The 57671-nt window shown below is 35.8% G+C and carries 43 protein-coding genes and 1 pseudogene (2 of these 44 cut by a window edge); 9 read left to right on the forward strand and 35 right to left on the reverse strand.

Annotated features, from left to right (window positions below):
* The 4 genes in view from trxB to J0N78_RS04745 are tightly spaced (at most 14 nt apart) and all read right to left on the reverse strand, a layout consistent with a single transcriptional unit that may run on beyond the window.
* Nucleotides 1-798 carry the 5' portion of a thioredoxin-disulfide reductase gene (trxB, locus tag J0N78_RS04720; RefSeq protein ID WP_209121877.1) on the reverse strand. It extends 159 nt beyond the left edge of the window, so the window shows 798 of its 957 coding nt (coding positions 1-798); the start codon lies at nt 796-798; its stop codon lies beyond the left edge, outside the window.
* 3 nt (nt 799-801) lie between these two features.
* A complete protein-coding gene (gene grdA / locus J0N78_RS04725; RefSeq protein WP_247747139.1) occupies nt 802-1269 on the reverse strand; it encodes a glycine/sarcosine/betaine reductase complex selenoprotein A in 468 nt (155 codons plus the stop codon).
* Nucleotides 1270-1283: 14 nt separating this feature from the next.
* Nucleotides 1284-2600: a glycine/betaine/sarcosine/D-proline family reductase selenoprotein B gene (locus J0N78_RS04740; RefSeq protein ID WP_247747140.1), complete on the reverse strand. Its 1317-nt coding sequence runs from the start codon at nt 2598-2600 to the stop codon at nt 1284-1286.
* Nucleotides 2601-2613: 13 nt separating this feature from the next.
* The gene (locus J0N78_RS04745) at nt 2614-3921 is read right to left on the reverse strand and encodes a glycine/sarcosine/betaine reductase component B subunit (RefSeq protein WP_209121882.1); all 1308 of its coding nucleotides are present in this window, start codon (nt 3919-3921) and stop codon (nt 2614-2616) included.
* Between the two features lie 247 nt (nt 3922-4168).
* Here J0N78_RS04745 and J0N78_RS04750 point away from each other — a divergent pair, with 247 nt between their 5' ends.
* Nucleotides 4169-5716, forward strand: coding sequence for a glycine betaine uptake BCCT transporter (locus J0N78_RS04750; RefSeq protein ID WP_209121883.1), 1548 nt, complete (start codon nt 4169-4171; stop codon nt 5714-5716).
* 15 nt (nt 5717-5731) lie between these two features.
* On the opposite strand, the gene J0N78_RS04755 is transcribed toward J0N78_RS04750, so the two are convergent.
* Nucleotides 5732-6388, reverse strand: coding sequence for a TetR/AcrR family transcriptional regulator (locus tag J0N78_RS04755; RefSeq protein WP_209121884.1), 657 nt, complete (start codon nt 6386-6388; stop codon nt 5732-5734).
* A 174-nt stretch (nt 6389-6562) separates the two neighbouring features.
* Between J0N78_RS04755 and pyc the strand changes: the two genes are divergently transcribed.
* Nucleotides 6563-10012 (forward strand): pyruvate carboxylase, encoded by a 3450-nt coding sequence (gene pyc / locus J0N78_RS04760; RefSeq protein WP_209121885.1) that lies wholly within the window; start codon nt 6563-6565, stop codon nt 10010-10012.
* Nucleotides 10013-10067: 55 nt separating this feature from the next.
* Here pyc and J0N78_RS04765 read toward each other — a convergent pair whose 3' ends face one another.
* The 5 genes from J0N78_RS04765 to J0N78_RS04785 all read right to left on the reverse strand — a co-directional run bounded on the left by J0N78_RS04765 (nt 10068) and on the right by J0N78_RS04785 (nt 18000).
* Nucleotides 10068-11000 carry an MmgE/PrpD family protein gene (locus J0N78_RS04765; RefSeq protein ID WP_209121886.1) on the reverse strand — a complete coding sequence of 311 codons (933 nt, stop codon included), beginning with the start codon at nt 10998-11000 and terminating at the stop codon, nt 10068-10070.
* 40 nt (nt 11001-11040) lie between these two features.
* A complete protein-coding gene (locus tag J0N78_RS04770) occupies nt 11041-11970 on the reverse strand; it encodes a glycine betaine ABC transporter substrate-binding protein (protein ID WP_209121887.1) in 930 nt (309 codons plus the stop codon).
* Between the two features lie 229 nt (nt 11971-12199).
* Nucleotides 12200-13573, reverse strand: a complete 1374-nt coding sequence (locus tag J0N78_RS04775) for a sigma-54-dependent transcriptional regulator (RefSeq protein WP_209121888.1) — start codon at nt 13571-13573, stop codon at nt 12200-12202.
* Complete coding sequence (locus J0N78_RS04780) at nt 13551-15704, reverse strand: sensor histidine kinase (RefSeq protein WP_209121889.1); 2154 nt, start codon at nt 15702-15704, stop codon at nt 13551-13553. Before J0N78_RS04780 ends, J0N78_RS04775 begins: the two co-directional genes overlap by 23 nt.
* Nucleotides 15705-15873: 169 nt before the next feature.
* Nucleotides 15874-18000 carry an ATP-binding protein gene (locus J0N78_RS04785; RefSeq protein ID WP_209121890.1) on the reverse strand — a complete coding sequence of 709 codons (2127 nt, stop codon included), beginning with the start codon at nt 17998-18000 and terminating at the stop codon, nt 15874-15876.
* Between the two features lie 296 nt (nt 18001-18296).
* Between J0N78_RS04785 and citZ the strand changes: the two genes are divergently transcribed.
* Nucleotides 18297-19412, forward strand: a complete 1116-nt coding sequence (citZ, locus tag J0N78_RS04790; protein WP_209121891.1) for a citrate synthase — start codon at nt 18297-18299, stop codon at nt 19410-19412.
* A 185-nt stretch (nt 19413-19597) separates the two neighbouring features.
* On the opposite strand, the pseudogene J0N78_RS25705 reads toward citZ, so the two are convergent.
* The 6 genes and pseudogenes from J0N78_RS25705 to phnD form a co-directional block, all read right to left on the reverse strand.
* Nucleotides 19598-19783 (reverse strand): annotated as a pseudogene (locus J0N78_RS25705) (group II intron reverse transcriptase/maturase); the annotation flags it as partial.
* A gap of 348 nt (nt 19784-20131) precedes the next feature.
* Complete coding sequence (gene ppc, locus J0N78_RS04795; protein WP_209121892.1) at nt 20132-22882, reverse strand: phosphoenolpyruvate carboxylase; 2751 nt, start codon at nt 22880-22882, stop codon at nt 20132-20134.
* A gap of 355 nt (nt 22883-23237) precedes the next feature.
* Nucleotides 23238-24671 (reverse strand): L-seryl-tRNA(Sec) selenium transferase, encoded by a 1434-nt coding sequence (selA, locus tag J0N78_RS04800; RefSeq protein ID WP_209121893.1) that lies wholly within the window; start codon nt 24669-24671, stop codon nt 23238-23240.
* A 131-nt stretch (nt 24672-24802) separates the two neighbouring features.
* On the reverse strand, nt 24803-25585 hold the full coding sequence (gene phnC, locus J0N78_RS04805) for a phosphonate ABC transporter ATP-binding protein (protein ID WP_209121894.1): 783 nt from the start codon (nt 25583-25585) through the stop codon (nt 24803-24805).
* A gap of 18 nt (nt 25586-25603) precedes the next feature.
* Nucleotides 25604-26365: a phosphonate ABC transporter, permease protein PhnE gene (gene phnE / locus J0N78_RS04810; protein WP_209121895.1), complete on the reverse strand. Its 762-nt coding sequence runs from the start codon at nt 26363-26365 to the stop codon at nt 25604-25606.
* Nucleotides 26366-26379: 14 nt separating this feature from the next.
* Nucleotides 26380-27267, reverse strand: a complete 888-nt coding sequence (gene phnD, locus J0N78_RS04815; RefSeq protein ID WP_209121896.1) for a phosphate/phosphite/phosphonate ABC transporter substrate-binding protein — start codon at nt 27265-27267, stop codon at nt 26380-26382.
* A gap of 192 nt (nt 27268-27459) precedes the next feature.
* Between phnD and J0N78_RS04820 the strand changes: the two genes are divergently transcribed.
* Nucleotides 27460-28320: a selenium metabolism-associated LysR family transcriptional regulator gene (locus J0N78_RS04820; protein ID WP_209121897.1), complete on the forward strand. Its 861-nt coding sequence runs from the start codon at nt 27460-27462 to the stop codon at nt 28318-28320.
* A gap of 151 nt (nt 28321-28471) precedes the next feature.
* On the opposite strand, the gene J0N78_RS04825 is transcribed toward J0N78_RS04820, so the two are convergent.
* The 5 genes from J0N78_RS04825 to J0N78_RS04845 form a co-directional block, all read right to left on the reverse strand.
* Nucleotides 28472-29377: a fumarylacetoacetate hydrolase family protein gene (locus tag J0N78_RS04825; RefSeq protein WP_209121898.1), complete on the reverse strand. Its 906-nt coding sequence runs from the start codon at nt 29375-29377 to the stop codon at nt 28472-28474.
* Between the two features lie 142 nt (nt 29378-29519).
* Nucleotides 29520-30314, reverse strand: coding sequence for an ABC transporter ATP-binding protein (locus tag J0N78_RS04830; protein ID WP_209121899.1), 795 nt, complete (start codon nt 30312-30314; stop codon nt 29520-29522).
* The gene (locus tag J0N78_RS04835; RefSeq protein ID WP_209121900.1) at nt 30301-31296 is read right to left on the reverse strand and encodes an ABC transporter permease; all 996 of its coding nucleotides are present in this window, start codon (nt 31294-31296) and stop codon (nt 30301-30303) included. The genes J0N78_RS04830 and J0N78_RS04835 overlap by 14 nt, the downstream gene beginning before the upstream one ends.
* Nucleotides 31297-31437: 141 nt before the next feature.
* Nucleotides 31438-32454, reverse strand: a complete 1017-nt coding sequence (locus J0N78_RS04840; RefSeq protein WP_209121901.1) for an ABC transporter substrate-binding protein — start codon at nt 32452-32454, stop codon at nt 31438-31440.
* Between the two features lie 291 nt (nt 32455-32745).
* A complete protein-coding gene (locus tag J0N78_RS04845; RefSeq protein ID WP_209121902.1) occupies nt 32746-33381 on the reverse strand; it encodes a hypothetical protein in 636 nt (211 codons plus the stop codon).
* A 196-nt stretch (nt 33382-33577) separates the two neighbouring features.
* On the opposite strand from J0N78_RS04845, the gene J0N78_RS04850 reads away from it, so the two are divergent.
* Complete coding sequence (locus J0N78_RS04850; protein WP_209121903.1) at nt 33578-35344, forward strand: B12-binding domain-containing radical SAM protein; 1767 nt, start codon at nt 33578-33580, stop codon at nt 35342-35344.
* A 38-nt stretch (nt 35345-35382) separates the two neighbouring features.
* Nucleotides 35383-36294 carry a DMT family transporter gene (locus J0N78_RS04855; protein WP_209121904.1) on the forward strand — a complete coding sequence of 304 codons (912 nt, stop codon included), beginning with the start codon at nt 35383-35385 and terminating at the stop codon, nt 36292-36294.
* A gap of 395 nt (nt 36295-36689) precedes the next feature.
* On the opposite strand, the gene J0N78_RS04860 is transcribed toward J0N78_RS04855, so the two are convergent.
* The 3 genes from J0N78_RS04860 to J0N78_RS04870 form a co-directional block, all read right to left on the reverse strand.
* A complete protein-coding gene (locus tag J0N78_RS04860) occupies nt 36690-38210 on the reverse strand; it encodes a tripartite tricarboxylate transporter permease (protein WP_209121905.1) in 1521 nt (506 codons plus the stop codon).
* Nucleotides 38211-38234: 24 nt separating this feature from the next.
* Nucleotides 38235-38717: a tripartite tricarboxylate transporter TctB family protein gene (locus J0N78_RS04865; RefSeq protein ID WP_209121906.1), complete on the reverse strand. Its 483-nt coding sequence runs from the start codon at nt 38715-38717 to the stop codon at nt 38235-38237.
* Between the two features lie 120 nt (nt 38718-38837).
* The gene (locus J0N78_RS04870) at nt 38838-39806 is read right to left on the reverse strand and encodes a tripartite tricarboxylate transporter substrate binding protein (RefSeq protein ID WP_209121907.1); all 969 of its coding nucleotides are present in this window, start codon (nt 39804-39806) and stop codon (nt 38838-38840) included.
* A 650-nt stretch (nt 39807-40456) separates the two neighbouring features.
* On the opposite strand from J0N78_RS04870, the gene J0N78_RS04875 reads away from it, so the two are divergent.
* Nucleotides 40457-40906 (forward strand): Lrp/AsnC family transcriptional regulator, encoded by a 450-nt coding sequence (locus J0N78_RS04875; RefSeq protein WP_209121908.1) that lies wholly within the window; start codon nt 40457-40459, stop codon nt 40904-40906.
* A 396-nt stretch (nt 40907-41302) separates the two neighbouring features.
* Here J0N78_RS04875 and J0N78_RS04880 read toward each other — a convergent pair whose 3' ends face one another.
* Complete coding sequence (locus tag J0N78_RS04880; RefSeq protein WP_374193878.1) at nt 41303-42850, reverse strand: gamma-glutamyltransferase family protein; 1548 nt, start codon at nt 42848-42850, stop codon at nt 41303-41305.
* A gap of 501 nt (nt 42851-43351) precedes the next feature.
* Here J0N78_RS04880 and J0N78_RS04885 point away from each other — a divergent pair.
* Together J0N78_RS04885 and J0N78_RS04890 are read left to right on the forward strand one after the other, a co-directional pair.
* Nucleotides 43352-43936 carry a chromate transporter gene (locus J0N78_RS04885; RefSeq protein ID WP_209121910.1) on the forward strand — a complete coding sequence of 195 codons (585 nt, stop codon included), beginning with the start codon at nt 43352-43354 and terminating at the stop codon, nt 43934-43936.
* 12 nt (nt 43937-43948) lie between these two features.
* On the forward strand, nt 43949-44479 hold the full coding sequence (locus J0N78_RS04890) for a chromate transporter (protein WP_209121911.1): 531 nt from the start codon (nt 43949-43951) through the stop codon (nt 44477-44479).
* A 214-nt stretch (nt 44480-44693) separates the two neighbouring features.
* Here J0N78_RS04890 and J0N78_RS04895 read toward each other — a convergent pair whose 3' ends face one another.
* The 10 genes from J0N78_RS04895 to hutH all read right to left on the reverse strand — a co-directional run.
* Nucleotides 44694-45455 (reverse strand): TatD family hydrolase, encoded by a 762-nt coding sequence (locus J0N78_RS04895; protein WP_209121912.1) that lies wholly within the window; start codon nt 45453-45455, stop codon nt 44694-44696.
* Nucleotides 45456-45587: 132 nt separating this feature from the next.
* Nucleotides 45588-46328 (reverse strand): 3-oxoacyl-ACP reductase FabG, encoded by a 741-nt coding sequence (gene fabG / locus J0N78_RS04900; RefSeq protein ID WP_209121913.1) that lies wholly within the window; start codon nt 46326-46328, stop codon nt 45588-45590.
* Between the two features lie 324 nt (nt 46329-46652).
* Nucleotides 46653-48191: an HAL/PAL/TAL family ammonia-lyase gene (locus J0N78_RS04905; RefSeq protein WP_209121914.1), complete on the reverse strand. Its 1539-nt coding sequence runs from the start codon at nt 48189-48191 to the stop codon at nt 46653-46655.
* 26 nt (nt 48192-48217) lie between these two features.
* Nucleotides 48218-49798, reverse strand: coding sequence for a BCCT family transporter (locus J0N78_RS04910; protein WP_247747141.1), 1581 nt, complete (start codon nt 49796-49798; stop codon nt 48218-48220).
* A 112-nt stretch (nt 49799-49910) separates the two neighbouring features.
* Nucleotides 49911-51248 (reverse strand): YjiH family protein, encoded by a 1338-nt coding sequence (locus J0N78_RS04915; RefSeq protein ID WP_209122127.1) that lies wholly within the window; start codon nt 51246-51248, stop codon nt 49911-49913.
* Nucleotides 51249-51335: 87 nt separating this feature from the next.
* The gene (locus J0N78_RS04920; RefSeq protein WP_209121916.1) at nt 51336-52331 is read right to left on the reverse strand and encodes an agmatinase family protein; all 996 of its coding nucleotides are present in this window, start codon (nt 52329-52331) and stop codon (nt 51336-51338) included.
* Entirely contained in the window at nt 52328-53605 is a 1278-nt protein-coding gene (gene hutI, locus J0N78_RS04925; RefSeq protein ID WP_209121917.1) for an imidazolonepropionase, read from the reverse strand. Before hutI ends, J0N78_RS04920 begins: the two co-directional genes overlap by 4 nt.
* 115 nt (nt 53606-53720) lie before the next feature.
* Nucleotides 53721-55388 (reverse strand): urocanate hydratase, encoded by a 1668-nt coding sequence (hutU, locus tag J0N78_RS04930; RefSeq protein WP_209121918.1) that lies wholly within the window; start codon nt 55386-55388, stop codon nt 53721-53723.
* Nucleotides 55389-55749: 361 nt separating this feature from the next.
* Nucleotides 55750-57057 carry a Na+/H+ antiporter family protein gene (locus J0N78_RS04935; protein ID WP_209121919.1) on the reverse strand — a complete coding sequence of 436 codons (1308 nt, stop codon included), beginning with the start codon at nt 57055-57057 and terminating at the stop codon, nt 55750-55752.
* Between the two features lie 141 nt (nt 57058-57198).
* On the reverse strand, nt 57199-57671 hold the 3' portion of the coding sequence (hutH, locus tag J0N78_RS04940) for a histidine ammonia-lyase (protein WP_209121920.1). 1045 nt of this gene lie beyond the right edge of the window; the window shows 473 of its 1518 coding nt (coding positions 1046-1518); its start codon lies beyond the right edge, outside the window — the gene reads right to left on this strand; it ends in the stop codon at nt 57199-57201.

The following is a 57671-nucleotide window of genomic DNA, read 5'->3' on the forward strand; positions in this document are numbered from 1 at the left end:
TTTCATATCCTCATCTACCAACACATAGCCATTTTCATTTGTTATCCCTAAATCCTTGACACAATCTGTTAATGGATCCATTCCAATGTATATAAACACTCCATTACACGGGAACTCTGTGATCTCACCAGTAACTGTATCTTTAATTAATACTCCAGAGACCATTCCGTCTCCGACAATTTCCTCTACCGTATGATTCCAAACAAATTCGATCTTCTCATTATCAAAAGCTCGCTTTTGAATAATTTTTTGAGCACGTAACTCTTCTCGTCTGTGAATAATTGTAACTTTCGAAGCAAAACGTGTTAGAAAAATGGCTTCTTCTACCGCCGAATCTCCACCACCAACGACAACTAATTCTTGATCTGCAAAAAATGCCCCGTCACAAACCGCACAATACGAAACGCCAAAGCCGGATAACTCCTTTTCACCCGGTACGCCAAGGTGACGGTGTTCGGCACCTGTTGCAAGAATAACTGATTTTGTTTTATATTCTTTTCCGTCTACGATTACCGTTTTAAATGGGTAACCGTCTTTTATTTGTTGAATCTCTCCACGAACATATTCCGCACCAAACTTTTTTGAATGTTCAAACATTTTTTGGGATAAGTCTGGGCCAAGAATAGTTTCAAATCCAGGGTAATTTTCTATATCTTCAGTTTTTGTCATTTGTCCACCCGGAAGACCTTTTTCTACCATCAAAGTTGACATCCGCGCACGTGATGTATAAACAGCTGCTGTCATGCCAGCTGGTCCTGCACCAGCAATAACTACATCGTATATTATTTCAGCAGTCATAAATCACCCTCCTATCAAAAATTTTTCTCTTGCCTGCTTCATTGCGTTGCAGATTTTATCTTTATCAAGAGAAAGCTCCATTAATCCGACTTGATCTTGGTATATATCCTCAGGAATCTCTTGTTTAATTTCATCTTCCAAAATGTGATACACCGCTAACCCTAGAGCTACACCAGCTAATGGTCCAGCATATGTTGGATCTCCGACCGTTACTGTTTCTGCAAAAATATCTGCACTATCTTCATCTGGCGACCCTAAAAGAACGATTACATTCTCTTTCCCATGTTTCTCAGCAGCTTTCTTTAATTCTTCTTGGACCACCTGGTCCATTGCGCCTGCCGCTGTTCAAACGAAGCATTGAGTATCTTTATAAATGACTTCTGCTCCTATTGCTTTAATACATTCTTCAATGGCTGGTGCTGGTACACCATCTCTTTCCCCAAGTACAAATAATTTTTTGTTTTCTAACATAAGTTCATCCTCCTTTAGATTTTTACTTCAAAGATCTGACTCGTTTCAATATTTGTCGTTAATGCTTCTAATGCAACTTCCACACGATGTCTTCTTAACTTCCACTGATCTTCTTCAGGTGTATTTGGATCACCTAATGGATAAGGGATTGAAATCGTTGGTACTATACGGTTTGACCCAACCGTTTCGGCAATGGAAACTAAGTTAGCCATTTGTACAATTGGGATATCTGCACGCTCAATTTCTTTAGTCATCGTTGCACCGCAACGAGTACAAGTCCCTCAGGTGGATGTTAGAATAACAGCAGAAACATTTGCATCTTTTAGTTGTTGTGCAATTTCTGCACCCATTCGGCTCGCCTCTGCTTGGGTAGTCCCTGTACCAACAGTGGAATAAACGTACTCATGAACTTTTCCAATCTTTCCTTCATTCTCTAAACTCCGTAATGCGTCTAAAGGAACGATTCGATTTGGATTTGAATTGGCTGCTGCTGGATCAAATCCCGCATGAATAGTCTCCCAGTCTCCTGCCTTTAATGCTTCCAAATCATCGATATTGTATTTACCCCATTTCGTTGCAGAAGCAGATTGAATTCGATCAGGGTTTCCTACAGGAACGATCCCACCTGAATTTACTAGTGCAATTGTCGCTGTGCTTAAATCTTCAATGGCTGGAGCAATTTGTACTCTTTCAATTACAGGCATAGGCATTTCTGTCTTATAATCTTCATTATTAAGTTTGCTTAACAGCATATTGATGGCCCGCTCTGCCCCAACATCTGTTGGTTCTTTAAATGTTTCTAGTCGCACACCACGAGGGAAGTAACCTTCTTCATTTGCAGATTTCAATTCTTCTCCTTGCAAAAGCTTTTTCGCAAAGGAAGCCATCTTTGGAACATCTTTACGCATAGCTGCAGCACTATTTCCACCAGGGAAAATATAAATTTCTTTATGGAACATTTCAACTGCAGGATTTTCTACATACATACTTGTTACAACTTGAACACCGTATTTTTCCTTTACTGCTTTACATATTTCACCGCAAGCTACGCCGTAACGTCCTGCCATAAATGCTGGACCAGCAATGAAAATATCAAACTCTTTATCTTCTAAAAACGATAAAATCCTTTCAATGGCTTCGTCTTTATTTGAACCCATAAAGTTATCACCACAAATAATCGTGTGCGTAACCTCTGCATCTGGTGCTAATAAAGAATTTAATAATAACCCAGGACCAATAGTGCCTTCACGGATTTCCGGTTGGAAGTCCGCTTTATCTTCGCCACCTATTTGGCCAAAAAATTGATTAATGTAATGAATGGCTTTCTTCATTTAATTCCCCCCTTTAATATTCAACAACAGTTTTATAGTGGTTCCCTGAACTAGAGTCCGCACAGAATATTCCGTTATTTTCCATTTCAATAGAACCATCTTCTTTTACTGATCCTTCCCAGCCACCTGAGTTTCCATCTCTTGCTAATGCCTCAAGTTCTCCAATGACAATTTCCATTGGCTGAAGTTTAATATATTGGGAAACATTCCCAGTTGATACAATTGCATTAGCTTTATCAGATAAATCAACGAGAGGCTGTGACTTTCCATCTCGACCAGTACATTCATTTGTAATACCAACAACTTTAATTCCCGCATCTTCCAACTCATTGTATACAAGAATAAAATCTGAATCTGGATTTCCGTATCCTTCTTCTGAAATAATAGCTCCACTAGCACCTAAAGAACTAGCTAATTGACGTACAAAGAGTGCTGAACGTTTCTTTTCTTCTAATTGAACATTTAAGTTTGAAACAATTACACCCAAGAAGTTGATGGTTTTTCCATGTTCACTAATCAGTCGTTTGAGTACTGCATTATTTACATGTTGATACGTTGATATTTTTGATGAAGATGGCATAAAACTTCCAGATATAATAGCTCCATCGAGTATTTCATTAGCTGACATGTATGTAGGAACCATTCGATTCGTATCCCATCCATACACCAGTGCGTTGTAACCGCTTTCAAGCATTTGCGATTGTAACTGTAAAACATAGACAACACTCGGTAGTTGTTTTTCTGCTTCACTTCTTTGATCTAGTGGTAAATGTTCATATAACTCAATCTCTTCAGGCTCTTTTTCTTTTACGCAGTTCCCTAAATACTCCGCCAATCGCATAGCCGTCCAACGAATTGCTTTATTTTTTTTCTGTTGTTCATTTCTCTCAAACTCTTCATTCGTATCTGCAACTAAACAAATATTAAGTAACTCAGAAAACATAGTTTGTTTTGCACCAGGACCACTCATATCTATTAAACCATCCTGAAATCCACCCCAATGTTTTCCTACCGCTAGTACGCAACTTCCTTTTAAAACATGAGTTCGGCCATTTCCAGCTTGAACAAGCTTATTGGTTACTCCTGGAAATAAGACACCACCTGATACTTTACATCTCGGTTCAACCGCTTCTTTAACTGGTGTAATACGAATTGGATCACCAGGTTTCGCTATTACTAGATCAGCACTTGTAATCCGATCATCTTCATAAACTACTTGTAAAGCTTCTTCTTTATTAATGGTTAAAACCCCATTATTATACGATGTCACATCTCCGAAGATAATATCGTTCACATAAAAATTACCTACTTCTAGTTTCATGTTTCCCCTCCTCTTTTTCATAATCATGATTATTTCTGCGATGTTGATTACATTATAATTTTAATTTTCGGAAAAGTAAATATGTTTTTCACAAAAATATTTATAAAATATTCTGAATTGTTTTTTAATCATGATTATGATACAATCCTGATTGAACATAGTTATATCCTAAATTGAAAACGCTTACTAAGATAGGGAGGGTTGATTTTAAATGTAAGCAAAAATCTACTATATGAGGAGGAAAATTATGATAGGAAAATTAAAAGATAATACTGTTTTATGTATTTCGCTTTTGATCACTAGTATATTTGTTATTTTCGGTGTGTTTTTTAATGAATTGTTAGCTAAGTGGGTTGAATTCTTCTTAGGAACGACAGTTGAATACTTTGGATGGTTTTACCTTATAGCAACACTTGGCTTTCTGTTTATGGCTACTATTTTAATATTCTCACGGTTCGGAAAGATGCGCTTAGGAGAAGATACTGACAGACCAGCTTATGGAACTCTCTCTTGGATCTCTATGTTATTTAGTGCAGGAATGGGGATTGGACTTGTATTTTGGGGTGTAGCAGAGCCATTATTCCATTATGTTTCGCCACCATATGGCGAAGGGGGCACTACTGATGCAGCTAATACTGCAATGACCTATACGTATTTTCATTGGGGACTTCACCCATGGGCTATTTATACAATTATCGGATTAAGTCTGGCATTTTTCCAATATCGAAAAAAGCTTCCAGGGTTAATTAGTTCAACATTTTATCCAATTATCGGCGAACGAATACATGGGCCTATCGGAAAAACCATTGATATTCTAGCTATTTTTGCAACCGTTTTTGGAATTGCAACTTCTTTAGGCTTAGGAACGATGCAAATTGCTGGGGGCCTTAATTTCCTATTTAATATTCCTAATACGATTAATAGCCAAATCATCATTATTTGTGTCGTTACAGTTATCTTTGCAGGTTCTGCCTTTATAGGAATTAACAAAGGAATGAAAATTCTATCAAACTTCAATATACTGCTTGCTTTAGGTATAATGCTAACTTTAATGATCCTTGGTCCAACTGCACAGATTTTTAAAGTATTTACAAGTACGGTAGGAAGCTATTTAGACAATTTACTATTTATGAGCTTAAGAATGCGACCATTTGGTGATAATTCATGGATTACAGGCTGGACTCTATTTTATTGGGCATGGTGGATTGCTTGGGCTCCATTCGTTGGTAGTTTTATTGCGAAAATATCCAAAGGTAGAACGATCAAAGAATTTATTTTAGGAGTCTTATTTATCCCTACAGCAGGAACTTTCGTATGGTTTTCTACCTTTGGTGGTACTAGCCTACACCTCGTTCATAATTTAGGAAATACAGCATTGGCAGATGCAGCCACTAACGACGTAACTTCAGCATTGTTTGCATTTTTACAATATTTCCCTCTTGGATCGATACTTAGTGTACTAGCTGTAATTTTAGTAGTAACTTTTTTTGTAACATCTGCCGACTCAGCTACATTTGTTTTATCTATTTTTAGTTCAAAAGGAAACCTTAATCCTTCTCGAAAAATCAAGTTAGTATGGGGTTTTATACTTTCACTAGTTTCTATTGTTTTACTGCTAAGTGGCAGTCTTAATACATTACAGTCCGCATCTATTGCAGCAGCCTTTCCATTTACAATCGTAATGTCAGTTATGTGTTTTGCATTATTAAAAGGGCTTATTAAAGAACACGCGCAAAAACCTACTTACAATATACAAGAACCTGTTATGACAGAAAATAAAAAAGATGTAATTTAAATCCTAAAATATTAACTAGCTCATATTTAACGTTTGACGAATATGACTCATTGTAATATTTGTAGCTTCTTCAATCGAATAATCTACCCTTTTATTTAACATCATATTAAGCATTCCTTGCCAGATGAGAAAATGCATCTCACTTAGTCTAATTGCATCTTCTTCTTTTATATAACCATTTTGAACACATTCGTCGAGTGCAATCCGGTCTCGTTTTGCCAAGTTTGGTTCTTTAAGCATGTTTTTTAAGCTTTCTGGTACTTCAACTAAATCTGTTGGAAACATACCATAGTATTCTTTTAATAACTTTTCAGGAGGACACCCTAAATTCGAAGAAAAAACAGCATAGTAAATTTGTGGGTCTTCAAATGAATGCTTACAGAAACATTCCCATATTTTAAAATACTTTTCTAATGGATTAGTTGCTAAATCAAGGTATTCAGGCAATGCATCAATATATTTTTTTACGTATCTCATAGAAGCAAAGAAAATTAAATGCGATAATTCTTCAAAGTAATTGTAGATTGTTGCACTATTAAATCCAGCTAAATCCGCTATTTTTCGAATAGTGATTTTATCCATACCTTCATTCTTAATAATTTCTGACGTTGCATCTATAAAATAAACCATCATCCTTATTGTCTGAATTTCCTTGTTTTTAGGATTTTTCATTTAAATACACCTCGGCAAATTTATAACTAAGATTATTTTATAATTACGATATGTTTAGTATAGCATAATTTTTTTTTATAGATCCAATAAAAAATCTGAGTACTCTAAATATATTTTCATGTTTTTAAATATCAATACCCTATTTGACAAAAAGATATAATTGGGAGGCTACGAATGGATAGACAGAAAAATATCAAAAAAGTTTTAGTTGCCAACAGAGGCGAGATCGCTATCCGTATTTTCAGAGCTTGTACCGAATTGAATATTCGTACAGTGGCTGTTTACTCTAATGAAGATATTAGAGCATACCATAGATATAAAGCTGATGAAGCTTACCTCATTGGTGAAGGTAAAAAACCAATTGATGCATATCTAGATATTGAAGGGATAATCGAAATTGCTAAACAAAATGAGATTGATGCTATTCATCCAGGTTATGGTTTTTTATCTGAAAATATTGAATTTGCTAAACGATGTGAAGAGGAAGGTATCATTTTTATAGGTCCAAAACAAGATCATTTAACTAAGTTTGGTGATAAGGTTGCAGCACGTGAACAGGCTATTTTAGCAAATATTCCTGTTATCCCTGGAAGTAATGGCCCTGTTTTAAGTGTTGACGAGGTTTTTGATTTTGCTAATCAACATGGATATCCTCTTATTATTAAAGCAGCCCTTGGTGGGGGCGGGAGAGGAATGCGAATTGTTCGAACTGAAAACGAATTAAAAGAAGCATACGAACGGGCAAAGTCTGAAGCTAAGTCTGCATTTGGAAACGATGAAGTTTATGTTGAGAAATTTATAGAAAACCCTAAACATATCGAAGTTCAAATTCTTGCAGATCAATATGGTAATATCGTTCACCTTTACGAACGAGATTGCTCTGTACAAAGAAGACACCAAAAAGTTGTAGAAGTTGCACCTTGTATATCAATAGATCGTCAATTAAGAGAAGACATTTGCAATGCAGCTGTTAACTTATCAGAAAGTGTCCAATACTTAAATGCTGGAACCGTTGAATTTCTAGTTACTCCTTCTGGTCATTTTTACTTTATCGAAGTTAATCCTCGCATTCAAGTAGAACATACCATTACTGAAATGGTTACTGGGATTGATATTGTTCAGTCACAAATATTGATTGCTGAAGGACATAATTTACATGGTGATACGATTAACATCCCAAAACAAGAACATATAAAAACGAACGGATTTGCTATTCAATCAAGGGTAACAACAGAAGATCCATCCAATAACTTTATGCCAGATTCCGGGAAGATTACCGTCTACCGCTCGAGTGGAGGTTTTGGGGTTCGTTTAGATGCTGGTAATGGATTTCAAGGCTCTATCATTACCCCGCACTATGACTCTTTGCTTGTGAAAATTTCAACTTGGGGTAATACGTTCGAACATGCTGCGATAAAAATGGAACGAAATTTAAAAGAGTTTAGAATAAGAGGGGTAAAAACAAATGTACCGTTTTTAGAAAATGTAGTGAAACATGAAAAGTTTCTATCAGGCCGTTACACCACATCTTTTATTGATACAACTCCTGAATTATTTGATTTCCCTATTCGAAAAGATCGTGGTACGAAGATGTTAACTTATATTGCCTCAACAACAGTTAATGGATTTCCTGGCATTGGAAAAAAGGATAAACCCCTCCTTCCATCCCAACGAATTCCTAAAATAGATACTTTCGAATCCATTCCAAATGGAACCAGGCAAATATTAGACCAGTTCGGTCCAGATGGACTGGCAAAGTGGATAAAAAAACAAGAAAACGTTCTATTAACAGACACTACGTTCCGAGACGCTCACCAATCTTTATTAGCTACTAGAGTTCGAACGAAAGATTTATTACAAATCATAGAACCCACTTCAAAAATGTTACCTAACCTATTTTCGCTAGAAGTTTGGGGTGGAGCTACTTTTGATGTATCCATGCGGTTTTTAAATGAAGACCCTTGGGAACGTTTAATTAAGCTCAGAAAGAAATCACCAAACATTTTATTTCAAATGTTATTAAGGGCTTCCAATGCAGTTGGATATAAAAACTATCCAGATAACTTAATAAAAGAATTCGTTTATCAATCGGCCGAATCTGGTATTGATGTTTTCCGAATATTTGATAGCTTAAATTGGGTCGATGGCATGAAATTAGCCATTGAATCCGTAAGAAATGCTAATAAAATAGCAGAAGCAACGATTTGTTATACCGGTGATATTTTAGACCCCACACGAAAAAAATATGATCTACAATATTACAAACATTTAGCTAAAGAGTTAGAAAGTCAAGGAGCCCACATTCTTGGTATTAAAGATATGGCCGGACTATTAAAGCCACAAGCTGCCTATGAATTGGTCTCTACTTTAAGGGAAGCAATAGATATTCCTATACATCTCCATACACACGATACTAGCGGAAATGGTATTTTTACGTATGCAAAAGCGATAGAGGCTGGGGTAGATATTGTAGACGTCGCTATTAGTTCCATGTCTGGATTAACCTCGCAACCTAGTGCAAATTCATTATACTATGCATTGCAAAATATAGAGCGCCGTCCTAACATTGATATTCATAAATTAGATCAGCTATCCTTTTACTGGGAAGATACTAGAAAATATTATGAAGCCTTTGAAAGCGGAATGAATACTCCCCACTCCGAGGTTTACGAGCATGAGATGCCTGGGGGTCAATATAGTAATTTACAACAGCAAGCCAAGGCAGTAGGTCTAGAAAAGCGCTGGGAAGATGTAAAACGAATGTACAGACGTGTTAATGATTTATTTGGAGATATTGTTAAAGTAACTCCATCTTCAAAAGTCGTTGGTGATATGGCACTTTACATGGTTCAAAATAATTTGTCAGAAGATGATATCTTTGAAAAGGGTTACAATTTAGACTTTCCAGATTCAGTAGTCGAGTTTTTTCAGGGTTACTTAGGTCAACCCTATCAAGGCTTTCCAAAAAAACTTCAAAATATTATCCTAAAGGGCAAACAAGAAATTACTGTACGTCCCGGGGAGTTATTAGAATCTATAAACTTTAAAGAGATAGAGGATACTCTTGTTCAAAGTTTAAATCGTGAAGTGACAAACCATGAAATCCTTTCATATGCACTCTATCCAAAAGTATTTTTAGAATATGCTCAATTAAAAGACCAATTTGGAGATTTATCTCCTCTAGATACACTTACATTTTTCTATGGTATGAGTGTTGATGAAGAAATTAATATTGAAATTGAACATGGAAAAACTTTATTTGTAAAACTTATTTCGATTGGGGAAGCGCAAGTTAACGGAACTCGTACTATTTACTTTGAATTAAATGGGAAACCACGTGAAGTAACAGTCCAAGATTTGAATATTAAAACATCAGTTGTAGTTAAACCTAAAGCAGAAAAAAATAACCCTCACCATATTGGAGCTTCAATGCCAGGGACAGTATTGAACGTATTAGTTAAAAAAGGCGATATTGTAAAAAAAGGTGATCATTTAGCTATTACTGAAGCGATGAAAATGGAAACAACAGTACAAGCGGCGATTGAAGGAACGATTAAAGATATTTACGTAACAAATGGGGATGCGATCCAACCAGGTGATTTATTATTAGAAATAAATGAATAATAAAAAGTGCGTCTAAACGTAGAGGTTAGACGCACTTTTTTAATATATAGTAGTTTTATACGACTTGTTTTAATAGATCTTTATTTATAAGAGATGTTAACGTTCTAATATTTTGTATACGTTCAATTTGGTTAATCATTTCAAACAATTGTTTACTTTTTTCTTTTCCTATTCCAGACTCGGTTAAAAGTAAAAATTTTTTCTCACGTTCACTCTCTGTCATATATGGCGTATTCTGATTAATCGTTTCTACGTGATAATGCTCCCCCAACCCTTTTATAAATGACTCTTCTTTTCCCGAAGAAAGTAAAGTTGAAGTGCTGCTAATTCCTTTCTCAGCTAAATAAGCAGAATTAACTCCTGTCATACTTCCCCAGCTTACTCGATCTTCGTCTGATAATGCTCCATCTGCAGAATCAATCATTGGAGCATAGGAAGAATACCGTTCAGCTAACCCTAATGCATGCTCAATTGAGTTACCCTCCAGCTTTAAAACCCTTGCGACACCAGCTGCCGTCCCAATAACTCCCCATGTATACTTATCCATTTTTTTATCTATATTTAATTGATGTGCACATTTTTCTACTCTCAATCCAATTTCATAACTTATTAGTAAAGAAGTGAGAAACTCCTTTCCACTGACTTCTCTATCTTCTGCTGCAGCTAGCAACGCCGGAAAGAGCATTGTTCCTAAATCATTCTTTTCTAGTAATTGACAATAATCTTTAAAGAATACACTTGCCATAGATGCATTTACAAAAGCTGCCCCAACTGCATTTAATTTTTCGGATGAAATAAATAGGGAACAGTCTCCTTTTTTCCAAAGCTGCATTGCAAAATCTTTTATGCCGACTGCTTCTTCTGCCTGAGATCCTGCAATAGTAAAAGCTGTAACATCTAATAACACCTTTTTTAGAAAATTTAATGTCTTACCACTCGCCTGTTCGATTGTTTCTTTTCCAACATAAACTTCTAAATGACGGTTCATTTTTATTATTCCCCTTTCATATTAAATACAGTATGTTATCTTAGTGAATCAAGCCTTCACCTTTCAGCCATGTCCGACAGACTTCTAAAATGTTTTTTTGTTCGATATCGACAGAATAATTCAACTTCATCATCGTTTCAGTGTCTAAACGATCAGCAATATGATTTAACAAATAAGCTAAATCCTTATGAGCAGCAAGTACGTCTTTTCTTACAACAGGTGCAGCATTGTAAGCTGGAAAAAAGGATTGGTCATCTTCCAATTTAAAAAGTTCGAGTTCTTGATTACTACCGTCTGTTTCAAAACCAACTATTATTTCAGCTTGCCCTTCCCTTAACGCATTGTAAGTTAACCCAGAATCCATTGTCAGTACATCACTTCTTGGAATTTCAAACTTATAGAAACTTTGGAGTCCTTTGAGCCCGTCATCCCTGTCATAAAACTCAGTTTCAGAAGCAAAATTAATCCTACTACCATTGTTTATATATTTTGCAAGGTCAGATATCGTTTGAACTCCCAATTCTTTTGATAATTCATTGGTCATTAAGATCGCATAAGTATTATTAAAATCGGTCTTATTTAACCACTCAATATGATTTAATTCATCTAGTTCCTTAACTTTTCTATAAGCCTGATCAGGATCACTTTCCCCTTTTTCATTTAAAAAGAGCATAAGCGCCGTCCCAGTATATTCCCAATAAAAATCAATTTGACCGTTAATGAGTGCTTCTCGTAAGTCATTACTTTTCATTCGATTAATGACTTCGACCTCGTAGCCATTTTCATTTAGGTAAATAGACGTAAGTAATAAAAGAATAGATTGCTCAGTAAAATCCTTTCCACCGATTACCAATTTCCCCTTTTTTTCGAAACTTTCTTGATCTTGTTCCTGTTGTGTACCTGCCCAGTTACACCCCCCTAGCGCAAATAAAAGACATACAATTAAAATTAAATAAAGCTTCTTCTCCATTTTTTAATAACCCCTTATACCGTTGATTGTTTTATATTTTCATCCTGTCAAACAGATCTTCAGTTACTTTTGATTACTCTCTACTACAATACTTATTGCAAAATTTATGCCAACATAAAGTTAATTCATTTTCATACTTTTTTGAACTTTTCAGTAAAGACTTTTTTCAACAGTGTAAAAATTTCTTTACAAAACAAAAAACTCGGATTAAGCCGAGTTTCGTGATAATTTATGAGTTGCTATGCTGAAAATACTTATTCATTTTATATAATAGACTTTGCCGTGATATTCCTAATTTTTTTGCAGCAGCTGCCGGTTGCCCCATCGCATCATCCAAAGCTTTAAGAATAAGTTCCCTCTCAAATGCTTCTACTTTCTCAGGAAGTGTTTTTGCATCTTTTTCAGCATTAAGATCACTAGAGTAGCTATAAAGGTTGGCTTCTTTTATTTCACTTGGAAAGTCATCAATTGAAAGCTCGCTTTCGCGACATAAGATGATTGCTCTTTCTACTGCATTTTCAAGTTCTCTTACATTCCCAGGCCAATCGTAGGTCACTAAATACTTAGCCACTTTTTGTGATAACTCGTAATGTTTTCCATCTCTCTTTCTGAACTTTTCTAAAAACTTTTCAGCTAATATTAAAATATCATCTCGACGTTCTCGTAATGGCGGAATATAAATATTCACTATATTTAATCGGTAATATAAATCCTCTCTAAATTTCCCTTCTTTCACCATTTCCTTTAAATTACAATTTGTCGCTGTTATTATTCTAACATCAACATATTTTACATCATCACTTCCTACTGGAATAAATGATTTGTCTTGTGTAGCTTGAAGGAGCTTCGCTTGAAATGAAGGAGTTATTTCACCTATTTCATCTAGAAAGAGTGTACCTTTATTTGCGGCTTCAAACTTCCCCTTTCTATCCGTTACGGCCCCTGTAAAGGCTCCTTTTTTATGACCAAAAAGCTCACTTTCTAGTAACTGTTCAGGTATCGATGCACAATTGACAGGGATAAATGGTGCATTTGTTCGATCACTTAGTCTGTGAATTGCCTTTGCAATCATACTCTTACCTGTACCGCTTTCACCCTGTAATAATATACTCGCATCCGTAGTTGAAACCCTTTCAACTAAATTAAAAATGGTTTTCATTACTGAACTCGCACCAAATAACTCGTCTACTATTACTGTTTGATTTAACTTTTCTTTCAGCAAAGTATTTTCTTCTTTTACCTTTAACCATTCAAAGGCCTTTTCAATCACTATTAAAATTTGTTCAAGTTTAACAGGCTTTATTATATAGTCAAATGCACCAGCTTTCATTGCTGCAACAGCATTATCTATATTTCCATAAGCTGTCATCATAATATAAATATTTCTAGGGTATAATGAACTAAATTCTTTTAACAATTCCAATCCAGTAGTATCTGGTAATTTATAATCCAAAAATACAATCCCATTTTCTAACGTTTCAATTTTTTTTTGAGCTTCTTGACCGTTAGCAGCAGTTCTTACATCATAGCCTTTCTTTGTTAAAGAAGACTGAAAAATCTTTAACAATTTTGCTTCATCATCAACTAATAATATAGAATTCATTCGCTTGCCCCACTTCCTTATTCCATTTAGGGAGATTAATAGTTATAGATGTTCCTTCATCTAGTTTACTTTCTGCTCTAATCCTACCGTTATTTTGTATAATATTTTCATAGGCAATAGACAAGCCTAAACCGGTTCCACTATTTTTGGTCGTAAAAAAGGGATCAAATATCCACTTAATTTCTGCAGTCGGAATACCTTTCCCAGTATCTTCAATTATGACTTCCCAATCGTATTCATCTTCATTTATATGAATAATCAAGTCCCCACCATTTTCCATTGCTTGTAAACTATTTAAAATAATATTTAGAAATACTTGAATCAGTTGATTTTCATTAGCATAGACATTTACGTCAAACTCACACAATCCCTTAAATTGTGGGAAAACTTTTACATTTTGTTCTTCTAATCTTTTTCTTAATAATGTTAATAGTTCATTGATCATTGAAACTAAATTTACCACTTCTTTTTTACCGCATTTTTCTTTTTTAGACATTTTTAGAAATTCTGTTAATGTTTTATTAAGCCTATCCGTGGTTTCAAGAATATCATTACTTAGCTCATGAATTAAATGATGGCTAGCAGTCTCTTCAACAACTTCTAACTGAATCGCTTCAGCTGCTGCTTGAATAATACTTAAAGGGTTCTTTATTTCATGGGCAATACCAGCTGTTAATTGCCCTAAAGAAGCTAACCTTTCACTTTGTTTCAGTTGCTCCTCCATCTTCTTTAATTCACTAACATCTCTTAGTATTAATATCATTCCAATATTTTTATTTTCTTTATAATTAAACCATGCAGAATAGACTCTAACATCACGTCTTACTCCGTCTTTACCTAAAATATACCCCTCTATTTCTTCAAACTCTTTTCCTTCATTAAAGGTCTTCCATGAAATAAACTCACTATTTTTCTTATTATCATTTTCTCTAATATGAAGTTCAAGAATTGATTTTCCCTTTACTTCACTTCTTTCATATAAAATGAGGTCCTCGGCTCCTTTATTAAAGGTTACTATATTTCCAGTTGCGTCCGTTGTGATCACAGCATATGGAATGGCTTCAAGAATATTAGACATTCTTTTCTCCTTATTAATTAGCTCCTGTGCCATTTCATGCATAGTAAAAGATAACTCTTGCAATTCATCCTCTGTTTCTATTAATTGAAATTCGCTTCTTTTTCTCTCTTTATATTCTTTTGCTTGTTTGATTAATTCATTAATTGGATTTATTACTCGCTTTACCCCAATTACAGTAAGCAAAATGGTTAGGAACAATACAACAACAAAACTCTTTAACAAAATCGTTTGAACTTTAGTAATTGGCATCATAACTTGCTCTTTACTTTCACCAACTACAATCCCAAATCCGCCTAATGTAGTTGGCCTATACGCTAATAGCATCATTTCATTAAATAAATAACCTTCCCAAGTCCCGATCCTGCTTTTATTTAATAGTTTAGTTAAAGTATGATCCTTTAAATTATACCCGATAAAGCTTTCATTATTATGCCCTACAATTGTCCCTGCTCGATCAATAAGAACATTTACACCTTGTTCGCCAATTTTAATTTGGCTTAAATATTGAGATAAAGTATTTAAGCTAATAAATGCAATAACGCCACCCTCATATTCACCTAAATTATTTATAGCAGGATAAGCAACGACTATATTTTTTTGTCCATTTTCCATTGTTATCACATTGGAAATATAATGAGTTTTACTCCATTTTAACCGCTCTAAAACTTCTTCAAACTCAGGAGGATTGGGAAGATTTACTTCAGGTACTGATACGATGTTTTCTCCTTTATTATTAAAAGCTTTAATTTGGAAATACAGTGGGTTTTTTATGACAAGGTTTTTCATTTCATCTAAATATACTTCTTTATTATTACGTTCTTCTAATACAAAGGAAGATACTCCTCGAATATCATTAATCATTTGTTCCAAATAAAAATTAGTTTGATGTGCGACCATTTTGGCCATCAATTGATTCCGATACTCCACTTCTTCCATTACAGAGCTATTTAAAACCTTTACGGTAATTAAATAAACTGTTGTTAATGAAGAGATACATACTATTAATGTAATTAAAAGATAGCGTTTGATTAACTTAGGGCGGGTATACTCCATGTGATTTACCTTCCTAATCATTTACTTTAAAAACAACTTAGATGAACAAAATTCATTTATACGCACTTATATATCTAAAAATTCAGTATTCTCTTTTTATTTAAATATTATAGTAAACAATAACTATTTTCTATAGGAAAAAATTCTTTCTAATCCATTTAAAGTATAATTACACAGACTTGGTTTCAATAAGTCTTTCTACTGTTGACTTTTTTTCTTGCATCATGGGGAGAACTACTTCAACCTCAGTACCTTTATTTTCCTCACTGAAGATAGTAAGCATCCCATTATGCTGTTCAATAATTTTATAACAGACCATTAATCCAATACCTGTTCCTTTTTCTTTTGTAGAATAATACGGCTCCCCTAAGCGATGGATTCGATCTTTAGGTATACCACAACCATTATCAATAATACGAACAACAATCTGTTTGTTTTCCCTAGATTTTATATCTATAACTATTTTTCCAGTTTGTGGTGTCGCATCAAGCGCGTTTTGAATTAAATTGATACAAATTTGCTTAATTTGATTTTCATTGCATTCTATCATAGGAATGCTATTTTCTGCATTGAAAACAATTTCGATATTTTTTAATATGGCGTTCGTTCTAAGCAAATCAGTAACATCTTTTAATGTTTTCTTTATATTTGTAACCCTATACGAATTCTCATTATGCGGTTTAGCCAAGCTGAGAAATTCTTGAATAATAATCTCAACGCGATTTAACTCTGAAATAATAATATTCATAAAATCTTGTTTATTTAATTCACCCTTATGAATGAGCTGTAAAAAACCTTTTATTGTTGTTAGAGGATTTCTAATTTCGTGTGCAACTCCGGCAGCTAATCGACTTACTACCGATAACTTCTCTGATTTTATTATCAGCTCTTCTGTTTTTTTCTTTTCAGTTATATCCTCACCCATCACAAAAACTCCATCTACATCTTTGTTAATAATTATTGGTATATAAGTTACGTTTACATCAACAGATCTTCCGTCTTTTTTAACCAGTTTCTCTTCAAAGCTTAAAGATTTACCTTGTAACGCCTTTTTAAAGTATTCCACACTATCATTATTCTTTTTATTTTGTTTAATCATGTTAAAGTATTGTTGATCCACTAAATCCACTTTTGAATAACCTAGTATCCTTTCGCTTGCTTTATTTGCTATTAATATTTTTCCATTTTTATCGATGGAGAAAATAATATAAGGATGATAATCAATTAGAGACGTATACCTTTTCTTACTTTCTATTAAGTCCAATTGTAGCCTTTCTAGTTCATCAGTTCTATATTTTAGTCGTTCCACTAATTCTGTATTTTCTTTTAGAGTGATCATTTGTCGTATAGTTAGTAATAAGAGAACAAAAGCAGCACCACAGAAAACGCTTACAACCTCTTCCCGGTTCATAAGAAAAATAAATATAAAAGCTAAAAGTGAAACGTATGGCATTGCAATCAGAGTATGCTTTCCCCTTGTGTGGAAAGCAAAGTTCTCAGTGCTTATTATAATTCTTTTTTTATACGTTTCAATTTCAAAGCTAGAATATGCGATTAACAGAAGAGCTATATTCCATACCGGAGTCAACAAAGTAAAGTGTTGATACGTGTCATAAATCGATTTATATAGATAGATAAAATCTCCTATTATATAAATCGAAAGACCTATTAAGTTTAAGTATAGTACTGTTGAAGAAAATAGCGGTTTAGATGAACAATAAACTAATAGTATGCCTAGCAGCAACCCCAAGTGTGCAACTGGATAACCTAAAGAAATCACTTGATTCATTGGCTCTATATTTGTATCCGATAATAAAGGTTTTAAAAAATAAATCCAACAAAAAGTAAAAATAACTGTCATGATAATAAATGCATCAATAAACAATTGAATCGTTTTTAAAGTTTTTCTTTTTGCAAATACCGAAACTCTATAAAGTAAAGCTAGTGCATAAATGAATACAAAAATAATGTAAAATACGTCTGCAGTACTTGGAAAGTTATATTGATTGTTTAAAAAAGAGATTTGATACCTCCATAGTATTTCTGCAGTGAAGTAACAACAACATGCAATTAAAACTATGCTCCAGAAGTTTTTTTCCTTTGGGTCCAATTTGGTTTTTATTGATAATAATAGAAAGGTCACTACTAACAATGCACCTGTAATACCGATGATCCCTGCCCCCATAAGAAAGCCTGAACTTTCTCCATCACCTATTAGTATCCACAAATAATAAAGTATCACATATAGACAAATTGTAACTAGTGCATTTTTTTTATATTTATAGACTAAATTCAAACCAGTTTCCCCCTTTTTTACTCGTATTCTATTTTAACAGCCATATATAATCATGATTATATTATATACTTGTTTGTTTTACAATTTCGAATTTATACGTCGCTAAAACTTTGCTCTCCTGAATCCTTCAAATAATTTAGAAATATAAAATTTCTGAATTGTATAATAATTTAGATTATGTTATAATCATGATTATACTAAAGTTCAATACTGAATTTGTTTATGTTAAAGTCTCCAACGCTACTATAGTGTTGGACTTTAGGATTGAACATGACTAACAATAAGGAGATGTTTAAATGTTAAAAACAAAAGGATTAGAAGGGGTCGTTGCAACCACATCGAGTGTTAGTTCTATTATTGAAAGTGCTTTAACTTATCAAGGGTATGATATTGATGACTTAGCCGAACATGCTAGCTTTGAAGAAGTAATATATCTATTATGGAATGAAAGATTACCGAGTCAATTAGAATTAACACATCATACAAAGCAATTAACAAGTAATATGGCTGTTTCTACCGAACTTATAAATCAGATGAAATCACTCCCAGTCAATAATATCCATCCAATGGCATTTCTTCGAACAATCATCTCTTCACTTGGCCTATATGATAATGATGCTGACAACGAAAGTTTGGAAGCGAATCAACAGAAAGCCATTCGTATCCAAGCAAAAATCCCAACTATAGTTGCAGCCTTTTCTCGTATTAGAGATGGTAAGAAGCCCGTTTCTCCTAAGTCTGATTTATGTTTTGCTGGTAACTTTCTTTATATGTTAAATGAAGAAATACCTGATAAAGTTTCCATCAAAGCCTTTAATAAAGCATTGGTCCTTCATGCTGATCATGAGTTAAATGCTTCAACATTTACTGCACGCGTTTGTGTCGCTACCCTATCTGATATCTATTCTGGAATTACTGCAGCTATAGGAGCCTTAAAAGGACCTTTACACGGTGGGGCTAACGAAGCCGTTATGGCCATGCTAATGGATATAGGAGATGCTGCCAATGTTGAAAACTATATTCAAAATTTACTTGCAGACAAAAAGAAAATCATGGGGTTTGGCCATCGAGTCTATAAAGATGGAGACCCAAGAGCTAAACACCTTAAAGAAATGTCAAAACAGCTATCAATGATTACTGGAGAAAATAAATGGTATGACATGTCTGTAAAGATCGATGAAATTGTTACAGCTGAAAAAGGCTTACTTCCAAATGTTGATTTTTATTCTGCATCTGTCTATCACAGCTTAGGAATTAAACATGACTTATTTACACCTATATTTGCAATAAGTCGTACTTCTGGATGGATTGCCCATATATTAGAACAGTATAAAAATAATCGTCTCATTCGTCCACGTGCAGAATACGTAGGGCCATCAAAACAAACGTATAAACCGATCAATAAAAGATAATTAAACGGACTATCATTGTTGAGTTTCCGTTTATCATTATCAAAGACGGTACACAGGAGTAAACAGTTGATCGTTCTAAACAACTATATTTTTCAAATTAATTCCATTCAATCGAGTAGGAGGGGGTGACTAACCCCCGACCTCTCAAACCACACGTACGTACCGTTCGGTATACGGCGGTTCAATTAAGTATGACGTAGACATTCATATCGTTGATATAAACTTTTCAACCCTCGATGACTCCAATAAGAGTTATTGAGGGTTTTGTGTAGAACTGGGCTTTTAGAAATTCTGTGGTATTTCTTCCTTGAATTTCCCCATTCGTATGCCTTTTGTTTCGGCACTCCTAATCCAATAAGTTTCCTTACTCTCAGATCTCCCCAGGTAAGAGTGCAATCTTTCCTTCCATCCATCTGCTTCATTTACTCTGTATCACCTTCGGCAGAAAGGGCTTTGTTTTGTCATGCAAACTCACCCAATGATACCTAGCCTTGTATGAAGTTCGTGTTCCTCAGACCAGAAGTTTGCCGCCCGCTTCCTTCAGATTCCACGTCACCATGGACACCCTTGCGTTAAGCTAACTGTTACTTCTGCCTTCACAGTTCGGGACTTTCACCCTAGAGATTGCACCCATGCTCGGCGCTCATGATAAAAAGCCCGAGCTATGTTAAGCTCGAGCTTTTATACTAATTAATCTACTTTTTTCTAATCATTTTCCATCAGCCTGTATTTAGGACTCCTGCTGCTACTCCACTAATCGTTAGCAATACTTCAGTTAATAACTCATCATCTTTTTCATCCGATGCCCGCATTTTTTTAATCAAATCGACCTGAAGGAAATTAAGTGGATCTACGTATGGATTACGTCTGCGAACCGATTCTTGAATATTTGGTGTATGATCGAGCAGCTCTTGATTTTGTGAAATTAATAAGAGAATATCCTTCGTTTTATTATATTCTTCTGTAATATCTTTAAAAATACGCTCTCCAATTGTACGATCTTCGACAAGGTTTACGTACTCTTTAGCTGTTGCCAAATCTGCTTTCATTAAAGCCATTTGAAGATTATCTATTGTTGAACGGAAAAATGGCCATTTAATATACATCGTCTGTAATAGCTTAACATTTTCATCACTTTTCGAGGAAAAGGATTGCAAGCCAGTACCTGCTGCATACCAAGCTGGAATCAACTGACGACATTGTGTCCAAGCGAATACCCATGGAATAGCACGTAAATTCTCAAAAGACTTATTATTTTTTCGACTCATTGGTCGTGATCCTATATTAAGAGCACTTAACTCCGATAACGGTGTTGCTTCATTAAAATAAGTTAGAAAATCTTTATCTTTAAAAACTAGTGATTGATATTTCGCCAATGAATATGATGAGATTTCTTCCATCGCTTCTTCCCACGCTTGTTCACGAATATGACTTTGCTCTGATTTTTTTGATACTTTAGCAGAGGCTTCAAGTAATGCTGAAGTTGCCTGTTCTAAACTTCTATAAGCAATGTCTTCTAGTAAATACCGAGATGATAACACTTCCCCTTGCTCTGTTATCTTTACCCCATCACCTAATGTTTCTGCAGGCTGTGATAGAATACTTCGATTTAATGGTCCACCACCACGTCCTAGTGAACCGCCTCGGCCATGGAAAAATTTCAAACTGATATTAAAGGATTTCGCCATTTCATGTATTTCTTTTTGCGCTTTAAATAATTTCCAGTTTGCTGTTAACGTTCCACCATCTTTACTTCCATCTGAGTATCCGAGCATAATTTCTTGATTATTATTTCGCTCCTGTAAATGATTGCGATAAACATCCATTTCAAATAATGTCTTCATAATTTGTGGTCCAGCAACCAAATCATCGACGGTTTCTAGTAGAGGAGCTACATTTATGCCACTTTCTACTTTACCATCAGCGTGTAATCGATAAATTCCTGCCTCTTTCGCAAGTACTAGTACTTCAAGTAGATCACTTGCCGATTGAGTCATACTCACAAGATACACTTCTATTGAACGGCTTCCAAATTCATTGTGAGCTCTTTTGATCATTCTAAAAGCTTTTATGATCTCCTGAGTTTCTTTTGAATAATCCTCATCTATTAAAAGAAGATGCCTCGGGTCTTTTAAGACATTTTCAAGTATCTCTATCTTTTTATCTTCTGCTAGTGAAGCGTAATCCTTTGTTATATTTACAGCTTGTAATATCTCAGTGATCGCCGCTTCATGCTCACCACTATGGTTTCTAATATCAAGTGTTGCTAGGTGAAACCCAAACAATTGAACTTGACGAATTAACTTCCGAATCATTTTAAGTTTATGGTTAGACGGTTGGTGTTTCTCCACATTTTCTTTAATAACGACTAAATCATTTAATAATTCCTCAGCTTCTTTATAACCAGCTTCTGATTTTCCAATTTCACCTAGGCGCTTTAAAATAACTGCAAACTTCCGACGATACACCTCTGTTTCAACAGGCCACGTCTTACCCTTTTCCATATATCTACTTTCGTCTTCTTCAACAGACTTTATAAACTGTTCACAAATATTTACGCGAGTAGTTGATTGACTGAATCGCTTCATCAATTCCACAATGACTTCTTTATATTTTTTTAGTACAAGTTTTCTTTGTAGTTTTAGTGTTTCCCATGTTATTTCAGGTGTAACATTTGGATTACCATCACGGTCTCCACCAATCCAAGAACCGAATCTTAGGAAATTAGGAACTTTCCATTCATTACCTGGATAATGCTCCTCTAATTGATCTTCCAACTCTTGATGTACATTAGGTAATACATCAAATAATGTTTCATCAAAATAATAGAGGCCGTTTTTAACCTCGTCTAATACTGTTGGCTTTCGGTGACGTAGTTCATCAGTTTGCCATAAAGCGGTGACTTCGTTAAATAAACTTTCATCTAGCTTTTCTCGTTCTCGCTTGGTTAACAATGGGTTATCAAACTGTTTTAAAATCGTTGAAATTCGCTTTTGTATTTCAAGTACAGTCCGCTTGGTTGCTTCTGTCGGATGAGCTGTAATAATTAACTCTAATGATAAATCATTAATTACTTTCTGAAGGGCATCTTCTGTTATCTTTTTACTCTTAATTGAGGTTACCGCACTTCCAAGAGAAAAAGGCTGTACACCATCGTCCTGTAATTGATATTGACGTCTTCTACGAATTCGATGATTTTGTTCTGCAATATTTACAAGGTGGAAATAGATTGAAAACGCACGTATCACTTGTTGTCTTGTTGGGGGTTCTAGGCTGCTAATTTCATCTTTTAACTTTTGATATAAGTCATCACTATAATTTTTTCGTAAATCTTTAGTTAACTCCCTAATGACTTCAACCTTATTTAATAGTGAAATATCTCCATGGTGTACTAAAATTTCACCTAAAATATTACCAAGTTTTTTTACATCATTCCGTAATAGGGAACTATTAACTGTTACATTACTCATTGATTATTAGCCTCCTGTTTTTATTCTGGATGGTCAAAAAGCCTTAGTGTAATATGGCTTCTCAAGGGACATCGCGTGACCCTGAAGGTCAAAATACGTCCCGATTTGTCATTAAAATAGGATAAATCATTTTTGAAGTACAGTTCAATATCATAACCTAGTTTTAACTATTACCTCTTATCATAACAGAAAACGTGGAAAATAACCAATCATATTCTGATAATTTAGTAATCTCATTAATACTTTCCTTAAACTTCATATCTTCAGACCTATAGTTAGATATTCCACAAAAAAAGAAGGCATCATGCCTTTAGTAACTTTTCAGAAACAATCTCTATACGCTTCTTTTATCAAGTTAGATTTGTTGTATAATTTCTTTATCCTGTACTTTATTTATAATACTATTTAAACGAGATAATATTAATAAAATTTCCTCTTCAGAAACCGTCCTAAAATCCATAATGACTTTATCTTCTTTCAGACGGGTAACTATGACTGGTTCACCGAAACGCAATAAGTCAAAAAGCCTTTGTGTTTGAATCTGGGGATGACTAATAACAGCTGTAACTGTCGGAATCTCAACTTCAGGCATTGTTCCACCCCCAATTTGAGATGTATCGTCTCGGGACTGACATATCCAACCTTGATTTCTTTTTTCTAATTCAAAAATAAAATTTGCTACTCGTTCTTTAATCCTCATTTTCGGCAGCAAAATATCTCCAATTGTTGGGATACTTTCAACGTTTCCTTGAATATATGACTTTAATGTAGCTTCCAAAGCTGCAAGAGTCATTTTATCTACTCGTAACACCCGAGCCATCTGATGCCTTTTTAGCTTATCAATTAGTTCTTTTTTTCCAGCAATAATTCCAGCTTGTGGTCCACCCAATAATTTATCACCACTAAAGGAAACAATGTCTACACCCATTTTTAATACTTTTGATACAACTGGTTCATCTCCTATTCCATGTTGAGAAAAATCGTAAAGTGCCCCACTCCCTAAATCCTCATAAACAATTACATGATCGTATGAAGCTGTTAGGTCTACTAAATCTTTTGAGGGTACAGATTGAGTAAATCCAATCGTTTTAAAATTACTCGTATGAACTTTCATAAGTAAAGAAGTTTCTTCTCTAATAGCTTGTTCGTAATCAAATAAATGTGTTTTATTTGTTGTGCCGACTTCTATAAGCTTAGCACCACTTTCTTCCATAATTGAAGAAATTCGAAAAGAACCTCCTATTTCCACTAGCTCCCCCCTAGATACAACTACTTCCTTTTCATTGGCCAGTGCACGTAAAATTAAATATACTGCAGCTGCATTATTATTAACAACCATTGCTGATTCTGCACCAGTAATTTCTTTTAAAGTACTTTCAATAATGTCATGCCTTGAGCCACGAACTCCTTTTTCAATATCATATTCAAGATTAGAATAATTTTTTGCAGCAAGTACTACTTGCTTTACTGCTTCATCACTCAATTTTGCTCTTCCTAAATTTGTATGCAAAATTGTTCCTGTTGCATTAATTACATGTTTAAATTTATATTGATGAAACGTACTACCTTTTGTTTGAATTTTCTTATAGATATAATCAATGAATGCATTTTTTGAAAGACATTCTTTCCATGTTTCATTTAATATCTCTTTACGGATGATTTCAATTTCTTCTTGAAGCCATTCTGTTATGATAGAACTCGGTATTTTTTGTTCTTCTTGTAAGCTTAAAAATTTACTGTTACTTTGCAGAGTATGTATTGCAGGTAACTCTTGAAGATATTTTTTCATTATTAGACCTCCATTACCTTCTATCTATAAAGTGAAACTTCATATATCGGGGATTTTCCTTCATCCCTTAAAAAACGTTGCCACAGGATGTGGTGATTTTATATTTGTATACAATTGTACGGGTTGCTAAATCAGATTACCTTTTTATCTTGAATAGGAGTATAATGATTTACTATAGATGTATCATAAATTAATGCGTATTTTTCATCTGTAAAGTCTTCAGGTTTTCCATCAAATATTACCCTACCATCTTTTAATGCTACAATTCTAGTTGCAAACTTTTTAGCTAACTCTACATCATGTACATTAATTATCGTTAATAGCTGTTGTTCATTATGAATCGTTTGAAGCAGTTCAAAAATCTTTTTTGACGTACTTGGATCAAGGCTAGCCACTGGCTCATCCCCTAAAAATAATTTGGGCTGTTGTAAAAGTGCTCTTGCAATTGCAACTCTTTGTTTCTGCCCCCCGCTTAATTCTTCAATTCGGTATTGGCTTTGCTCTATCAACTCTACATTTTCTAATGCTCTTAAAGCTTCTTCTTTTTCTTCTTTGGAGAAGATCCCAAGGAAGTTTTTAATTGAACTTCGATTACCAAACATTCCTATTAAAACATTTTGGTAAACACTCATTCGAGGGATTAAATTAAAATGTTGAAAAATCATTCCCATGTCTTTGCGAATATTTCGTAAGTCTTTTTCACGAAGACTACTTATGTTAACCTCTCTCCAAATTACCTTTCCTGAAGTAGGTCGTTGCAGCCCATTGATACAACGGATTAATGTAGATTTTCCTGCCCCGCTTTTGCCAAGGATACAAACAAATTCTCCCTTTCTAAAAGACAAACTTACATTAGAGAGCGCTGCTTGCTTTCTTGTTCGATAGCATAAAGACAATTGATCAAGCTCTAACACACCTCACTCCCCCTTAAATTACATTACTTTTTTTCGAATTTTTCCGCCTATAAAATCGACAACGATTACTAATACCATAATGACTACTATATCTAGTGCAACTGATCTATACTGAAACGTATTAAAATGGTTAAAAAGTTGCTGACCAATTCCTCCACCGCCTATAAAGCCTAATATTAAAGATGTACGAATTGCCACTTCAAAACGATAAAAGTATTGAGATAGGATATTGGGCCAGATTTGTGGCAAAATAGAAAATAATACTGAAATCCATCTAGCTGCTCCAACAGCCTTCATGGCTTCTTGGGGTCCTTTATCTGCAGACTCAATTAGTTCTGAAATTAATTTTCCAAGAACTCCTATGTTATGCAATAATATCGCTAATACAGCTGGAAAAGGACCAAGCCCCAAAGCTACGACGAAAATTAATCCAAACACGATTTCCGGTATTGACCGTAATCCACTAAGAAAGATTCGGTTGACTCCAAAAAGTATAGGACCGCAACTAGTATTACGTGCTGAAACAAAGCTAATTGGGATAGCAATTACTAGTGCAAAAAAAGTACCAAGAAAAGCCATAGCGAGTGTGACAAAACTTTCCTTCATTAACTTTGAAAGTATATCCCAATTTATCGGGAAAAATTGCTCTTTAACAAAGTCTATCGTATTTACAAATGAATAGAATATACCAAACTTAAAATCTACAATGATTAAACTAACCCAAGTAAATAAGAGCAAGATTCCTACAATAAAAAAATAATGACCTTTTAACCAAACCATCTTCGTTAACTCCCCTAGTCTAGATCATCGTCTAAACGTCCATCGATAATAGCGGCTTCACGTAACGAAGCATAATCTTCATTACTTGCCGTAGTAAAGCCCGAAGCACCAAATGGACTTAAAATCTCCTCATCTGTGATTCCCATAAATATATCTTGTAACTGTACAATAGTTTCAGCACCTGTCTCTGGACTTACAGCCCATGGGTACTGAAATAGCTTTTCTGACTTCCAAATCACTTTGATCTTCTCACCATTTAACTTTCCACTTTTAACTAAGGAATAGAAAATTGCACTATCTATAGCACCTGCATCTACATATTTGTTCAATACCGATTGCCCAGTAACATCATGGGAACCGGTAAATGTTATCGAATTAAACTTATGATTATCTTCTGAAGTGTAGACACCACGATTTTTTAACTCAACACTTGGAATTAAAGATCCTGAAGTAGATGATAAACTTCCAAAAGCAAAATCTACATTGTCATGATCTTCTAGTAATTCGTCTAAAGTCTCCCATTTTGAATCAACATGAGTAATAATATATGAGTAATAATACGGTTCTCCGTCTACTAATTGAGTAATTATTGCTTCTGCACCACTCCTCTCATGAGCAATAACATAAGTTAAAGGCCCGAAGAATGCCATATCAATATGGCTGTAATTTAAGGCTTCAACTACTGCGTTGTAAGCTGGATAATGTGTAATTTCAACTTTGCGGTTTAATTCTTTACTCAAAAGTGCCTGTAATTTATCAATAGCTGTTTGCATTTCTCCTTCTGTTTGGGAAGGGATTAATCCAATGGTAAAAACTTCATTTTCTTTTAAAGTTTGTTCTTGATTACAGCCAGCTGTTACAAACCATAAAACGACTATTAGTAAACGAAACGTTATTTTCATTTCTTTACCTCCCTTTATTTTTAATTACTTAAAGTAATTATTGTAATTATGATTAGTTATTTAAACACTATCATATAATAATCATGATTACAACGTAATTTCTGAATATTTATAATAAATATTCTTTTTATTGGTCTTATAGAGACGGTGTGATACTATTAAAAATAGAAAATTTCTACGAGGGGGTATAAAATGAACTTAAAAAGACTAAAAACCTTTATGCTAGTTATTGAACATAAAAATTTTTCTACAGTAGCAGAAATATTAAATATAAGTCAGCCCGGGGTTAGTAAACAAATCAAAACATTAGAAAAAGAGTTAGGAACATCTCTATTACACAGAGATTCTCTTATTCCTACTGAAGCAGGACGAATAGTATGCAAACGAGGAAAAAGCTTATTATGCTCTTGGAAGCAATTAGAAGAAGAGTGTCAAGCTTTTCAAACCAGTTTGACTGGCCTTGTCAAAATTGGTGCTAGTTCAATCCCAAGTACCTATATTTTACCCCCCATACTAAGAAATTACTTAAACGCCTATCCTCAACTAGAAATAAGCCTGTCAGTTCATGAGTCAGATGAAGTTTTAGAGCTAATCCAAACTGAAAAATTAGATTTAGGCTTTGTTGGCTGTCAACCGCAGTCAACAGAATTAATGAGTTATTTAATTGCAGAGGATAAACTATTACTAATTGGTCCCAATGACAGTGAAAAGGTTGATAGCTATGAAGACATTAAAGACTTGCCATTTATTTTTAGGAGCGGTCGCTCAGGTACATGGAAGGCAGCAAAGAAAGGTCTTTTACAATGGGGGGGAGCGATAGAAGAGCTAAATTGTATAGCGACTGTTCATAGTACAGAGTCTGTAATAACAATGGTTGAATCAGGGTTAGGATACTCCATTGTTTCCGACATGGCAGCCAGCTTAGCGACTAAATACAATCGCATTAAAATACTTGCAGAACTCCCTGTAGACAGAAAATTTTATTGTGTATACTCTACCTATAAACAACAACAACCTGGTATAAAAGCTTTCATTGATTTACTGCGGGTCTAGATTATAAATAAAATTCACCTTATCCGTTGGACAAAAAAAGCTAAATCTAAACAATCTTAATATAACCCAACTACAAATAATAGTTGGGTTATTATTAAGGTAGAATTTTACCGATTAAACAAAAATGTAACAAACAATCTTTTTTTTATCCTCATTCAATCGTATTCGTTAATTTACCTAACTCTTTCACACTTATTTCAATCCGGTCTCCAGATTTTAAATACTTAGGTGGATTGAAACCACTTCCTACACCTGAAGGAGTTCCAGTTGCAATAATGTCCCCAGGTTCTAACGTCATTCCTTGGGAAATAACAGAAATTATTGTCGGAATCGAGAAGATTAATTGATCTGTACTGCCCTTTTGCCTTAACTCCCCATTCACTCTCGTTTCAATTTCTAGTTCTTTAGCATTTATTAGGCTTGAATGCGTAATCCATGGTCCCATTGGGCATGTCGCATCTAAACTTTTCCCTAAAAAGAATTGATTATGTCTTTTTTGAAGATTTCGCGCTGTAATATCATTAAGAATGGTGTATCCAAATATGTAATCAAGTGCTTCTTCTTCCTTAATAGCTTTCCCTTTTTTCCCGATTACAATCGCTATCTCCCCTTCATAATCTAACTCATTTGTTAATTCAGCATGATTTAATACTACCTCTTCGGTTCCGATGACGGTAGTTGGAGCTTTTGTAAACATTAATAAATGCTTAGGAATATCCTCTACACTTCCCATTTCAATTGCATGTGATGCATAGTTTTTTCCGACACAAAAAATATTTTTCCTTGGTCTGGGAATTGGAGCTAATAACTTCAATTCAGGATTTGATAAATCATATGAGTATTCAGCCAACCTTTTTTCTCCTGCCCATTTGATACTTTCTGTAACTTCATGAATGAAGGGCTCTCCTAATTCAATTGCTTCTATTAGAGAATCTGGTATTTTGATTTCCATGTCTCGATCGCTTTGAATTTTTTGAAGGTCAATAATTTTCGTTTGATCATGATTTAAGACTCCAATTCTTTGCCATCCATTAAGCATAAATGTAACAAACCTCATAACCTACACCTACCCTTTTATTATTTATACTACTATTTAAAAAAGAGGAGCTAATCATCCATAAGTGTGCTCCTCCTCCAAAATATTATATTTGATAAATGACTACGATCGCTGAATTTGACACTGGCCAACCTACGACTTTCTATCCAAGAACAGCTTTATCACTTGCCAATTGTTCACCACGAATACGTTGAAACTCGTTTAGCAGCTTTTCAATCGTTAAATTCTGCTTTTCTGTTCCTTTTACATCAAAAATAATTTGACCTTTATCCATCATAATTAATCGATTTCCTAAGTCTAACGCCTGCTGCATATTATGTGTAACCATTAATGTCGTTAAGTTAAAATTTTGAACGATCTCTCCAGTAAGGCGTGTTATTAGTTCAGCTCTTGCTGGGTCAAGTGCCGCAGTATGTTCATCTAATAATAGAATTTTTGGTTCAGTAAAAGTAGCCATCAGTAACGATAATGCTTGCCGTTCTCCTCCCGACAGCAAGCCAACTTTCGCGGTTAATCGATCCTCTAAACCTAAATTTAGCGATGCTAAATACTCCCGGAACAGCTCACGTCGCTTTTTTGTTACTCCAAAGCTTAGTGTTCTTTTTTTATTTCGCGAATACGCCATCGCTAAATTTTCTTCTATGGTCATCGTTGGAGCAGTTCCTGCCATTGGATCTTGAAAGACTCGACCGATGTACGTAGATCGTTTGTATTCTGGTAAATACGTGACATGTTTACCATCTATAACGACATCACCAACGTCAGGAGATAATGTTCCAGAGATCGTATTCATTAATGTTGATTTTCCAGCTCCATTACTTCCGATGACGGTAATAAAATCTCCAGAACTCAATGATAAATTAATATTTTGTAATGCCTTTTTCTCATCAAGCGTTCCCTCATTAAAGGTAATGCTAATGTTATTAAGATGCAACATTTCCATTTCCTCCTAGTTGCGAGAGCTGTGCCCGCTTCTTTATGCGGCGCCGTTTTTCTTTACGAGCAGCTAATATTTTCGGTGTTACAAGTGCTGCAACGACGATTACAGCTGTAATTAACTTCATGTCCCCGGTTTCTAAAAATTCAACTCTTAGTGCCAAAGTCAGAACGATTCGATAGATGATCGCTCCACCGATAACGGCTAATGTTGTTCGTGCAATCGTTTTAGTTCCAAAAAGCGCCTCACCAATAATAACCGAAGCAAGTCCGATAATAATCATTCCTATACCCATACCAACATCAGCAAAGCCGCCATATTGAGCAATAAGAGAGCCAGATAATGCAACCAGACCATTTGATAACCCTAAGCCTAAAATAATTAAGTAGTCAGTGTTCGCTGAAAAGCTACGGATCATTCGTTTGTTGTCTCCTGTTGCTCTAAGCGCTAAACCAACTTCTGTTTTTAAAAATAAATCAAGTAAAACTTTAATAACTAAAGTAACGATTAAGGCAAAAAACACAACTGCCCATGTACGCGGAAGCTGTGGTACACCTAAAAATGATATAATTCCATTAAAAAATTGATCAAAGCCAAGATTTTGCCATAATCCTGTTAGTTGTTTAATAAGTGTTGTCTCATTTAATAACGGTAAATTAGGGCGACCCATAATTCTTAAATTAATCGAATAAAGAGCTATCATCATTAAAATACCGGACAACAATGGATTAATCTTACCTTTCGTATGAAGAATCCCTGTGACACAACCAGCAATAAATCCAGCCAAAACAGCAACGATTGTAGCAACGATCGGTGAGTACCCATTAATAATCATCATTGCAGCAACTGCTGCTCCTGTCACAAAGCTCCCATCTACAGTTAAGTCTGGAAAATCAAGAATACGAAAGGTGAGGTAGACCCCTAGTGCCATGAGTGCATAAATAATTCCAGATTCAATTGAGCCAAATATTGAGATAAACATGATGACCTCTTCCTTCCTAAACTAAAAATACTAAAATTAATAATGGCAATATGGCTGACTCTAATATAGTATCCAGTACCTTAAAAACGCTATCTATCCTACATACGCGTGAGTCAGCCCTACCACTCTTATTCTATTACATTATTCGATTACTTCAGCAATCGTACCCCACTCATCGTTCCACTCTACACCTTGCTCTTCTGCTGCTTTCTTGTTAATTAATAGAGTAAGCTCAGGTGGAATTTCCACATTAATTTCAGATGGTGCTTTTTCACCTTTTAAAATTTGTACTGCCATTTCACCAGCACGATAACCAATGGAGAAGAAATCTACACCGTATGTTGCAAATCCACCGCCTTCTAGTGATTCTGGGTCACCAACGATTAATGGAATATTATTATCATTTGCAACTCCTACTAAAGCTCCTAGACCTTGTACAACTGTATTATCTGTCGTCATTAGGAACACATCAACGCGATCGGCTAAAGAGCGAGCCGCCTCAGCTACTACAGCTGAAGAATCTACGCTCCGTTCAACAAGCGTAAGGCTAGTTCCTTTCATGGCCGCTTTGACTGCTTCTAATTGAGAAATTGAGTTTTGTTCCCCTGAATCGATGATAATCCCTACTCTTGCACCTTCAAAGTTTTCTTCAATAAACTCTACTGTTTTTTGTGTAAATTCAGGGTGTAGATCAATGACACCAGTGATGTTCTCGCCAGGCTCATCTAATGCTGTAACTAGCCCTGCTGATACTGGATCTGAAACTGAAGCAAAGACGATTGGTATCTCATTTGTAGCATTTAAAGCACCTAACGTACTTACTGTTGAATTTGTAAAGATTAAGTCGACATTATCAGCGACAAAGTTATTGGCGATCGTATGAACATTGTTTTGGTCACCTTGCGCACTTTGGAAATCATATGTAACGGATAAACCAGCATCTTCAATCGCTTTTTGGAATCCTTCATAGGCAGCATCAAGCGATGGATGCTCTACAATTTGCGTAGCCCCAATTTTAAACGTAACTTCTTCTGCAGGCGCTTCCTCACTACTTTGATTTTCTTCTGGTTCAGCAGGTGTACTACTATCCTGGCCACAAGCAGTAAGTGCTATTAAACCTACAGCTGCTGTCCCAACTAATTTCATCCATTTCTTCATTTCATTATCCCCCTATAGTTTTTATAATTTTCTAATAGTTAAGTATTATCATAGTACAACTAGCCACTTATTGTAAATAACTTTTTTTATTAGATTAAAGCGGTTATGCGAATAAGTGACGATTTTTTTATCTATAGAATTTAATTTTTTTTGTTACTTCTTGAAGAAGAATATTTAATTACCCATTGTTGATACTGTTTTTCAGAATAACTTCTCTAAGTTACATTTAATGGCCGTACTTTTACTTTCGACAAACATAATTTAAGCGAGAATGACTCTATGCCCTCTTCGCTACTCTATACAAACTATTTCATAATGAAAATAATCCTTTTCTCTTTTTACTAACTCCTCTTCTAAAGTAGGTAATAGATTTTCACACGATTGGTTTGAATCTAATTGCTGAAGTATATGGTTAATTTCATTAGAATGCTCCCGCTTATAATAAACATCAAATGGGAAATGCTGGTTTAAATATCTTTCTGATTCCTCCTCCTTGTACTTTTTCATATAAGATAAAAGCGGTTGATACTCGTTTATTGCTATACTTACTCTTACACTTGCGTCTTCATTATTATTGTTCAAGTTAAATTCTTCGCCATAATTCATTTGTGTAAAAAGATAATCAATGATTAAAACGTCTTGAAAGGTAAAAAACTCTGCACTCGTATACGGAACTTCAACTTCCTGTTCTTCTGTAACAATCAAACTTCCCTCATACACAGTCGTAAATAAATTTTCCTTCATAAACATAGCAGCAGCAACGACAACAATTACGATGAAAAACGCGACTATATTTTCAAAACGCTTGTCTTTTATTTTTTTCTTTTTCATCCATTTTGTTATAAGTAGAGAAAACACAGCACAGATAATTCCAACCAATAGTATGCCAATCAACGTGAATAGCCAACTTGGAAATATTAACAACATCATATCAAATCCTATCTATATAATTATCCATAGAAAATATGGTATCATACTTAACGTATAAATTACTGCTCATAAGCAAAACAATGAACATAAAGGCAATTATTTTTAAAATGTTCATCATAAAATGAAGCTTCTTTTTGGACAATTAAATTTAAATCTACTAACTTTTAGTATTAAAGAATAGAGGTAAGATAAAATGAAAGTCGTTATTACAACTTTAAATGCGAAGTACATCCATACTTGTCTAGCTCTTCGCTGTCTAAAAGCTTATGCTGAACCTGAATACCCTGTAGAAATGGTTGAATTTACAATCAAAGATCCAATCATGAATATCGTGACTGAACTTTATCAAAAAAATCCTGATGTTATTGGATTTAGTTGTTATATTTGGAATATTGAAGAGACGATTAAAGTCGTAGAAATGCTTAAAAAAGTAATGCCAAATGTGAAAATCGTTCTCGGTGGACCCGAAGTGTCATATGATACAGCTTATTGGCTAGAGCGCATCCCACAAGCTGATTTTATCGTCATCGGTGAAGGTGAAGAAACGTTTAAACTCCTACTAGACGAGCTTGCCCATGATGAAAAGTTTCATATGGTGTTTGGCCTCGCTTATCGAAAAGATAGTAAAGTCATTGTTAATCCTCCGAGTACAAAGCTTGACTTAAATTCAATTCCGTCACCGTACCGCTTTCAAGAAGATTTACCTGCTCTTTCAAAGCGAGTTACTTACTTTGAAACAAGCCGAGGCTGTCCTTTTAGTTGTCAATTTTGTTTATCCTCTATTGAAGTTGGGGTCAGGTATTTTGATATTGAACGAGTAAAATCCGATTTACTTTTCTTAATCAAAAGTGGTGCGAAGCTTATTAAATTCGTCGACCGGACGTTCAATATTAAACGAGATTACGCCCTTGAGATCTTTCAGTTTCTCATTGATAACCACGAGGGGTGTGTATTCCAATTTGAAATAACCGCTGATATTATGCGTCCAGAAGTACTGGAGTTTTTAAATCGAAACGCACCTGCTGGAATTTTCCGCTTTGAAATAGGAGTTCAGTCCACAAATGATGCGACAAATGAACTCGTAAAACGAAAACAAAATTTTGAAAAGCTCTCTCGAACGGTAACACTTGTTAAAGAAGGTGGAAAAATTGATCAGCATCTTGACTTAATTGCTGGCTTACCCGAGGAGAATTATGAGTCATTTAAAAATACATTTAATGATGTATTTGCACTGCGTCCTGAGGAACTACAACTTGGATTCTTAAAAATGTTAAGAGGGACAGGACTTCGCCTGCGTGCAGATGACCACGATTATGTATTTATGGAGCATGCACCATACGAAATCTTAGGAAACAATGTTTTGCCTTTTGAAGATATCGTTCGGATTAAACGTGTCGAAGATGTATTAGAAAAGTACTGGAACGATCATCGCATGGATGAAACAGTTGAATACTTAGTGACTAAAGAATTCACTTCAGCCTTTGATTTCTTCCAGGAATTTGGGGATTTTTGGGATAAACAAGGCTGGGCAAAAATTGGTCATCAACTCGAAGATTTGTTTCGTAGACTATTTCAATTTTTACAAGAAAGAAATACAAAGAACATCGAAACCATCCACGGCCTAATGGTTTATGATTACTTTATTCGCCATAAGCATAAACCTCGTTCAACATGGTGGAAATTCTCATTAACGAAAGAAGCTCAATCTCGTTATTTGAAATCAATCGCTACTTCACCTCATTTAGTTTCTGAGGAATTTAGTAAATTAAGACTGTCAGAAAAAGACCTTCATAAACATACAATGATTGAAGTTCTGTCTTTTGATCTTGATCACTATTTACAGACAAAAGAAGTAATTTTACAAGAGCAGCTAATGATTACTTACTTTAATCCAAAAGAGCAGAATACGACACACTATACTTCATCATTACACAATCTAGAGCAAGGCGCCTTATCATAAGGCGTTTTTTCTAATACATAAGAAGGGGGAGGTATTATATGACCCGCTGGGCATATTTATCAATTGCTATAGGTGCCGCACTCTGGGGGACGATCGGGATCTTTGTCAAAGAACTATATAGTCTTGGTTTAACACCAGTACAAGTCGTAACTCTTCGTGTAAGCTGTGCTGTTTTTTTTCTAATCGGCTATTGCTTTTTTGTTAACCGAAAGTGGTTACGTATTCGATTCAATGATAGTCCCATTTTTATTGGAACAGGAATCATTAGTATTGTTTTTTTCAATTGGTGTTTTTTTATCGCTATTCAGGAAACGTCAATTTCAGTTGCTGCCATCTTACTATATACAGCTCCTGCTTTCGTTCTCCTTCTATCTCGATTTATTTTTAAAGAAGCGTTAACTGCACGAAAGCTCATTTCCCTTACCTTCAGCCTTTTGGGCTGTATACTCGTCGTTGAACTGCTCCCAAGTGGTTCTATTACAATGACGACAGTTGGGGTTATTGCTGGTTTGGGTTCTGGATTATTTTATGGCTTGTACAGTATATTTGGGAAGTTTGCTTTACAAAAATATCATCCCATGACGGTCACCATATATACTTTCGTATTTGCAACTCTATTTATACTTCCTGTTAGTCAAATTTGGACGTGGGTTGGCCAGTTGAACGATTTTAAAATATGGATGTACGCTGCTAGTTTAGGGTTATTCCCAACTGTATTGGCATTTATTTTTTATACTAAAGGTCTTGATCAGGTAGAAGCAGGAAAAGCGTCAATAATAGCAACGTTAGAGCCTGTTGTAGCCGCATTTAATGGCATGCTGCTTTATTACGAAGTATTATCGATTTGGCAATACACGGGAATTGTTCTCGTAATTATTTCCGTTATTGCAGTTCAAAATATACCCTTATCAAAATTTTTAGGAAGAGCAAAAATGGATCACTCTGCTTAAATTGTTAAGTGTTATTAATTTGATTTTACCTTTTAAAAGTCTTATTCTTATGCAAAAAGAGTGGAGGTACAATACAAACCTTAAAGAAATCATAGATGCATATGACGATCATATGGAACAGTATACAAAGAAGCGCTCGAATGGACAAACTTCATCCAATTGGTCTAAGCGAGTCACATCCTTTTATAGTAAACCTTATTACCAAAACATTGCACAAATGCTGAAGCAACAAGGGTTTACTTGTAAAAATATGAAGTGATTTAGGAATATTTAGCTTACTTCATGTAGAATTTCAAAAAAGAAGGCTAACCATTTTAAAAAAATTGGTTAGCCTTCTTTTTGGGTTTAATCTAATGTTAAGCTTTAAAGGGAAGTCACAGAGCGATGATTTACCTTTAAACAGTTCCTTTATTCCTTGCATTTGTTTTTTTCGTCTGCCAAATCGTAAATAAAATTGATATAACTGTTAAGATTAAAAAAGCTAAAGAAATCGGTCTTGTAAAGAATAAGGTCCAGTCGGGGTCTGACATAAACGCTCGCCTTAAATTAACTTCCGCAATAGGTCCAAGTATAACACCGATAATCGCAGGAGCTAATGAAAAGTCATACTTCGTAAAAATATAGCCGACAATTCCCATAGCTAAGAGAATATATAAATCAGTTAAACGATTATTAAGTACAAACGTACCCACTACACATAAAAATAAAATAACAGGAACTAAAACATGTGTAGGAATTTGTGTCACCTTCATAAAATAACGAATCCCTAAAAATTGAGTAATTAGCATCCAAAATGAAGCAACAAAAAAGGCAAAGAAGATACCACCTACTACATTAGGTTCATTTACAATTAATAAAGGTCCAGGTGTAATCCCGTGCACCATTAAAGCAGAAAGCAAAACAGCTGTTACTGCAGAACCAGGAATACCTAGAGCGACCGTAGGTATTAAATCTCCGCCAACTGTAGAGTTATTTCCAGCTTCAGATGCAATAACACCTTCTTCACAGCCAGTCCCAAATTTCTCAGGATTTTTTGACCATTTCTTCGCTTGGTCATAAGCAACGATATTAGCGATGCTTCCACCAGCACCAGGAATTGCTCCTATAATCGATCCAATGGCCGAAGAACCGATTAGGTTTCCAGGCTTAGATAAAACGATTTTCAATGTTTTTAATGGACGAAGGACAAAATTCATATGTTGGAGTTTGTCTTTTTGCCGATCTTGACTATCTTTCATTAACTCCTTACGCTCTAATGACACTAAAAGTCGAGAAATCGCAAACATACCAATTAACACTACAAGAAAGGGGATACCTGCTCTTAAGGCTCTTAAATCAAAGGAAAAACGGGATAAACCTGAAATTGGATCTGCACCAACAGTAGCAATTAAAAGTCCAAATAAACCAGCAATCAATCCTTTAATAATTGAATCCCCTGTCACACTAGCGATTATGGTTAATGAAACAATTATTAAAGAAAACATCTCCCATGGACCAAAAAGTAAAGCAAACTTTGCAATTTGAGGTGCAATAGAAACTAATAAAAGCAAACTAATAATAGAGCTTAAAAATGAAGCCCAAATACCAATGGAAAGTGCTTTTCCAGGTTCACCTTTTTTCGTCATTGGATAAGCATCAAAGGTTGTAGCTATTGAAGAAGGAGTACCAGGTATACCTAATAATGCTGCACTTATCAAACCACCTGACATTCCACCTACAAATACTCCTATCATTGCTGCCACACCAGCAACAGGCTCCATTCCAAAGGTAAGAGGTAAGGTGAGTACAATGGCCATAGCTACAGTAAATCCTGGAATTAAGCCTGCTAAAATCCCAACTATGACACCTAATAATATGATTAAGAGTATTCTTATCTGAAAAATTTCTGAAATCCCTAATAATAGTAAATCAAACAACTTTGTAACCTCCTTTCCTAACGATTAGAAGAATAATCCTGACGGAAATCTAACGTGTAAAACATTTTCAAAGAATAAATATGTGCTGAAGGTAATAACTACAGCTACAACAGAAATGATAAAAATATTTTTTTTCTTTTTAGGACCAATGATTAGTCCCGTTGTGATAATAAAAACAATAGTTGTCAAAACAAAACCTATAAACTGCATAATAAAGATATATAAAAATAGACTAATTAAAGTAAAAAAGACAAGTTTATGCTCTTTATATACTCCTCTTAGGTATTCTCTTAAATCAAGCTTGGCTATTTCAGCTTTTTGACTTAGTAATTCCTTTGCTTTAGAAATGACCAACATCAGAGATAAAATACCTAATAATACTGCTATCAATTTTGGAAAAGAGCCTGCATTTAGATGAACTTCATTAAAATATGGAAAATCTCCAGACTGAGAGTAAATCACTATGCATATTATAATAAGAGCAATTCCAATTAGTATTTCTCCCATAGTCATCCTCCTCCCTTGACGCATTTTTTATCAAGATAACTCTAGTCATATGAAAAAAGGGGCCTCACCTGGCCCCTTTTTCATTAAGGCTATTTAGCAATAATTCAAGTGGGATAATATTTATTCAGAAATTTCTTCAATAATTTCTTTAATAATAGCATCCTGTTTTTCTAAATGTTCTTTATATTCTTGAGGTCCCATGAAAGCTACCTCTGCTCCTACATTATTTACAGCTTCTATAAAGGCTGGATCATTCGCTGTTTCTTCAAACGCTTTACCTAGAAGGTCAATAATTTCTTGAGGCGTTCCTTTTGGTGCAACATACCCTCTGTTAAGCCCTAAAAGAATATCGTATCCACTCTCAACAAATGTTGGAAGGTCAGGAGCCTTTTCAATTCTCTCTTCAGTACCAATCGCAATAAACTTCATATGTCCTGCTTCTACAAAATCCTTAGCTGAACCATAATCAACGATCGCCGCATCGATATGTCCACCTGCAAGAGCTTGAATAGCTTCACTTAATCCTTCATATCCAACTAGATTATAATTGATGTCTAGTGCCTTTCCCATTTGCTCTACCCAGACACGAGGAATACCTGCAACAGTACCACCAAATCTAACTTCTTCTTTTTTCCCATATTCAACGAACTCTTCTAAAGTATTAATATTCAGATCACTAGCAACAGCTAAAATTTGATCTGTAGCTGACATAGCTGCAATAGGTTCAAAATTATCAAAATTAATTGGTGTAATTCCTGAATGATGCGCAACAAGTAGTCCTTCATGGATTTGGCCAAGGTTGTACCCATTAGCTTCTTTTTCTTCCAACTCCTCAAGTCCTACAGTTCCTCCAACCCCAGGAAGATTGATTGCTACAAATGTAGTATCAATATGGTTTTGAGCATGTTCAAGTACAATTCTCCCCTCAATATCACTACCGCCACCTGGCGACCATGGAATAATCATTTCAATTTCTCTATTGGGAAAATCTTCAACAGATGCCTCTTTTCCTCCACAAGCCATTAATGTTATAGCAGTTAGAGAAATCATACTTGCTATGGTTGCTACCTTGAAAAATTTCTTATTCAATTTGTCTCTCCCCTTTTTTATATTTAATTTAACCAATGGTAATAATTTCATCCCCGTAAAAAAAACAGTATTGCATATTCTGATAACTAATAATAAATTTCGACTAAATAAAAATTCTGATAATTTTTTTTAGTGAAATTAACATATTGATTATCAGCCTGTATTTTTCAAGAAATGAATTAAATTCTGAAAATAATTAGAAAATTATTTTTTATTAGTATAATTGATTACGAATCTACAGTCAATAACTAAATCAATTATTTTCCTTCCTAAAAGTTATTTTTATTTATTTTTTAATTACCTTTTGTATTATTTTTTATATCTTATATTACAAAAAGATATTTTTTCAATAATTATCTTTTTCTGGAAAATAACTTCAGACTATATTTCAATATATTATTTTCTTGACTTATACAAACTAAAAACCGATATAAATTGTATTCTAATTTTTCAAAACTAATTAAATAGATGGCCATGCACTTTAAATTTGATTGATCTAAAAATATATGTTGTATACCCTCTTATACTGTAGTTCATCCTAAAAATACATGTGGATCCTTAATTTTCAAAGAAGATAAATTGTATAACTTCTCCAATGTGATAAAATTAGATATAATAAACTTCTATACTATTTATAAGTGGTGAATATAATGAAGATTGACGCTACTGATAAGAAAATCCTTCAATTACTTATCGATAATGGACGTATGTCATACGTTGATATTGCCAAAGAACTCGGACTTTCTCGCGTAGCCATTAGAGAGCGTATTAACCAATTAATTGAAGAAGATGTTATTGAAAAATTTAGTGTGATCATTAATTCAGATAAGGTTGGAAAAAAGGTGTCGGCATTCTTTGAGGTGGATTGCGAACCAACTTCTTTAGTCTCAGTTGCTGAAACGTTAGCTGAAAACCCAAAAGTCGCTAGCTGTTACCAAATGACTGGACCTAGTACATTACACATGCATGTTCTTGTTGAAGACTTTGAAGAATTAGAACACTTTATCAACGAAGAACTCTACGCCTTAAAAGGGATTACTCGAGTTGAAAGCCATATCCTACTTCGCCGTTTTAAGAGTAGAACGGGTCTTAAGTTATAAATAAGAAAAGCGGAAGCGCCCGTTTAGCGGCGTATGGACTGAAGCCCTCCGTATGAGATAAAGTAAACACGGTGAGTGCTAACGAGTCGATGTTGACTTATCGTAAGGAGGAGAGCGAAGTCCACTAGACGCTGGGCGCTGCAGCTAGACAATAGAAAAGCGGAAGGTGTCTGCTTATCGGCGACAAGAGCTGGAGGGCCAGCAATTAGTGTCCTGACTTTTGGACACGTTTGATGGACCGAAGTGACCTCGAGCCGATGACACCTGCAGCTAGACATCCTCGAAACCTATGCTTTCTTATTCGGCAATGAAAAACCCTGCTTAAATATGCAGGGTTTTTTCGGAGTGAATACCATTTGGTTCAAATTTTTTTACCAATTTCATCGTCACTGATTACTACCAAGAGGCAACTTCACCATCAGTACGTGGTTCAGTTGCTCCACTTAGGACTCCAGATTTGTTATCTCTCCAAATGATTTGCCCTCGACCAAAGCCGCCTTCATCTAAACTTCTTTTAATATTGTGACCTTTCCTAGCTAATGCCTTTGCAATATGGTCTGGGAAATGAGGTTCAACAAGAACAGTCTTATCTTCCGTCCATAACCAGCGAGGAGCATCTAAGCTAGCTTGAGGATTTAGATGAAAATCAATTGTATTCATAATTACTTGTACATGCCCCTGTGGTTGCATAAATCCGCCCATTACACCAAAAGGGCCAACTGCTTCCCCGTCTTTTGTAAGAAAACCAGGAATAATGGTGTGATATGTCTTCTTTCCTGGTTCAAGATAATTATCATGCGTAGGATCAAGGGAAAAGTTATTGCCACGATTTTGAAGCGAAATTCCTGTACCTGGTATAACAATCCCTGAACCAAATCCCATATAATTACTTTGAATAAATGAAACCATATTGCCTTCTCCATCAGCTGTTGAAAGATAGACAGTTCCACCTTTTGGCGGTTCACCTGGTTCTGGCGTTAAAGCTTTATCACCGATAAGAGACCGACGAGTTGCCGCATATTGTTCAGATAATAACTCCTCTACAGATACTGACATTGAATCTGCCTGAGTAATATATTTTAAACCATCAATAAAAGCTAACTTTATTGCTTCAATTTGTTTATGGTATGTTTCAACATCTTCTTTTGCGTTAAAATCAAACCCTTTTAAGATATTTAACGCTTGTAACGCTATTAGTCCTTGACCATTCGGAGGGATTTCCCAAACGTCATATCCACGGTAATTAACACTAATCGGCTTCACCCACTCTGGAGTAAAAGCAGCTAAATCACTTTTACGGATAAACCCACCGTGTTGTTTAGAAAAAGCATCAATTTTATCCGCTAGTTCACCTTTATAAAAGGCTTCCGCATTCGTTTCAGCTATTAGACGTAATGTATCTGCATGTCCTTTTGATGACCACATTTCTCCTGCTTTCGGAGCTTTCCCATTTGGAGTAAACGTGTCAAACCATGGAGTAAACTCTTCTCCTTTTAACTTTTTTGAAAACTGCTTATACGCTTTTTCCCAATACTTCGCTAGAGTTGGAGATAGTGGGTATCCATTTTCAGCATATTCAATTGCAGGTGCTAATACTTGTGTTAATGGTAGCTTCCCAAACTTTTTGGATAATTCTGCCCATGCCCCTGGAGCACCTGGTACTGTAACAGGAATTAACCCATATTTAGGCATTTCTTCTTTGTATCCGGCTTCGCTTACTGCTTCTAAAGTTAAATTTTGCGGGGCCTGACCGCTAGCATTTAATCCGTGAAGCTCTCCCTTTACCCATACTAACGCAAATGCATCTGAGCCAATACCATTGGATGTTGGTTCTACTACTGTTAAGCATGCTGCAGTTGCAATTGCTGCATCAATCGCATTTCCACCCTCTTTAAGAATTTGTAAACCCGCTTGAGCAGCTAATGGCTGAGAAGTCGCAACCATTCCTTTTTGCCCATATACAACGTTACGCTGAGATGTATATGGATAATAATGAGAATCCGTAATTAACAAAATAAGCGCCCCCTATTTTATGCAAGTAAATTCATCGCATTTATTTCTTTTTAATCAATAATAAGTATATTTACTTACTTTTTGTATATTTTTTATTATAGTTTATTATCTTTTGACAGTCTAGTTAGTTACTGAAATTTCAAAAATATTCTTTTAAAAGTAAGTAGTAATTAGTAATTAGTTTTCGTCTATAAGATAATAAATTAAATAATTTATCAGTGCAATTCTACAGGGTAAATTTGGTGCAATTACAAGATCAGATCTGTTAGGTATAAATGATTTTAGTCACTCATTATCAATACCTTTCAATATTACAAAAATACACTATAAATCTACAATAAATTTCATTTGTAAATTTTATAAGTTTAATATACAATCATAAGTAATTTATTTTTATTAAAAACTGTACATTTTGTAAAGAGGTGAACACCTATGTGGAAAACTCAAGTCGATATCTTTGTTGCCTTTTTCCGTTCTGGAATGCTTGGATTTGGAGGTGGTCCATCAACAATACCACTCGTACATAAAGAAGTAGTGGGACAGTACAAATGGATGACTGACGAGGAATTTGCTAATGTACTTGCGCTAGGCAATACATTACCTGGCCCTATTGCTACTAAGATGGCGGGTTATATTGGTTATCAGGTTGGTGGTAAGATCGGATTACTGAATGCCATTTGTGCAACAGTATTACCTACAGTGTTCTTTTTGATCGGATTAATCGGTGTATTATCAACATATCGTGATTCAAGGATAGTAGTGGGAATTACTCAAGCTATTACACCTGTAGTGGGCGTCATGATGATCGTATTAACCTATCAATTTTTAAAACAATCAAAAAAGGGAATTGGCTGGACACAAACAATCATTCTAGCCGTCATTAGTTTAATAGCTTATCAGTTATTAGCTATCCATCCAGCATTCGTTATTGGCATTCTGCTCGTCTATGGTTTAGCTAAAAAAGAGTCAAAACCAAAGGATCAAAACCAAACCGAGAAACAAAATATATCAGGTTAGGAGGTTCAAGACGTGCTTTATATTGAAATATTTATCGCGTTTTTTATACCAGGGATTGTTGGATATGGAGGTGGGCCCGCATCTATACCTCTTATTCAAGCAGAAGTAGTAGACCGTTATGAATGGGTATCTGTAGAGGAGTTTGGAGAACTATTAGCAATGGCAAATGCATTACCTGGCCCTATTGCTACTAAAATGGCAGGGTATATTGGTTATGAAGTGGGCGGTGTTTTTGGATCATTTATAGCTCTCTTTGCCACAGTAGCCCCATCCTTAATTGCAATGTTGTTCTTACTAGGTCTACTTTATAAGTTTAAAGATTCTCCAAAAGTCAAACGAATGACAGCCCTTATTAAACCGACTATTGCTATACTACTAGGAGTACTTGCGATACAATTTTTTTCAACCTCTTGGTATAGTGCAGGAATCATCCAAACATTAATTTTAGGTGTCGCTAGTTTGATATTATTAGAAAAATTAAAAGTTCACCCATCTCTTGTAATTGTTGGTGCTCTAGTATATGGTGCTGTATTTCTTGGGTAACCTTGATCAAATCTTTTCTGACAGTAATAAGGTTACAAATCACCATTGATTTGTAACCTTATTACGTCTTTTAATTAATCCCCATTCTCCGAAAAATGTAAATGAATAAATTTCCCAACCAATATAAAATTGTCATATATTTTAAATTGTGACACTTGTTCGTTCAAGGTATCATCTCACCCGTTTATATTTTCTCTGCAATCATTTATAAAAATTAATTGCCAAATAAATGTTTAGCATTTTCAGTCGTTTCCACAAAGATTTTACTTTTGACTTCATGCTTTATTTCAGCTAGCATTTGAATAATATGTACAAGTAAAAGTGGTGTTGTTTCAATGTGTTCAAATGGACCATTATACGGCCACGGACCATCAGTTTCTATTAATAATTGAGATAGAGGTACGAATTGAGCGAGGATCTGATCACGTTCTCGATAACATATTTCAGGTGTAAATGAAATATAATGTCCAGCTGTCACAATCTCCTCGACGACTGGCCTTTTAGCTTTTAGCCAATGAAAGTGGGCTTTCAATTCTGGCGTTTGTTTTAAAATAGTCAGTGCTTGCTCAGCTTGCGAATGAACAGCATGGAGAACTAATGGTAAGCTTTCGAGCTTTGCAATTTCACACCACCACTGCAATTGTTCCATATGTTGACGTTGCTCATTTTCTGTTAATGTATGTAGCGTATAATAAGGCAGTCCCACTTCACCAATTAAGGAAATGTGCTTTTTCTCCGTTTGGATAAGCTCAGATAATTCGTGCATTTCTTTTTCTATCATCGGCTTTTGCTCGGGGTGATAACCAACTCCAGCATAAATAAATTGTGGGTACTTCTGTTTTAATTCCAATGTTTCATAGGAAGACTTCAAGTCATTAGACACAGCAACAACTCGTTCAACTCCCTCCTCCTGCCAATGATTTATCCTTTTTTCAATATCATCATACTGATAAAGGTGAATATGCGAATCTATCATCGTTTTCCTCCCATAAAGTTTAGTTGCATTATAAACAAACCATTTCTCAACACCTTTAGATGTGAAATCCTCTATGAGTTAGGAGGGAGTTTTGTTTTTCATCCTCACAAACATAACCATAAACACCTATTACTACATCATAATTCCTCCATCTACATGAAGGACAGTTCCATTTACATAGTCTGATTCGTCAGATGCTAAAAATAAATAAGCATTCGCAATGTCCGTTGGCTTACCCAACCGGTTAACTGGGATCGTCATTTTAAGTTTTTCGATTACTTTGTCAGGTACTTTGGCTACCATTCCTGTTTCAATAAAGCCCGGTGCAACCGCATTAACGTTAATTCCTTTACCACCTAATTCTTTGGCCCATGATTTTGTCATACCGACTACTCCTGCTTTTGTTGCCGCATAATTGGTTTGTCCAACATTACCGTACACCCCTGAAACACTTGAAGTCGTAATGACCTTTCCTTTTCCTTGTTCGACCATTTTAGGAATTACTGCTTGTGTACAATAGAATACGCCTGTTAAATTGACATCGATCACTTTTTGCCAATCCTCAGGACTAAGCTTGTGTAACATCGCATCAGCTGTAATGCCTGCATTATTTACTAAGATATCAATCGTACCAAATGCAGTCACTGCTTTTTCTACCATCGCAGTCACACTCGCTTGCTCTGCCACATTTACTTTAACAGCAATCGCGCTACCACCATTTTCTTTAATCTCAGCTACTACTGCTTCAGCCGCATCTTCATCAAAGTCAGCAACGACGACGTTTGCTCCTTCTCTGCTGAATGTTAGTGATGCCTCTCTTCCAATTCCATTTCCGCCACCAGTAATAATAGCTGACTTATCTTTTAATCTCATAGTTTTCCTCCTAATTCTTCTAGGTATTCCTCTTGATCATCTTTTTTTGAATATTCTTTATTTTACCATAAAATATAGCAAAGGTAAGGGGAAAAAATCCAAGTATTATAAACTCGGTTAGCAGTGAAAATGTATAAGACTCTTAATTGTCGAGGACCTATGTTCCGCTATTCCGCACAAAAATATATTCATATAACAAGGAGATCATTTAAAGAAAAAATAGGAACCACCAAATACCTAGTTTTTGGTGGTTCCTCGTTTTTAAAATGAATTATGGAAATAATCGCCAATCTTAAAATCAAAGGCAGTTCTGAAGTGCCTAGTTTAGAGTAATTTTCCAACTTTTTCTTCCACTATTGAAATAATCTCAGCAGAATGGATAAAATCCTTTAACTCTTCTAAATATGGGTAAAGATACTTGTCTTCAGCTATTCTTGGTATAGACTGGGCAATGCGTTCCAACACAGCCCTTGAAGCGGAGCCAGGTGTCAGATTACTTTCTACAAATTGATGGGCATTATAGATAGACAAAAGCTCAATCGCTAATATATATTCAAGCTTTTTCGCTACTTCACGTGCCTTTTTAGCTGAATTGTATCCCATTGCTACATAATCCTCTTGATCCGCACATGTCGGAATACTATCTACCGTTGCCGGATGTGATAATATTTTCATATCATTTAAAAGGCCTGCTTGTGAATACTGAGGAATCATTAACCCTGAATTTATCCCGGCATTCTGAACAAGGAAAGATGGATAACCGGATAGGTTCTGATTGATAAGTCGATAGTTTCTTCGTTCAGACATTTTAGCTATTGTAGTAACTGCGATACATGCTGAGTCTAACTCGATACCAACGTATGAAGAATCACAATTACTTCCTGAAATCGCACCGCCATCTTCTTCATCTGACCATAAAATCGGGTTGTCACAACATGCATTTAGCTCTACTTCAAAAGTATTCAGCGCATCAAACAGCGTTTTTTTAGCAGCTCCATGAAGCTGAGGAATGGCCCGTAAAGATAAGGCATCTTGTAAGCGGTGATCGTTAGACTGTTTAGCAATCACCGAGTCCTCTAAAATTCTTCTTACATTTGCAGCAGTGTTTCTTTGTTGTTCATGTGGACGAACACTCATCAATCGGTCGTCAAATGCACGTGTTGTTCCTCTTAATACTTCTAAGGCCATCGTACCAATGATATCTGCAGCCTTAGCTGCATTTAGCATATCGTATAATGCAATTGCACCGATTGCTGTTGGACTAGTTGTTCCGTTTATTAAAGCTAACCCCTCTTTTGCAGAGAGTTCGATCGGCTCCAATCCTACTTTATGGAGAGCTTCCTCCGAAGGCAATAACTCCCCATTAACATAGGCCTTTCCTTTACCAAGCATAGCCAAGGCAATATGAGCTTCAATACTTAAATACCCAACAGACCCTTCACGAGGGGCAAAGGGGATTAAACCACGATTTAGAAATTGGCGATACATTTCCAAAGTCTCAAGCCGTACTCCAGAATACCCTTGTCCTAAATTTTGCAAAACCATTAGCATAATTGCCCTTACACATTCTTCTTCTAATGGATCTCCAACGGATGTAGCATGAGACAAAAGAATATTCTTTTGCAATAGTGATGTCTGTTCTGACGAAATTATTTGTGTAGATAGAGCTCCAAAACCGGTATTTACCCCGTACATTATCCTTTCTTCATCGATCCACTTGTTTACGAGTTGATGGGACCTTTCTACTCTTTGGCGGTAAGCATCTGAAAAATCTACATGAGCACCATTACGCGCTATAGAGACAAACATATCTAATGTTATTGCATTACCTAGGGCTACCTTTTTCATCCCTTGATCCGCCATGTTAATACCTCTTTTCTTTGGTAAAGTTATTTTTCAATTTTATCGATAAAGAACATTTTAACTGCTGAAAATACTTGTAGTACAAAGACGAATAGAACCGCAGAACCACCTAAAGCAGCAAGATATTTTACACCATCAACGCCTTGTACCCCGCCTGCGAATGTAACCATCACGTAGGCTATGGTCGCAATTGAAATCGCCCAAATAAGCATTTTCCATTTAGCTGGTTCTTCATCATAACGAATATTAACAGTACATAACGTCGCAATTGCACGAATCATTGAGTCAGCAGCTGTAGCAAAAGAAAGGATTAGAGCAATCATCACCACAGGAATAATTATTGCCGCCAACGGTAAATTAGCTAAGAAAGCCCATAATCCTGCAACAGCTCCACTTTCTTGAATGGTTGACACTAAATCAACCGTACCGTTTTGCTGCCAATGTAAAGCTGTCCCACCAAACACGCCGAACCAAACAATACTGAATACAGCTGGTAATATCCAGTTGATTAACATAAACTGTCGAATGGTTCGACCATATGAAATAACTGCAAGAAAAATCCCCATTAAAGGTGCATAGGCAATCCAGATCGCCCAGTCATATAATGTCCACCACATAACAAGGGCTTCTCCACCAATTAGACCCGGATCAAGGCCCCACCCCCAGAAGTTCTGTAGCCAATGTGCAAATCCTGCCGTTGTCGATTGTAAAATATATAAGGTAGGACCGATAATAATCATTGCAATTAGAAGAATGTAAAAAACCTTTGCATTAATATCTGACATTCGACGAATCCCTTTATCCAAACCTTTTAAAGCTGACAGGGTAAACAATCCAGTAATTACAAGTACTAAGACGAACCAGACAATCGGTCCTTGCTGAATACCATAAACTGTCTGTATACCAGACCCTACTAATGCCAAACCTGCTCCAAGTGAAGAAGCTAAGCCGAGCGCGATAGCTAACACAGCTAATGTATCGATGATCCCAGGCCAAATTCCCTTTGTAATTTTGTTTCCAAACAGAGGGGTTAATGTTCCTGTAACAGACAATGGTTGTTTGCGATTAAAATACATATATGCGACTACTAAACCACTCAACGAATACATCGCGTAAGGAATGAATGTCCAATTGTATAAAGAGCGTCCCATTGCATAAATGGCAGCCATAGACGTGCCGGGTTCGACACCTGTATTTGCCATTTCCCCATAAATATTACCAAAGTAAATGATCGGTTCATTCACACCATAAGTAATAACTCCCGTGGCTATTCCACCAGTCAAAGCCATCGCAAACCACGCGGGAAACGGATATTTTGGTTTTGCATCAGAACCACCCAAACGAATATTACCTAATTTTGAAAATGTCACTACACTCACAACAATTAGCGCAACAATGGATATAATTTGATAAAGCCAGCCAAGCCCCCGTAATGATCCTATAAATCCATTCATTGAAATATCAGCCAATAGTTGATTGTTCACAATTCCTAGAATGGCTCCCCCTCCAACCACAAGAAACGCCGGTATAAAAACAGATTGACGCGTTTTTTGTTTTTTGTTCCCAATTATTTCAGTCGTATTTTCCTTTTCAGTTGCTAAAGACATCATGTATTCCCCCTTCTACTATTATTAGAAACCATATGGAAGATCAACAATCCCTACTTTTAAACTCATCCAAAATTAGGGTTTTATAAACTACTCTTTCAATCTATCTCAACTACAACAACAAATACGCAATCGGAGTTGCTATAAGTAGGGTCAAAACCGTTCTCTCAAACCATATAACTAATAATTTAGGAATACTTACAGGAATGTCAGTCGATAAGATACATGGGATTAAAGCTGAGAAAAACAAAATAGATGAAACGGATAACACAGCGACTACGAATTTAGTAACTAACTCTGCTTCAACGACTAAAAGTGCAGGAAGAAACATTTCAGCAATGTGGATCGCAGACGCTTTTGCCGCTAACATTGCATCTGGTAGCTGTACTAGTGTTGTAAATGGATAGAAAAGGTATCCTATAAAATCAAAGACAGGTGTATATTCCGCCAAAATAAGTCCTAGAAGCCCGATAGACATAATGGATGGGAGAATACTCATTGTCATGAGAAAACCGTCTTTTAAATTGCCATAAACATTTTTACGGAGGGACGGTGCATGTTGTGCAGCTTCCATTGCACTCTTCCATGCGTGCTTCAAGCGATCTTTTTTAACCACTTCCTCTGGTTGCCCTTCTTCTGTAATGTATTCATCACTCATTTTATTTAAAGGCCAAATCCGTACTGTGATAGCGGTTACAAGAAAAGTGACAAACAGCGTTACCCAAAAATACAAATTCCATACGTCCATGAGGCCTAAAGTATTCGCCACAACAATCATAAAGGTTACTGATACGGTAGAGAAACCCGTTGCAATAATTGTCGCTTCTTTAATGGTGTACTTCCCTTCTTTAAACACTCGATTTGTAATTAATAAACCAATGGAATAACTACCGACAAATGATGCAACTGCATCTATCGCTGAGCGACCAGGTGTTTTCCAAATCGGACGCATGATTGGCTGGAGGAGGACGCCGATAAATTCTAACAGCCCATAACCTACTAGTAAAGCTAAGAAAACCGCTCCAATAGGTACTAACAGTCCAACTGAGATCACCAGCTTATCAAATAGAAATGGAGCCATACTAGGAGCCATCATCCATACAGGACCAAAGCTAAAGAGCACCATTACTGTCACTATAAGGCCTAATATTTTAAAAATAGAAAAGACGGTGTTTACCTTATCCTTATTCCAGCTTTTATTATAAAAGGGATAAATTGCCCCAAGAAGAATGACCAATCCAGCATAAAATGGAATAAGTGAAGGAAAGGTTGTACTTATCCAGCGCACGAGATGATCTAACGGGATTGTAGATCTTTCCCCGATCGTAATCGGAATAAAAAACATAAATATCCCAATAGCACTAAATACAAAAAATTTAATGAAGTTCGATGATGTTTGTAGTTGGGGCTGCTTTTCAATTGATCTATTTATTTCAGACTGTGTATTCATCTTTTCCATAGCTTTTCCCCCTATTTTATAAAATCATTAATAATAATCAGATAATTCCATTGGAGCAAAGGGCTGTTGTTCAGCCCCTTACTCTTTTCTTCTTTTTTTATACCCTGTTAAAAAAGACAGCATTACATGTACACCTGCTTTTACGGTAGCATTAGCCATATCTTTTTGTGGATCTAAGCAGACGATATCCATTGCTTTTACTTTTTTACATTTTCCTGCTAAATAGACAGCTTCAAATAATTCTTCTGTATACATTCCACCTGGAGTTGACGCTGGAGCCCCAGGTCCAAAGCTAATATCGAGTACATCCATGTCGACAGTGAAATAAATCGTATCGACTTTATTACTAAGATCAGAAAGTGCTTCATTTATCACATTCTCAATCCCTTTTTTTCGCGCTTGTTTCATAGTAACGTAATTTACGCCTGTTTCATCTGCATACTTTTTCAAGGAGTATACGTTATAGAAGCCGTGAAGACCGATGTTGTAAACGTCTTCTCCTTTAATCACTTGGCTTTCAATTAAATTGCGGATCGGCGTGCCGTTAGATGGGCCGTTATCTGTTAAATCTCTTAGATCAAAATGAGTATCTAACTGTAAGATCCCAACTCTTTCATGAGGGTGGACGTCTTTATATCCTTTAACTAGCATCGCCGTAATCGAGTGATCACCACCTACCATTACTGGAAGTAGCTCAGGATGATTTTTTTGCATCGCAATCATCGCTTCCCGTATATTTCGATGGCAGATGGAGATGTCTGTTACGTGTTGACGAACATCACCAAGATCAACTACGTTCAGTTCTGATAAATCCTCATCTTCATCTAGATTATACGTCGTGAAGGACTTCCATTCTCTTCTAAAAGCATCCGGATTTTCACTAGCATATGAAGCAGAAATGGACGAACGTGACAACGGTACTCCTAGTATACCGACATCATATCGACCCCAATCTGGTGTTTCCTCTTCATTGATCGTTTGAATCCATTCATGAACTTTCGGTTCCGTTATTGCTTCATTTGAGCGCCATCTAAACGACGGAGGATTTAACATTGGGTAAGGGTAGTTTTTCATATAAGCGTTCCCCCGCCTACAACGACTATTCCTTCCTTAATGACAGTTTCAGTATGATTAACACCATAATGATATTGCATTTGCATATAGTTTGGAATATCTAAAATGACAACGTCTGCTTTCTTTCCAACTTCAAGGCTTCCTATCTCATGCCCACGTTTGATAGCATGAGCTGCATTAATGGTTGTAGCAGCAATAACTTCTGCAGGTGTCATACCCATTTTTAAACATCCTAAATTCATAATGAGTGGTAATGACACCGTCGGTGATGAACCAGGATTACAATCAGTCGAAAGGGCAACAGGGACGCCTTCATCAATCATCTTCCGTCCATTTGCCGATTCTTCCATTAAGAAGAAAGCTGTTCCTGGCAATAGAACACCGATGACCCCTTTTTTGGCCATCATTTTCATCCCTTGTTCAGAAGCCTTTAATAAGTGATCTGCAGAGACAGCCCCTATTTCAGCTGCTGTTTCAGCACCACCGTAGGGTTCAATTTCATCGGCATGAATTTTAGGAAGTAACCCATATTCTAACCCTGCTTTTAGGATGCGCTTCGATTGTTCTGGTGTAAATACGCCATGTTCGCAAAAAACATCGTTAAATTCAGCCAACCCAAGTTCAGCAACTTTTGGAATCATCTCATTGATTACAAGATCAACAAAATCGTCTGGACGTTCTTTGTAGTCCGTAGGTACAGCATGCGCACCCATAAAAGTGCTCACGATATCAATAACATGTGTTTCATTTAGGTTTTTAGCCACTTCAAGCTGCTTTAGCTCAGCTTCAAGTGTTAAGCCGTAACCACTTTTAGCTTCAATCGTTGTTACACCATGAAGCAGAAATTGATCGAGTCGCCGCTTACTTTCTCTATATAGTTGTTCGTGACTAGCCTCTCTTGTCGCCTTGGTTGTTGCATGAATACCACCACCTGCATTCATGATTTCCATGTAGGACGACCCTTGCATTCGCATATTAAATTCATTTTCTCGGCTTCCCGCATATACAAGGTGTGTATGCGGGTCAACAAAGCCAGGAGTAACAATTTTGCCGGTTGCATCAATCACCTGTGCCTCATCCATGCGTCCTTGAAACTTTTCGAAAAGCTCTGCATCCTTACCAACCGCTTGAATTTGACCGTTTTCTAACCAGACACTCCCGTCTTCGATAATATGAAGTTCGTTCATGCCATCAGCTGTAAGTGGTTTTGTAGAGCCACCTTTTAATGTAATCACTTGATTGGCATGTCGTATAAATATAGGTTGTGTAGTCATCAAATCTCCCCTTTTTAGAAAAACACGATTTATCGCCAAAAATGGCGACAATCGATGCTTTTCTTATACTTTAATTCGCTAAAGAAGGTAATTTTCTTAAGTGAAAATATGAAATCTATTTAAGCATAGGAATGTGAATGCCTTTTTCTTTTGCTGTTTTCTTCGCCAGCTCGTAACCAGCATCTGCGTGACGAACGACTCCCATTCCTGGGTCTGATGTCAATACACGCTCAAGACGTTGTTCTGCTTCTTTTGTTCCATCGGCAACAATGACCATACCGGCGTGAAGTGAATATCCCATTCCTACACCGCCACCGTGATGAACCGATACCCAGCTCGCTCCACCAACACTGTTTATTAATGCGTTTAATATTGGCCAATCGCTCACTGCATCACTTCCATCCTTCATTCCTTCTGTTTCACGGTTTGGTGAAGCAACTGATCCAGAGTCAAGGTGATCACGTCCAATGACGATTGGTGCTTTTAACTCTCCTTTTGCTACCATGTCGTTAATGATTTTTCCAAATCGTGCGCGCTCTCCATAACCAAACCAGCAAATACGCGAAGGCAGTCCTTGGAATTGAATTTTTTCCTGTGCCATTTTAATCCACTTACATAAATGTTTATTTTCACTAAACTCACGCAAGATTACTTCATCTAATTTGTAAATGTCCTCAGGATCTCCAGATAATGCTACCCAACGGAATGGTCCTTTTCCTTCACAAAATTGAGGACGAATATAAGCTGGGACAAACCCAGGGAAATTAAATGCATTTTCTACACCTTCATTTTTCGCAACTTGACGAATGTTATTTCCATAATCAAAAGTAACCGCACCAAGCTCTTGCATTTTTAACATCGCACGTACGTGCTCAGCGATGCTTTCTTTTGACCTTTTCTCATACGCTTTTCGATCACTTGTTCTAAGTTCAGCTGCTTCTTCAAGCGATAAACCTGTTGGCACATAACCGTTAATTGGATCGTGAGCTGATGTTTGGTCAGTTAACACGTCAGGATTAAAACCTCTTTCAATCATTTCAGGTAAAATTTCTGCTGCGTTTCCTAGAAGTCCGATCGATAATGCTCTACCTTCACGTTTTGCCTCTAATGCTACTTGAATCGCTTCATCAATTCTCTCTGTCATCACATCAAGATATCTTGTATCGAGACGACGTTGAATACGTGTACGGTCAATATCGATTGCAATACATACACCATCATTCAAAGTAACCGCTAATGGCTGAGCGCCACCCATACCACCAAGACCTGCAGTTAGCGTAATCGTTCCTCGTAAACTTCCATCATAATGTTGTCTTGCAAGTTCTGCAAACGTCTCATATGTTCCTTGGACAATGCCTTGACTTCCGATATATATCCAGCTTCCTGCCGTCATTTGACCATACATCATCAGCCCTTTTTGATCTAGCTCGTGGAAATGATCCCAGTTTGCCCAAGCAGGTACTAAATTAGAGTTAGCAATTAATACTCTAGGTGCATTTTCATGTGTTTTAAACACTGCGACAGGTTTTCCTGATTGCACTAGCATCGTTTCATCGCTTTCAAGGTTTTTAAGGGTCTCTACAATTGCATCAAAACATTCCCAGTTTCGTGCGGCTTTCCCGATCCCACCGTACACGACTAAATCTTCTGGACGTTCAGCAACATCATCATGTAAATTGTTCATCAGCATTCTTAGAGCTGCTTCTTGGACCCAACCTTTTGTATGAAGTTCAGTTCCTTGATATTGTTTTACTTTATTTTTATACTTTTGATTCACTTGCATATCTTCACCCTCTTTAGAAGTTTTTTATTTACTATTGTTTTTGCTCTTTCAGTATATCGAGCTAGTGAAGGAGAAAATAGATAAAAAACTTTCGAAATGTTTCAATAAATTACGGTGTGAGGTCATTTTTAAAAGCGTTTTCATGTAAAAATGATAATTATATAAGGTATATGATAATTTTTATAGTATATCTTTCTTTTTGGATCATTTTATATAAATCTTGATTAATTCATGACCCAATTGATAGATCGTGAGTTTAAACAAGTAGAAAAGGACCTCCATATTGGAAGTCCTTTCCTTAAAATTTTAATAATATTATTATTTAACAATACACAAGTTATTATATAAATTGGATACGAATTTATAAGATCATGGCTCCAATAAGACCGAAAATAAATAAGGGAATATTAAAATGGATAAACGTCGGTACACATGTATCCCAAATATGATTATGATTTCCATCAGCATTTAAGCCTGACGTTGGACCTAATGTACTATCGGAAGCTGGTGAACCTGCATCTCCTATTGCAGACGCTGTTCCAATTAATACTGCTGTTGCTAATGATGAAAAACCTAGGGACAGACATAAAGGGACAAACAATGCCGCTAATATTGGTATTGTACCAAAAGAAGAGCCGATTCCCATTGTGATTAACATTCCTACAAACATCATCATTAAAGCAGCTAAAAACATATTGTTCTCTAAAAGTACACTAGTTGATGAAACTAAGCTTTCTACAGCACCTGTTTCTTTTAGAATTGTTGCATAACCAGAAGCAATGAGCATGACAAAAGCAATCATTCCCATCATTTTAATACCTTCATTTACCATTCGATCGCCTTCTTTAAAAGGAACCACTTGAGCCAAAAACATAATAATAATTCCTGTAAGCGCTCCCAAAACTAAAGACTTAGAGATTAGTTGTACAACTAGAACACCCACAATAGCAAACAGTGTAAAGAAATGATATTTTGAAAACCTTAAATCTTCATCTACACCTGCTGCAATTTCAATAGAAGCAGATTGTTCTGTTGTAGCCTCTCGATCCTTTCGGTAAGTAAAAAAGATAGCGATGAATAACCCAACGATCATCCCTATTCCTGGGATTAACATCGCTAATGGGATTTGGCTAATACTAATTTCCATCCCATTTGACGTCATTTCGTCTGCAATAATACCATGAAAGATGAGACCGTATCCAGCTGGTATCATTACATAAGGTGCTTTCAAGCCAAACGTTAGAGAAGTGGCAACTCCTCGACGATCTAGTTTCATATTGTCAAATAAATAAAGAAGTGGAGGTATAAGGATTGGAATAAATGCGATATGGACAGGAACGACATTTTGCGATAAGCACGCTACACCTGCAATCGTTAATAACAGAAAAGCTTTTTTACCTTTTAACATTTTGAATAAATGTCTCACTAAAAAGCCTGTAATACCCGAATACCCTATCATGACAGCAAATGCACCAAGTAAAATGTAGCTTAAAGCTGTGTTTGCTTGTCCACCCATCCCAGATACTAACAGCGTTGTTGTTTCAGTTAAAGATAAATCCGCTGTTATCCCTGCAGTTAACGCAGCAACTAAAATCGCTAACACGACATTTACACGGAATAAGCTTAAAATAACCATAACGATCACAGAAATTACTACAGCATTAATCAAAAGTACCCCTCCATTTTTTTCTATAATAATTTGCTCATCACCTTCAAACCGAGTATCCATTACCAAACTAAGTCGATATTTATGGCTAATTAATTAGAGAGGCGGCTTAACTTTGCCCAACCTCCCTAAACTCTAATTTCTTTACGGTTGAATTGTAGGTTTCAAATTTTCATAAGAATAAGAACTATTCTTTAGCCAAGTCGCAATCTGCTCAATGTCTTTTGAAAAAATCCTGTCTTCTGTAATAGATGGAGAAATCTTTCTTCCGTCTTTGAAAAAGTTATGAGTAATTGAAGCCATTTTTTCTATCCCTCTTACTTCAACGGCTTGCATAGCACAAATCGCTTCAATGGCTAAGACTCGACGTACATTAGAAATAATTTGATAAGCGTGTCTAGATGCGATTGTACCCATACTTACATGATCCTCTTGGTTGGCAGAAGAAGGAATTGAATCTACACTTGCAGGATGTGCTAATGTTTTGTTTTCTGATACAAGTGAAGCTGCTACATATTGCATGATCATCGCTCCCGATTGCAATCCTGGCTCTGGGCTTAAAAACGGCGGAAGATCATTTAATTGCGGATTAACTAAGCGCTCAATTCTTCTTTCCG

Origin of the sequence: Alkalihalobacillus sp. BA299, assembly GCF_017745675.1 — a bacterium.
In the GTDB taxonomy this organism is placed as follows: Bacteria; Bacillota; Bacilli; order Bacillales; family Bacillaceae_F; genus Alkalihalobacterium.

What these genes read in the sequence shown, in the direction of transcription:
- J0N78_RS04750 (WP_209121883.1), top strand. Translation starts at nt 4,169, where the DNA reads ATGATAGGAAAATTAAAAGATAATACTGTTTTATGTATTTCGCTTTTG.
- J0N78_RS04885 (WP_209121910.1), top strand. Translation starts at nt 43,352, where the DNA reads ATGTGGAAAACTCAAGTCGATATCTTTGTTGCCTTTTTCCGTTCTGGA.
- J0N78_RS04905 (WP_209121914.1), bottom strand. Translation starts at nt 48,191, where the DNA reads ATGGCGGATCAAGGGATGAAAAAGGTAGCCCTAGGTAATGCAATAACA.
- ppc (WP_209121892.1), bottom strand. Translation starts at nt 22,882, where the DNA reads ATGAGTAATGTAACAGTTAATAGTTCCCTATTACGGAATGATGTAAAA.
- J0N78_RS04775 (WP_209121888.1), bottom strand. Translation starts at nt 13,573, where the DNA reads ATGAATTCTATATTATTAGTTGATGATGAAGCAAAATTGTTAAAGATT.
- J0N78_RS04855 (WP_209121904.1), top strand. Translation starts at nt 35,383, where the DNA reads ATGACCCGCTGGGCATATTTATCAATTGCTATAGGTGCCGCACTCTGG.
- J0N78_RS04920 (WP_209121916.1), bottom strand. Translation starts at nt 52,331, where the DNA reads ATGAAAAACTACCCTTACCCAATGTTAAATCCTCCGTCGTTTAGATGG.
- J0N78_RS04875 (WP_209121908.1), top strand. Translation starts at nt 40,457, where the DNA reads ATGAAGATTGACGCTACTGATAAGAAAATCCTTCAATTACTTATCGAT.
- J0N78_RS04840 (WP_209121901.1), bottom strand. Translation starts at nt 32,454, where the DNA reads ATGAAGAAATGGATGAAATTAGTTGGGACAGCAGCTGTAGGTTTAATA.
- J0N78_RS04745 (WP_209121882.1), bottom strand. Translation starts at nt 3,921, where the DNA reads ATGAAACTAGAAGTAGGTAATTTTTATGTGAACGATATTATCTTCGGA.
- J0N78_RS04830 (WP_209121899.1), bottom strand. Translation starts at nt 30,314, where the DNA reads ATGTTGCATCTTAATAACATTAGCATTACCTTTAATGAGGGAACGCTT.
- J0N78_RS04850 (WP_209121903.1), top strand. Translation starts at nt 33,578, where the DNA reads ATGAAAGTCGTTATTACAACTTTAAATGCGAAGTACATCCATACTTGT.
- pyc (WP_209121885.1), top strand. Translation starts at nt 6,563, where the DNA reads ATGGATAGACAGAAAAATATCAAAAAAGTTTTAGTTGCCAACAGAGGC.
- J0N78_RS04915 (WP_209122127.1), bottom strand. Translation starts at nt 51,248, where the DNA reads ATGAATACACAGTCTGAAATAAATAGATCAATTGAAAAGCAGCCCCAA.
- fabG (WP_209121913.1), bottom strand. Translation starts at nt 46,328, where the DNA reads ATGAGATTAAAAGATAAGTCAGCTATTATTACTGGTGGCGGAAATGGA.
- selA (WP_209121893.1), bottom strand. Translation starts at nt 24,671, where the DNA reads ATGAAAAAATATCTTCAAGAGTTACCTGCAATACATACTCTGCAAAGT.
- J0N78_RS04765 (WP_209121886.1), bottom strand. Translation starts at nt 11,000, where the DNA reads ATGAACCGTCATTTAGAAGTTTATGTTGGAAAAGAAACAATCGAACAG.
- hutI (WP_209121917.1), bottom strand. Translation starts at nt 53,605, where the DNA reads ATGACTACACAACCTATATTTATACGACATGCCAATCAAGTGATTACA.
- J0N78_RS04825 (WP_209121898.1), bottom strand. Translation starts at nt 29,377, where the DNA reads ATGAGGTTTGTTACATTTATGCTTAATGGATGGCAAAGAATTGGAGTC.
- J0N78_RS04755 (WP_209121884.1), bottom strand. Translation starts at nt 6,388, where the DNA reads ATGAAAAATCCTAAAAACAAGGAAATTCAGACAATAAGGATGATGGTT.
- J0N78_RS04910 (WP_247747141.1), bottom strand. Translation starts at nt 49,798, where the DNA reads ATGTCTTTAGCAACTGAAAAGGAAAATACGACTGAAATAATTGGGAAC.
- J0N78_RS04880 (WP_374193878.1), bottom strand. Translation starts at nt 42,850, where the DNA reads ATGGTTGCGACTTCTCAGCCATTAGCTGCTCAAGCGGGTTTACAAATT.
- J0N78_RS04895 (WP_209121912.1), bottom strand. Translation starts at nt 45,455, where the DNA reads ATGATAGATTCGCATATTCACCTTTATCAGTATGATGATATTGAAAAA.
- J0N78_RS04780 (WP_209121889.1), bottom strand. Translation starts at nt 15,704, where the DNA reads ATGGAGTATACCCGCCCTAAGTTAATCAAACGCTATCTTTTAATTACA.
- phnE (WP_209121895.1), bottom strand. Translation starts at nt 26,365, where the DNA reads ATGGTTTGGTTAAAAGGTCATTATTTTTTTATTGTAGGAATCTTGCTC.
- hutU (WP_209121918.1), bottom strand. Translation starts at nt 55,388, where the DNA reads ATGCAAGTGAATCAAAAGTATAAAAATAAAGTAAAACAATATCAAGGA.
- J0N78_RS04835 (WP_209121900.1), bottom strand. Translation starts at nt 31,296, where the DNA reads ATGTTTATCTCAATATTTGGCTCAATTGAATCTGGAATTATTTATGCA.
- J0N78_RS04845 (WP_209121902.1), bottom strand. Translation starts at nt 33,381, where the DNA reads ATGTTGTTAATATTTCCAAGTTGGCTATTCACGTTGATTGGCATACTA.
- phnD (WP_209121896.1), bottom strand. Translation starts at nt 27,267, where the DNA reads ATGAAAATAACGTTTCGTTTACTAATAGTCGTTTTATGGTTTGTAACA.
- J0N78_RS04770 (WP_209121887.1), bottom strand. Translation starts at nt 11,970, where the DNA reads ATGGAGAAGAAGCTTTATTTAATTTTAATTGTATGTCTTTTATTTGCG.
- J0N78_RS04820 (WP_209121897.1), top strand. Translation starts at nt 27,460, where the DNA reads ATGAACTTAAAAAGACTAAAAACCTTTATGCTAGTTATTGAACATAAA.
- citZ (WP_209121891.1), top strand. Translation starts at nt 18,297, where the DNA reads ATGTTAAAAACAAAAGGATTAGAAGGGGTCGTTGCAACCACATCGAGT.
- J0N78_RS04865 (WP_209121906.1), bottom strand. Translation starts at nt 38,717, where the DNA reads ATGGGAGAAATACTAATTGGAATTGCTCTTATTATAATATGCATAGTG.